General features: G+C 66.9%; 47 protein-coding genes (1 of these 47 running past the window's edge). 27 read left to right on the top strand and 20 right to left on the bottom strand.

What is annotated here, in order from left to right; translation table 11 throughout:
• Window positions 1-98 carry the beginning of a GAF domain-containing protein gene (locus tag G3N61_RS00235; protein WP_043182019.1) on the bottom strand. It extends 406 nt beyond the left edge of the window, so 98 of the gene's 504 nt are visible here — the first part of the coding sequence; its start codon is at window positions 96-98; its stop codon lies beyond the left edge, outside the window.
• Between the two features lie 102 nt (window positions 99-200).
• Window positions 201-1,118 (bottom strand): LysR family transcriptional regulator, encoded by a 918-nt coding sequence (locus G3N61_RS00230; RefSeq protein ID WP_205821080.1) that lies wholly within the window; start codon window positions 1,116-1,118, stop codon window positions 201-203.
• A gap of 109 nt (window positions 1,119-1,227) precedes the next feature.
• Between G3N61_RS00230 and G3N61_RS00225 the strand changes: the two genes are divergently transcribed.
• The gene (locus G3N61_RS00225) at window positions 1,228-2,100 is read left to right on the top strand and encodes a pirin family protein (protein WP_043183104.1); all 873 of its coding nucleotides are present in this window, start codon (window positions 1,228-1,230) and stop codon (window positions 2,098-2,100) included.
• Between the two features lie 131 nt (window positions 2,101-2,231).
• Window positions 2,232-2,723, top strand: coding sequence for a GNAT family N-acetyltransferase (locus G3N61_RS00220; RefSeq protein WP_089450166.1), 492 nt, complete (start codon window positions 2,232-2,234; stop codon window positions 2,721-2,723).
• Window positions 2,724-2,745: 22 nt separating this feature from the next.
• On the opposite strand, the gene G3N61_RS00215 is transcribed toward G3N61_RS00220, so the two are convergent.
• The 3 genes from G3N61_RS00215 to G3N61_RS00205 are packed head-to-tail and all read right to left on the bottom strand — an operon-like array spanning window position 2,746 to window position 4,717.
• Window positions 2,746-3,615: a cytochrome c oxidase assembly protein gene (locus G3N61_RS00215; RefSeq protein WP_043182025.1), complete on the bottom strand. Its 870-nt coding sequence runs from the start codon at window positions 3,613-3,615 to the stop codon at window positions 2,746-2,748.
• Between the two features lie 10 nt (window positions 3,616-3,625).
• On the bottom strand, window positions 3,626-4,072 hold the full coding sequence (locus G3N61_RS00210) for a copper chaperone PCu(A)C (protein WP_011351435.1): 447 nt from the start codon (window positions 4,070-4,072) through the stop codon (window positions 3,626-3,628).
• 12 nt (window positions 4,073-4,084) lie between these two features.
• Window positions 4,085-4,717, bottom strand: a complete 633-nt coding sequence (locus tag G3N61_RS00205) for an SCO family protein (RefSeq protein ID WP_043182027.1) — start codon at window positions 4,715-4,717, stop codon at window positions 4,085-4,087.
• Window positions 4,718-4,998: 281 nt separating this feature from the next.
• On the opposite strand from G3N61_RS00205, the gene otsB reads away from it, so the two are divergent.
• Window positions 4,999-5,751 carry a trehalose-phosphatase gene (otsB, locus tag G3N61_RS00200; RefSeq protein WP_043182030.1) on the top strand — a complete coding sequence of 251 codons (753 nt, stop codon included), beginning with the start codon at window positions 4,999-5,001 and terminating at the stop codon, window positions 5,749-5,751.
• Entirely contained in the window at window positions 5,748-7,127 is a 1,380-nt protein-coding gene (otsA, locus tag G3N61_RS00195) for an alpha,alpha-trehalose-phosphate synthase (UDP-forming) (RefSeq protein WP_043182032.1), read from the top strand. Before otsB ends, otsA begins: the two co-directional genes overlap by 4 nt.
• Window positions 7,128-7,205: 78 nt before the next feature.
• Here otsA and G3N61_RS00190 read toward each other — a convergent pair whose 3' ends face one another.
• Entirely contained in the window at window positions 7,206-9,035 is a 1,830-nt protein-coding gene (locus G3N61_RS00190; protein ID WP_043182035.1) for an ABC transporter ATP-binding protein, read from the bottom strand.
• 563 nt (window positions 9,036-9,598) lie between these two features.
• On the opposite strand from G3N61_RS00190, the gene G3N61_RS00185 reads away from it, so the two are divergent.
• The 3 genes from G3N61_RS00185 to G3N61_RS00175 all read left to right on the top strand — a co-directional run bounded on the left by G3N61_RS00185 (window position 9,599) and on the right by G3N61_RS00175 (window position 12,211).
• Window positions 9,599-10,663 carry a glycosyltransferase family 4 protein gene (locus G3N61_RS00185; RefSeq protein WP_043182037.1) on the top strand — a complete coding sequence of 355 codons (1,065 nt, stop codon included), beginning with the start codon at window positions 9,599-9,601 and terminating at the stop codon, window positions 10,661-10,663.
• A 237-nt stretch (window positions 10,664-10,900) separates the two neighbouring features.
• Complete coding sequence (locus G3N61_RS00180; RefSeq protein ID WP_205821079.1) at window positions 10,901-11,707, top strand: hypothetical protein; 807 nt, start codon at window positions 10,901-10,903, stop codon at window positions 11,705-11,707.
• 39 nt (window positions 11,708-11,746) lie between these two features.
• Complete coding sequence (locus G3N61_RS00175) at window positions 11,747-12,211, top strand: DUF2214 family protein (protein WP_205821078.1); 465 nt, start codon at window positions 11,747-11,749, stop codon at window positions 12,209-12,211.
• A 272-nt stretch (window positions 12,212-12,483) separates the two neighbouring features.
• Here the strand turns inward: G3N61_RS00175 and gudD are convergent, their stop codons facing one another.
• Window positions 12,484-13,836, bottom strand: coding sequence for a glucarate dehydratase (gudD, locus tag G3N61_RS00170; protein WP_043182042.1), 1,353 nt, complete (start codon window positions 13,834-13,836; stop codon window positions 12,484-12,486).
• Window positions 13,837-14,194: 358 nt separating this feature from the next.
• On the opposite strand from gudD, the gene G3N61_RS00165 reads away from it, so the two are divergent.
• The gene (locus tag G3N61_RS00165; RefSeq protein WP_089450172.1) at window positions 14,195-14,956 is read left to right on the top strand and encodes a FadR/GntR family transcriptional regulator; all 762 of its coding nucleotides are present in this window, start codon (window positions 14,195-14,197) and stop codon (window positions 14,954-14,956) included.
• A gap of 138 nt (window positions 14,957-15,094) precedes the next feature.
• Here G3N61_RS00165 and G3N61_RS00160 read toward each other — a convergent pair whose 3' ends face one another.
• The 3 genes from G3N61_RS00160 to pdxY form a co-directional block, all read right to left on the bottom strand.
• A complete protein-coding gene (locus G3N61_RS00160) occupies window positions 15,095-16,243 on the bottom strand; it encodes a branched-chain amino acid ABC transporter substrate-binding protein (protein WP_205821077.1) in 1,149 nt (382 codons plus the stop codon).
• Window positions 16,244-16,621: 378 nt separating this feature from the next.
• Window positions 16,622-18,766, bottom strand: a complete 2,145-nt coding sequence (locus G3N61_RS00155) for a phospholipase C, phosphocholine-specific (protein ID WP_205821076.1) — start codon at window positions 18,764-18,766, stop codon at window positions 16,622-16,624.
• A gap of 280 nt (window positions 18,767-19,046) precedes the next feature.
• Complete coding sequence (gene pdxY, locus G3N61_RS00150) at window positions 19,047-19,907, bottom strand: pyridoxal kinase PdxY (RefSeq protein ID WP_042977705.1); 861 nt, start codon at window positions 19,905-19,907, stop codon at window positions 19,047-19,049.
• 173 nt (window positions 19,908-20,080) lie between these two features.
• Between pdxY and G3N61_RS00145 the strand changes: the two genes are divergently transcribed.
• A complete protein-coding gene (locus tag G3N61_RS00145) occupies window positions 20,081-21,142 on the top strand; it encodes an alpha/beta hydrolase (RefSeq protein ID WP_043182048.1) in 1,062 nt (353 codons plus the stop codon).
• Between the two features lie 21 nt (window positions 21,143-21,163).
• On the opposite strand, the gene G3N61_RS00140 is transcribed toward G3N61_RS00145, so the two are convergent.
• Complete coding sequence (locus G3N61_RS00140; RefSeq protein ID WP_205821075.1) at window positions 21,164-22,162, bottom strand: LLM class flavin-dependent oxidoreductase; 999 nt, start codon at window positions 22,160-22,162, stop codon at window positions 21,164-21,166.
• Between the two features lie 639 nt (window positions 22,163-22,801).
• Here G3N61_RS00140 and hpnI point away from each other — a divergent pair.
• From hpnI to G3N61_RS00095, 9 genes are all read left to right on the top strand, one after another.
• Window positions 22,802-23,977, top strand: coding sequence for a bacteriohopanetetrol glucosamine biosynthesis glycosyltransferase HpnI (gene hpnI / locus G3N61_RS00135; RefSeq protein ID WP_043182050.1), 1,176 nt, complete (start codon window positions 22,802-22,804; stop codon window positions 23,975-23,977).
• A gap of 158 nt (window positions 23,978-24,135) precedes the next feature.
• On the top strand, window positions 24,136-25,557 hold the full coding sequence (gene hpnJ / locus G3N61_RS00130; RefSeq protein ID WP_043182051.1) for a hopanoid biosynthesis associated radical SAM protein HpnJ: 1,422 nt from the start codon (window positions 24,136-24,138) through the stop codon (window positions 25,555-25,557).
• Between the two features lie 3 nt (window positions 25,558-25,560).
• The gene (hpnK, locus tag G3N61_RS00125) at window positions 25,561-26,445 is read left to right on the top strand and encodes a hopanoid biosynthesis-associated protein HpnK (RefSeq protein ID WP_205821074.1); all 885 of its coding nucleotides are present in this window, start codon (window positions 25,561-25,563) and stop codon (window positions 26,443-26,445) included.
• Entirely contained in the window at window positions 26,442-27,485 is a 1,044-nt protein-coding gene (locus tag G3N61_RS00120; RefSeq protein WP_089450178.1) for a lysylphosphatidylglycerol synthase domain-containing protein, read from the top strand. The genes hpnK and G3N61_RS00120 overlap by 4 nt, the downstream gene beginning before the upstream one ends.
• An 87-nt stretch (window positions 27,486-27,572) precedes the next feature.
• Window positions 27,573-28,130 carry a lipoprotein gene (locus G3N61_RS00115; RefSeq protein ID WP_043182057.1) on the top strand — a complete coding sequence of 186 codons (558 nt, stop codon included), beginning with the start codon at window positions 27,573-27,575 and terminating at the stop codon, window positions 28,128-28,130.
• Between the two features lie 270 nt (window positions 28,131-28,400).
• Window positions 28,401-29,090, top strand: a complete 690-nt coding sequence (gene hisQ, locus G3N61_RS00110) for a histidine ABC transporter permease HisQ (RefSeq protein WP_043182060.1) — start codon at window positions 28,401-28,403, stop codon at window positions 29,088-29,090.
• Complete coding sequence (locus G3N61_RS00105) at window positions 29,087-29,800, top strand: ABC transporter permease (RefSeq protein ID WP_043182061.1); 714 nt, start codon at window positions 29,087-29,089, stop codon at window positions 29,798-29,800. The genes hisQ and G3N61_RS00105 overlap by 4 nt, the downstream gene beginning before the upstream one ends.
• A 20-nt stretch (window positions 29,801-29,820) precedes the next feature.
• Window positions 29,821-30,621: an ABC transporter ATP-binding protein gene (locus G3N61_RS00100; protein ID WP_043182063.1), complete on the top strand. Its 801-nt coding sequence runs from the start codon at window positions 29,821-29,823 to the stop codon at window positions 30,619-30,621.
• A gap of 22 nt (window positions 30,622-30,643) precedes the next feature.
• Window positions 30,644-31,687 carry a GlxA family transcriptional regulator gene (locus G3N61_RS00095; protein ID WP_205821073.1) on the top strand — a complete coding sequence of 348 codons (1,044 nt, stop codon included), beginning with the start codon at window positions 30,644-30,646 and terminating at the stop codon, window positions 31,685-31,687.
• A 653-nt stretch (window positions 31,688-32,340) separates the two neighbouring features.
• On the opposite strand, the gene G3N61_RS00090 is transcribed toward G3N61_RS00095, so the two are convergent.
• A complete protein-coding gene (locus G3N61_RS00090) occupies window positions 32,341-32,973 on the bottom strand; it encodes a type VI secretion system amidase effector protein Tae4 (protein ID WP_205821072.1) in 633 nt (210 codons plus the stop codon).
• Window positions 32,966-33,550 (bottom strand): PAAR domain-containing protein, encoded by a 585-nt coding sequence (locus G3N61_RS00085; protein WP_205821071.1) that lies wholly within the window; start codon window positions 33,548-33,550, stop codon window positions 32,966-32,968. The genes G3N61_RS00090 and G3N61_RS00085 overlap by 8 nt, the downstream gene beginning before the upstream one ends.
• Before the next feature lie 649 nt (window positions 33,551-34,199).
• On the opposite strand from G3N61_RS00085, the gene G3N61_RS00080 reads away from it, so the two are divergent.
• The 7 genes from G3N61_RS00080 (at window position 34,200) to G3N61_RS00050 (ending at window position 42,552) form a co-directional block, all read left to right on the top strand.
• Window positions 34,200-35,432 (top strand): aspartate aminotransferase family protein, encoded by a 1,233-nt coding sequence (locus G3N61_RS00080; RefSeq protein ID WP_043182068.1) that lies wholly within the window; start codon window positions 34,200-34,202, stop codon window positions 35,430-35,432.
• A gap of 30 nt (window positions 35,433-35,462) precedes the next feature.
• Window positions 35,463-36,515: an arginine/ornithine succinyltransferase subunit alpha gene (gene aruF / locus G3N61_RS00075; RefSeq protein WP_205821070.1), complete on the top strand. Its 1,053-nt coding sequence runs from the start codon at window positions 35,463-35,465 to the stop codon at window positions 36,513-36,515.
• Complete coding sequence (gene astA / locus G3N61_RS00070; protein ID WP_043182073.1) at window positions 36,512-37,543, top strand: arginine N-succinyltransferase; 1,032 nt, start codon at window positions 36,512-36,514, stop codon at window positions 37,541-37,543. Before aruF ends, astA begins: the two co-directional genes overlap by 4 nt.
• 7 nt (window positions 37,544-37,550) lie before the next feature.
• Window positions 37,551-39,014, top strand: coding sequence for a succinylglutamate-semialdehyde dehydrogenase (gene astD, locus G3N61_RS00065; RefSeq protein ID WP_089450179.1), 1,464 nt, complete (start codon window positions 37,551-37,553; stop codon window positions 39,012-39,014).
• A 14-nt stretch (window positions 39,015-39,028) separates the two neighbouring features.
• On the top strand, window positions 39,029-40,369 hold the full coding sequence (astB, locus tag G3N61_RS00060; protein WP_089450180.1) for an N-succinylarginine dihydrolase: 1,341 nt from the start codon (window positions 39,029-39,031) through the stop codon (window positions 40,367-40,369).
• Entirely contained in the window at window positions 40,353-41,402 is a 1,050-nt protein-coding gene (astE, locus tag G3N61_RS00055; protein WP_205821069.1) for a succinylglutamate desuccinylase, read from the top strand. Before astB ends, astE begins: the two co-directional genes overlap by 17 nt.
• Before the next feature lie 355 nt (window positions 41,403-41,757).
• Entirely contained in the window at window positions 41,758-42,552 is a 795-nt protein-coding gene (locus G3N61_RS00050) for an ABC transporter substrate-binding protein (RefSeq protein ID WP_089450182.1), read from the top strand.
• Between the two features lie 95 nt (window positions 42,553-42,647).
• Here G3N61_RS00050 and G3N61_RS00045 read toward each other — a convergent pair whose 3' ends face one another.
• Window positions 42,648-44,141, bottom strand: a complete 1,494-nt coding sequence (locus tag G3N61_RS00045; protein ID WP_205821068.1) for an HDOD domain-containing protein — start codon at window positions 44,139-44,141, stop codon at window positions 42,648-42,650.
• A 27-nt stretch (window positions 44,142-44,168) separates the two neighbouring features.
• Window positions 44,169-45,911, bottom strand: a complete 1,743-nt coding sequence (gene cdpA / locus G3N61_RS00040) for a sensor domain-containing phosphodiesterase (protein WP_205821115.1) — start codon at window positions 45,909-45,911, stop codon at window positions 44,169-44,171.
• A gap of 279 nt (window positions 45,912-46,190) precedes the next feature.
• Between cdpA and G3N61_RS00035 the strand changes: the two genes are divergently transcribed.
• Window positions 46,191-46,742 (top strand): peroxiredoxin, encoded by a 552-nt coding sequence (locus tag G3N61_RS00035; RefSeq protein WP_011351468.1) that lies wholly within the window; start codon window positions 46,191-46,193, stop codon window positions 46,740-46,742.
• An 88-nt stretch (window positions 46,743-46,830) separates the two neighbouring features.
• On the opposite strand, the gene G3N61_RS00030 is transcribed toward G3N61_RS00035, so the two are convergent.
• Entirely contained in the window at window positions 46,831-47,460 is a 630-nt protein-coding gene (locus G3N61_RS00030) for an NAD(P)H-binding protein (protein ID WP_043182089.1), read from the bottom strand.
• Between the two features lie 316 nt (window positions 47,461-47,776).
• On the opposite strand from G3N61_RS00030, the gene G3N61_RS00025 reads away from it, so the two are divergent.
• Window positions 47,777-49,270, top strand: coding sequence for an NYN domain-containing protein (locus tag G3N61_RS00025; protein ID WP_205821067.1), 1,494 nt, complete (start codon window positions 47,777-47,779; stop codon window positions 49,268-49,270).
• 79 nt (window positions 49,271-49,349) lie between these two features.
• Here G3N61_RS00025 and G3N61_RS00020 read toward each other — a convergent pair whose 3' ends face one another.
• From G3N61_RS00020 to G3N61_RS00005, 4 genes are all read right to left on the bottom strand, one after another.
• Window positions 49,350-49,733 carry a VOC family protein gene (locus tag G3N61_RS00020; protein ID WP_043182094.1) on the bottom strand — a complete coding sequence of 128 codons (384 nt, stop codon included), beginning with the start codon at window positions 49,731-49,733 and terminating at the stop codon, window positions 49,350-49,352.
• A gap of 109 nt (window positions 49,734-49,842) precedes the next feature.
• On the bottom strand, window positions 49,843-53,151 hold the full coding sequence (locus G3N61_RS00015; RefSeq protein WP_205821066.1) for an efflux RND transporter permease subunit: 3,309 nt from the start codon (window positions 53,149-53,151) through the stop codon (window positions 49,843-49,845).
• 3 nt (window positions 53,152-53,154) lie between these two features.
• Window positions 53,155-56,268, bottom strand: a complete 3,114-nt coding sequence (locus G3N61_RS00010) for an MdtB/MuxB family multidrug efflux RND transporter permease subunit (RefSeq protein WP_043182098.1) — start codon at window positions 56,266-56,268, stop codon at window positions 53,155-53,157.
• A gap of 15 nt (window positions 56,269-56,283) precedes the next feature.
• Window positions 56,284-57,494, bottom strand: a 1,211-nt coding sequence (locus G3N61_RS00005) for an MdtA/MuxA family multidrug efflux RND transporter periplasmic adaptor subunit (RefSeq protein WP_205821065.1), incomplete at its 5' end; no start/stop codon positions are given.

Genomic DNA, 57,494 nt, shown 5'->3' with positions numbered 1-57,494 from the left:
AGGTCGCGTTCGGACTCGACGAGCGCGCGCGCCTGCTCGACGAGCGTCGCGTAGTGATCGGCCTTGGAGGCGTGGGTGTCGTTGGACAGCGTGAACATGGCGGGAAAGCGGTCAGGGTTGTGGAATGCGCGATGCGCGTACCGCAGTCTACGGCACGCGCGCCCGGTTTGCAGCGCCTGGTCACGTGTGACGCGGCGCGCTCAATCGGGTTCGAGTTCGGCAAACCGTTCCGCCAGAAAGTCGAGCAGCGCGCGCACCGCGGGCAGCAACCCCCGGCGCGACGCGAACACCGCATGGACGATCTCGCGGCGCGGCGCCCAGTCAGGCAGCATGGTCGTCAGCTCGCCGCGCGCGACCTCATCGCGCACCATCATCGTCGGCAACTGCACGACGCCGACACCTGCGACGGCCGCCGCGCGGAGCGCGAGCATGCCGCCCGTCACGAAGCGCGGCTGGTGATGGATTTCCGCGTGAGCGCCGTCCGGCCCGCGCAGCCGCCACACGTGCGCGGACTGCGGGACGCCGTGATCGAGGCTGGGCAGGCGCGCGAGATCGGCGGGAACGGCCGGTGCACCATGCTCGCGCAGCAGCGCGGGGCTCGCGACGAGGCACTGGCCGCGCTCGGCCAGCACGCGCAGCGCGAGATCGCTGTCTTCGAGCGGCGGCGGGCGTACGCGGATCGCGACGTCGATCCCTTCGCCGACCACGTCGACGCGCCGGTTGGTCGCTTCCAGATGAATTTCGACGCGCGGGCACGCGATCATGAACGCGGCGATCATCGTGCCGACCAGCGAATCGAGCAGCACGATCGGGCAACTGACGCGCACGATGCCGCGCGGCTCCTCGTGCAGCAGCGCGATCGCCTCGTCGGCCGCATCGGCCTCGACGAGCATCGCGCGGCAATGTGCGTAATAGGTCTGACCGACGTCGGTGACCGTGAAGCGGCGCGTCGAGCGCTGGATCAGCCGCATCCCGAGCCGCGCCTCGAGCAGCGCGATGCGGCGGCTCAGCTTCGACTTCGGCATGTCCAGCGCCCGCCCGGCCGGTGCGAAGCCGCCGTGTTCGACGACCTGCACGAAGTAATAGAGATCGTTCAGATCCCGCGCTTTATCGTTCATGAAATGGAACGCTGAGTGCGATTTTGGCAGTCTACCGGATCGATCGTTCCACCACTATATTTCTACCCAGGATGCGAAACACGTGTTTCGCCGCAATTCGGAGAAAGCAATGAAGAAGATCCAGGGTGTGTACAGTGCGCCGCGCGGCCATTGGGTCGGCGACGGTTTCCCGGTGCGTTCGATGTTCAGCTACCAGTCTCACGGCGCGCACCTGAGCCCGTTCCTGCTGCTCGATTACGCCGGCCCGGCCACGTTCGAGCCGGGTTCGCCCTCGACGCCGCGCGGTGTCGGCCAGCACCCGCACCGCGGGTTCGAGACCGTGACGATCGTCTATGACGGCGAGGTCGCGCACCGCGACTCGACCGGCGCCGGCGGCGTGATCGGCCCGGGCGACGTGCAGTGGATGACGGCCGCAAGCGGGATCCTGCACGAGGAATTCCACTCGGAAGGGTTCACGAAGAGCGGCGGCCCGCTCGAAATGGTGCAGCTGTGGGTGAACCTGCCCGCCGCGGACAAGATGGGGGCGCCCGGCTACCAGACGCTGCTGAACGCCGACATCCCCGTGGTCGAACTGCCGGACGGCGCGGGGCATGCGCGGATTATCGCGGGTGAACTCGACGGTCGGCGCGGCCCGGCCCGCACGCATACGCCGATCGACGTGTGGGACGTGCGGCTCGTCGGTGGCGGCCATGCGCGCTTCCCGGTCGCCGAAGGGCGCACGCTCGCGGTGGTCGTGCTGAGCGGTACCTTGCAGGTGAACGGCGAGACGGTTGCCCGCGAAGCGCAGTTCGTGCAGCTCGGCCGCGACGGCAGCGACGTCGAGATCGAAGCGAACGGCGACGCGAAGCTGCTGATCCTGAGCGGCGAACCGATCGACGAACCCGTCGTCGGTTACGGGCCGTTCGTGATGAACTCGCAAGCGGAGATCCGCACCGCGATCGAGGATTTCAACAGCGGCCGTTTCGGCCAGATGCCGGCATGACGGACAGGCCCCGCGCAATGCGGGGCTTTTTTTTCGCGCGCGGGCAGTCGGTCGCGCGGTGAGTGCGCTTCGAGGCATAATCGACGATTGCCGCGCGCCGGCCGGCGCGCCCGAATCAGAAAGAACCGACCATGAACGCATCTGCATCCGCCGCATCCCCAAGCGCCGCCGATCTCGACTGGCGCTGGAAATCCTTCGACGCACTGACGGCGCGCGAAGTCTATTCGATCCTCGAAGCGCGCAGCGCGGTGTTCGTCGTCGAGCAGAACTGCGTGTATCGCGACATCGACGACGCGGACCAGGCCGCATGGCACCTGGCCGCCTTCGATCCGGCCGGTCGCCTGGCCGGCTATCTGCGTGTGCTGCTGCCCGATGCGCAGAACACCGACGTACGCATCGGTCGCGTGCTGACGACCGCCGCGTTTCGCGGCGCGGGCCTCGGCAACGGGCTGCTGTCGCGCGCGCTCGAACATATCCGCGCGCAGTGGCCGGATACGCCGGTGAGCCTGCATGCGCAGGCCCACTTGCAGCGTTTCTATGGGGCATTCGGCTTCACGCCGAGTTCGGACGTGCACGACGAGGACGGCATCCCGCACGTGTGGATGAGCAGCGCGCGCGCGTAATGCGCTACGCGCCGCGCAGCTGTCAGGGCGCGGCGTGTGCGACCGATGGCCGGTCCGTGCGCTGCGCGGCCCGTTCGCCGATCAGGCGGCCGCGGGCGGACAGCCGCAGCCAGTGCCGCAGCGCGATCAGCGCGCCGATCACGCTCATCATCGAGCCGGGAATCCACAGCAGCAGGCCGCCGATCTGCTGATCGCGCAGCGGGCTCAACCACGTGAACGCGCGGCCGCAGATCGAATAGATCGGATACAGCTCGTGCGGCGTGAAGAAGATCAGCGCACCGAGCGCGATCTGCGGCGGGATCGCCGCGACGACGATCAGGATCCGGCGGCCCGGCGACAGCCGTGCGGGCGGCGCGGGACGCGGATCGACGACGAGCCACCAGAACAGCAGCCCGTCGATCACCATGCTCCAGTTCATCACGCGATAGAGACGCCAGTCGAGCATCGCGATGAAGTGGATCGGCGACAGCAGCCAGAAATAGATCAGTCCGACGAACAGCACGACTGCGACGACGGGATGGAACACCACGTCGAGCGTCGCGCGCACGGGTGCCCACGCGAGCGCGGGGCGCACGAAACGCTGCCGCCAGCGAAACGGGATGCCCGCGCGAATCGCCGCGCCCGGATAGGACAGCGCGATGAAGAACGGCCCGAGGTGGTGCAGCACGAGGTGCTGCGCGCGGTGCAGGAAGAACTCGTGCTCGAAGAAATAGTCGAGCCGCGTATGCAGCGCGATGTAGAGCGCCGTCAGCCCGAACCAGAACGAGAACTGCCGCAGCGGCGACACCTTCGCCTTCTTCACGCCGCGCGCGAACAGCACGGCAGCGGTCAGCACCGCGATCACCACGGTGGGCGACGGTTCCCACGGATCGAGCCAGTACAGGACGTTCATCGCGCGCGCATCACTTTGCCTGGGCCGGCGACTTCACGGCGAACGGCGCATCGACCGTTTCGCCGTCGGAGAATTTCAGGCGCAGGTGCACGGTGTCGCCCGGCTTGATCGCGTGCTTCGGCTCCTCCAGCATGAAGTGGTAGCCGCCTGGTGCGATGTCGACCTTGCCGCGCGCGGGGATCGTCAGCTTGTCGACCATTTCCATCTTCTGCGTCGAGCCGTTCGAGACGGTCTGGTGCAGCATCGCCATGCCGTAGTCGGGGCTGTCGACGTCGACGAGATCGACCGGCTTGTCGCTCGTGTTCACGAGCGTCACGTAGCCGCCGGCGGGCAGCTTGTTCGGCAGCCAGCGCACCCATGCGTTCTGCGCGGTGATCGCGCCGGCGGCATACGCGTGGGCGCCGGCGCACAGCGCGGCGAGGAGGGCGAGCGTCTTGAGTGTCGTTTTCGTTTTCATGTCGGGATGAATTCAGGTCGTGGAGGCGGTGTCGATGATCCGGCGCACATCGGCGGCGATGGCGTCGGGCGAGTCGCGGTCGGTCGCAAGCAGGCGCGCGCGGCCGCTTGCGTCGAAGATGTAGACGGCCGAGCTGTGCGTGACTTCGTAGCCGCCGGACGGATCGCGCTTTTCCATCTGATACGCGACGCGATAGCGTTTCGCGAGCGATTCGATCTGGCGGTCGGTGCCGGTCAGGCCGCGCGCATGCGCGGCGTCGAACGCGGCGACGTACGATTGCATCGCCTGCGGCGTGTCGCGCGCAGGGTCGACCGACACGAACAGGATGCGCACGTCGTTTGCCTGCGGGCCGAGCTTCGCCAGCACTTCCATCAGCCGCGCCATCGTTTCGGGGCAGACATCGGGGCAGTGCGTATAGCCGAAGTAGACGAGCGCGACCTGGCCGTGGAACGCATCGGCGTCGACGGGATGGCCGTCGCCGCCCGTCAGCGTGAACGACAGGTCGGGCAGGTGGCCGGTGACGTTGGTCAGGTTCCAGCGCGGCTCGTCGTGCGTGCACGCGGCGAGCGCCACGGCGGCGGCAAGGGCCGCGGCCGTGCGGATGAAGCGGGAGAAGCGCCGGGGCGCAGTGCGGGCAGACGACATCCTGGGGCTCGATCGGACGAAATGGTGGCCGGCCGGCGCGGCGCCATGCGTCGCGCGGCAGGCGGTTGCGACTGTAGCGCAATTCGCGCGCCCGCGTCCTTTCGAAACCCGTAAGCTGCGGGCGAGCGGGGCAATATGTCGCAGTTGACGCAGGCGGCGGCGCGAGACCGGCGATGCACCGGTTTCGCCCATCTCGATGCGCAGGCGCGGTAAGATGCGCACAATTCCATTCGCGCAGCGGCGGCCCGCGTTTGCCGGCCGGCCCTCAGACTATCGAATCGATGCAATCCGTTCCGGCTTCCCTGTCCCTGACCGATACCGCGTTCTTCTTCGACTTCGACGGCACGCTCGTCGAACTGGCGCCGACGCCCGACAGCATTCATGTTCCGCCGTCGCTGCTGACGATGCTCGACGAGCTGCGGCGTCGCTCGCACGGTGCGGTCGCGATCGTGTCCGGGCGCGGCATCGACAACCTCGACACGTTCCTGAAGATGCCCGGCCTGCCGATCGCCGGCCTGCACGGCGCGGAGCGCCGCGATGCGAACGGCGACACGCAGCGCATCGGCTTCAACGACGAACGCCTGCTGCGCATCGAGCGCGAGCTGGCGGCCGTCGTCGACCGTCATCCGGGCATGCTGCTCGAAATCAAGGGCGCGGCCGTCGCGCTGCACTACCGCAACGCGCCCGAGCGCGAGGCGGCGGCGCGCGCGGCCACCGAGCGCCTCGTCGCCGACTATGCCGATGCGTATGTCCTGCAACCCGGCAAGATGGTGTTCGAGATCAAGCCGAAGGGCGTCGACAAGGGGCGCGCGCTCGCCGCGTTCCTCGACGAGCCGCCGTTCGCGGGCCGCTTGCCGCTGTTCGCGGGCGACGACCTGACCGACGAGAAGGGCTTCGCGGTGGTCAACGCGCGCGGCGGGGTGTCGATCAAGGTCGGCGCGGGCGAGACGTCCGCCCGCACGCGGCTCGATTCGGTCGACGCGCTGCATGAGCAGATCGCGCGCTGGCTCGGTGCGGGGCAGCCGGACGCATGAGTCGCCTCATCATCGTTTCAAACCGCGTCGCGCCGATTTCGGAAGGCGAACCGGCGGCGGGCGGTCTCGCGATCGGTGTCTACGATGCGCTGAAGGAGACGGGCGGCATGTGGTTCGGCTGGAGCGGCGAAGTCGTCGCTGCCGGCGCGCCGCAGATTCGTGTCGAGGAACACGGGCCGGTCACGTTTGCGACCATCGGCCTGTCGCGGCGCGATTACGACCAGTATTACCGCGGCTTCTCGAACGCGACGCTGTGGCCCGCGTTTCACTACCGCACCGACCTGATCCAGTACGACCGTCACGAGTTCGAGGGCTATAGCCGCGTGAACGTGTGGCTCGCCCAGCAGCTCGTGCCGCTGCTGCAGGATGACGACGTGATCTGGGTGCACGACTATCACCTGATCCCGTTCGCGCGCGCCCTGCGCGCGGCCGGCGTGAAGAACCGCATCGGCTTCTTCCTGCACATCCCGTTTCCCGCCGCGCAGGTGCTCGTCAACGTGCCGCCGCACCGGGCGCTCGTCGAGTCGCTGTGCGCGTTCGACCTGCTCGGCTTCCAGACCGCCCCCGACCTGCGCGCGTTCTGCGACTACGTCGAATCCGAAGCCGACGGCGTGATCGAGCGCGACGGCCGCCTGGCGACGGTGCGCGCATTCGGCCGGACGCTGCGCGCGGCCGCCTATCCGATCGGCGTGCATCCGGACGAGATCGCGTCCCTCGCGAAGGCCGGCGAGCACGGCAAGGCGGTGCGCACGCTCGCAGCATCGCTGCGCGGCCGCAAGCTGATCATGAGCGTCGACCGGCTCGATTACTCGAAGGGGCTCGTCGAGCGCTTCCGCGCGTTCGAGAAGCTGCTCGAGCACGAGCCGTCGCATCGCAATCGCGTGTCATTCCTGCAGATCGCGCCGTCGACCCGCGCGGAACTGCGCGCGTACCAGGACATCCGCCTGCAGCTCGAAGGGGAGTCGGGGCGCATCAACGGGCGCTTCGCCGAGCTCGACTGGGCGCCGATCCTCTATATCCATCGCCAGTACGACCGCCAGTTGCTCGCGGCGCTGTACCGGCTCGCGCGGGTCGGCTACGTGACGCCGCTGCGTGACGGGATGAACCTCGTCGCGAAGGAGTACGTATCCGCGCAGGATCCGGACGATCCGGGCGTACTCGTGCTGTCGCGCTTCGCGGGCGCCGCGCGCGAGCTGACGGGGGCGCTGATCGTCAATCCGATCGATATCGACGGGATGGCCGATGCGTTGTCACAGGCGCTGACGATGCCGCTCGCCGAGCGGCGCGCGCGTTATACGGACATGATCGCGCAGCTTCGCGAGAACAACGTGTCGGTGTGGCGCGACAACTTCCTGCGCGACCTGCAGCACGTGTAACCGGCGGGTCCCCGTGCAATGAAAAAAGCCGCAGTGCGCGAAGCACTGCGGCTTTTTTTGTCGGCCATGACCGGTGCGTCAGGCCACGCGTTCGCCGGGCGGCGTGCTGCCGTCGGGGGCGTGATGGCGGCCGTGCTGTTTCGCGAGCAGGTCGCGGTACAGGCCCGGGCGGTTGCGCAGCACGTCGGGCGGGCCGTCGTCGATGACCTTGCCGTTGTTCATCACGATGATCCGGTCGAAGTTGCGCAGCGTCGACAGGCGGTGCGCGATCGCGATCACCGTGCGGCCGACCATCAGGCGGTCGAGCGCGCTCTGGATCGCTTCCTCGGAAGCGCTGTCGAGCGCGGATGTCGCTTCGTCGAGCAGCAGGATCGGGGCGTTCTTCAGGATCGCGCGCGCGATCGCGATGCGCTGGCGCTGGCCGCCCGACAGCTTGACGCCGCGGTCGCCGACGATCGTGTCATAGCCTTCCGGCATCGCTTCGATGAATTCCGCACAGCGCGCGTCGCGCGCGGCCGCGAGCACTTCGTCGCGGGTCGCCTCGGGGCGGCCGTACGCGATGTTGTCGTAGATCGTCCGGTGCAGCAGCGAAATGTCCTGCGGCACGAGCGCGATCGCGTGGCGCAGGCTGTCCTGCGTGATCGTCTTCACGTCCTGGCCGTCGACCTGCACGACGCCGTCCTGCGTGTCGTAGAAGCGTTGCAGCAGCGCGAGCACGGTCGACTTGCCGGCGCCCGACTTGCCGATCAGGCCGACGCGCTGGCCCGGCTCGATATGGAGGTCGAAGTGGTCGAGGATCGCGCGGCGGTGCGGATACGCGAACGTCACGCGTTCGAAGTCGACGCGGCCGCCCTTGGCCGACAGCGGCTGCGCATCGGAGCGGTCCGGCATCCCGTGCGGCTCGAGCAGCGTCTTGACGGCTTCCGACAGGCGCGCGACGTGCTGCGTGACGTCGACCAGCGCGACCGCGAGATCGCGCGTGCCATGCAGGATCGTGAAGCCGAGCGAGCTGACGAGCACGATGTCGCCCGACGTCGCGCGGCCCTGGTCCCACAGCCACAGCGCCCAGCCGAGCAGGCCTGCGGACAGCATCGCGGTGATCACCGCGTGCAGCAGGCGCAGCTTTTCGAGATAGAGCAGGCTCTGCTGGCGTGCATCCATCTCGGCCTTGACCGTTGCGCCGAAGCGTTTCTGTTCGCGCAGCGTCATCCCGAACGCACGCACGAGGCCCATGTTTCCGATCACGTCGACGAGCTCGCCGTCGACCGCCGCGGCCTTCGCCGCGAACGCATGGTGGCGGGCCGAGCCGCGCCCGGCGAGCTTGAACAGGATGACGGAAAGCACGGCCGAACAGCCGAGCAGGCCGGCGGCCATCAGCGGATTGACGACGATGATCATCAGGATCGCGCCCATCACCGCGATACACGGCGGCAGCACGTTCCACGCCATCGTGTTCTCCGACGTGTAGACCGCGTTCGACGTGGCCGTGATGCGGCTTGCGAGCGTGCCCGGCTGCTTTTCGGAGTAGTAGGTCGGCGAATGGCCGATCAGGTACTGGAACAGGTCGCGCCGCAGGTCGCCGGTGACCGCGACGAATGTATGCGCGGCGACCCAGCCGCCGACGCGCCACAGCAGGTTGTCGGCCGCGATCAGCCCGACGAGCAGCGCGAATGCACTCCACAGCGGGCCGGGGTGATGACGCCCGGTTGCCAGCACGTCGATCAGGTGCTTGATCGCGTACTGCGAGCCGAGCGCGCAGCCGACGGCGGCCAGCACGCTGCAGAGCACGATGAGGTGGGCGACGGGATGAAGGCGAATGTAGCGGAACAGGAACGCGATCGGCCGGTGCGCGTAGCTCGACAGCTTCGCGTTGTGGGCGTTGCGCTGGGCAGGGGTGAGAGATTCCAAAATATGCGTGCGGTGATTCGGTGAGTGAGCGTGGCGGCTGGATCGCAGGCCGGCGTTCGCCCGGACTGAATAATCCGGCATTGTAAACAAGGCCGCGTGTCGCGCTGCGCGAATCTTGCCTTGGCCAGGGGCTCGCGATCGATTTTGAGATAAAATCCGGCATCCCGTCCTGCCTCATGTGCCGGAATCACGCTGCCGGCAGTCACGGGTGCAAGGAACGCCAAAAGGGCCTTCCACTCTAGAACGGACACCCAAGTCCGCGGGTTGCAAAGTGTTGCACCTTTGTAACAAAGTAAAGTGTTTGAAATGTTGTGCGCCGTATCAGGATTAACCCTAGATAATCGGCTCCGGGTTCGATTCCAGGTTTTTTACGAACCCCTGTCAACGGGTCTTCGTTTCAAACGTTCTATGCCTGTCGCGTCGCCGACGCTCCTTGAGCAGCGCGGGTTCGACGCCCCCGGCAGGCTGATTCGTCCGATCTTCGGACGAAATGCATCCAGCCCGGACCGCCGGCAGGTTGCCGACCCATACCTGGTTTTTAGCCGATTTTTTAGGAGTTACGCATGCGAATCGCCCAAATCGCTCCGTTGCACGAAGCGGTGCCCCCGAAACTGTACGGTGGTACCGAGCGAGTGGTGTCCTACCTCACCGAAGCACTCGTCGAGATGGGGCATGACGTCACGCTGTTCGCGAGCGGCGATTCGCAAACTTCCGCGAAGCTCGAAGCGTGCTGGCCGCAGGCGCTGCGCCTCGACCCGACGATCCGCGACGTGATGGCCCCGCACATGCTGCTCCTCGAGCAGGTGCGCCGCCGCGCGGAAGAGTTCGATGTCCTGCACTGCCACATCGACTATTACCCGTTCTCGCTGTTCTCGCGCCAGCCGGTCCCGCATCTGACGACGATGCACGGCCGTCTCGACCTGCCGGAACTGCAGCCGATCTTCAACGCGTTCAGCGACGTGCCGGTCGTGTCGATCTCCGACAACCAGCGCATCCCGCTGCAGCAGGCGAACTGGCTGTCGACCGTCTATCACGGCCTGCCGGAAAACCTGCTGACGCCGATCCCGAACGTGAAGCCGAGCTATCTCGCGTTCCTGGGCCGCATCTCGCCGGAGAAGCGCGTCGACACGGCGATCCGCATCGCCGAGCAGGCTGGCCTGCCGATCAAGATCGCCGCGAAGCTCGACAAGGCTGACCGCGCGTACTACGAAGAGAAGATCAAGCCGCTGTTCGCGCTGCCGCACGTCGAGTACATCGGCGAAATCAGCGAGTCCGAAAAGACCGAATTCCTGGGCAACGCGCACGCGCTGCTGTTCCCGATCGACTGGCCGGAGCCCTTCGGCCTGGTGATGATCGAGGCGATGGCCTGCGGTACGCCGGTGATCGCGTTCAAGCGCGGCTCGGTGCCGGAAGTGATCGACAACGGCGTGTCGGGCTTCGTCGTCGAAGACGAACTGTCGGCCGTCGCGGCGCTCAAGCGCCTCGATACGCTGCCGCGCGAGAAGGTTCGCGCTGCGTTCGAAGCCCGCTTCTCGTCGAAGGTGATGGCGCAGAACTACGTGAAGGGCTACGAGGAACTGCTGCGCCAGAAGCGCCGCACGGTGCTCCGCGAAGTCAACGCAGGCTGATTGCGGGCCGCCGCCGCGCTGCGGCGCGCGGCTTGCCATCGACGCCCCGTCCGGGTTCCCGGCGGGGCGTTGTCACATCCGCGGCGCGGATCTGTTGTATTCTCGCCGCGCCCGACGCCGCGAACGGCCCCCGAAGTAGCCCGGCATGCCATCCGTCCGTCTGTCCAGACGGTAATGTCCCTATAATGGCCGTGCCGTGAAATCCGGCCCCGCACGAATATCCAGAGGAGAGCAGTCTTGGCGAGAACGAAATCCACGCGCGCAGCGCCGGCCCCCGGCGCCGGTGTGATCTTCGCGTTGCGTGCGATCGGTCTCGTGCTGCTCGCGCGCTGGCTGTTCTCGATGTCCCAGATGGGCTATCGCTCGTCGCTGTCGGCGATGGTGTCGTCGCCCTGGGCGTTCGTCTACCTCCTGCTGATCTTCCTGCTGCTCGCGCTGCCGGGCGCCGTCGCGCGCGCCGAACGGCCGTTTCATCCGCTGCCGCAGTGGCTGCGCCAGGCGCTGCGCGTATTCGCGCTGATCGGTTTCCTGTTTGCCGTCTGGTCGATCGGCATGTTCGTCTGGGTGGACGGCTGGCGCCTCGCGCTGCATGCAGTGACGGCGACCAATGGCTGGCTCGTCGCCGCACCGGCGCTGTATGCGGCGATCGTCTGGATCTGCCGGCCGCGGCCGCTGTGGCGGACCAACGTGGCCGCCCGCCGCTTCGCGGTCGGCCGTTATGCGATTTCGCTCGACGTGCTGACGCGTACCACGATCGTCTGGATGGAAAGCCGCAAGGTCGGCCAGTACGATGCGCGCGAACTGACGGTGCGCTGGCCCGGCCGGGCGGCGCCTGCCGCAGGCGAGGGTGCAACGGACGGGCAACCGGCCGTCGTGCCGCCGCGCCGCGGCAGCCTGTTCAATCGACCGAAAGTCGAGCTGCTGTGGGATTCGCCGGCGGCCGTCGGCCATAACCGGCAGATCGTCATGCGCGCGCCGCTCGCGACCGAAGGCGACCGCGTCGCGGTGCTCGCGCTCGACGCCGCGCTCAAGCAGATCGTCTGACAAGTCCCGCGCACGGCGTGCGGGCGACAAGGAGGCGTGATGATCGTCCGTTGGTTGCTGGCTGCCGTTCACCTGAGTGCGTTCGGCGTCGCGTTTGCCGCGATCGCGGGGCGCAACCGTGCGTTGCGCCGGCTCATCGCGTCGGCGCAGGCGGCCGACTTGCCCGGTGTATTCAAGGCCGATGCTGCGTGGGGACTGTCGGCGCTGGTGCTGATCGTGACGGGCCTGATGCGCGCGTTCGGCGGTTTCGAGAAAGGCACAGCGTACTACCTGCACGAACCACTCTTTCATCTGAAGATGACCGCGCTCGTGCTGATCCTGCTGCTCGAGGTCGTGCCGATGCTCGGGTTGATCCGATGGCGCGTCGCCGCGCGGCAGCAGCAGATGCCCGATCTCGGCCGTGCGCGCACCTATGTGCGGATCGGCCATTGGCAGGCGGTGCTCGTGATCGTCATCGTGTTCGCCGCGTCGGGGATGGCGCGGGGGATTGGGCTGGCCGGGTAGGTGCGGCCGGCTAGGTCTGGCCGGGTAGGTGCGGCCGGCCAGGTCTGGCCGGGTAGGTGCGGTCGGCTAGGTCCGGCCGGGTAAGTACGACCAGGCAGGTATGGCCTGGGCGAAGCCGGCCAGACCCGCCATCGCTACTGCCACCCTCATCCGGATCCCGTTCGACGCGCGCAGCGTCTTTCCCCAGGCACTTACCAGCCCGGCCGCAGGCCGCATCGCTTCTCTCGATTCCGACTCGACCGGGCGATCCTGCCGCCCGGTCCGTCCCGCGCTCAGCGCGCGAGGCAGGGGCGCTTGTTGTTGAAGGTCCACCCCGGAATCAGGTATTGCATCGCTGCCGCGTCGTCGCGGGCACCGAGCCCGTGCTGCTGGTACAACTCGTGCGCGACCGCGACGGCATCCATGTCGATATCGATGCCGAGCCCCGGCCGCTTCGGCACGTCCACCATCCCGTTCTCGATCTTCAGCGGCTCGCGCGTCAGCCGCTCGCCGTCCTGCCAGATCCAGTGCGTATCGATCGCGGTGACCTGGCCCGGCGCGGCGGCTGCGACATGCGTGAACATCGCGAGCGACACGTCGAAGTGGTTGTTCGAATGCGAGCCCCAGGTGAGGCCCCAGTCGCGGCACATCTGCGCGACACGCACCGAACCCTGCATCGTCCAGAAGTGCGGATCGGCGAGCGGGATGTCGACCGCCTGCAACTGCACCGCGTGACCCATTTGCCGCCAGTCGGTCGCAATCATGTTGGTGGCCGTCGGCAGCCCCGTCGCGCGGCGGAATTCGGCCATCACCTCGCGGCCCGAATAGCCGTTCTCCGCGCCGCATGGATCTTCCGCGTACGCGAGCACGTGATGCTGATCGCGGCACAGCCGCACGGCCTCGTCGAGCGACCAAGCGCCGTTCGGGTCGAGCGTCACGCGCGCGTCGGGGAAGCGCTCGGCGAGCGCCGTCACCGCCTCGATCTCGCTCGCGCCTTCGAATACGCCGCCCTTCAGCTTGAAGTCATTGAAGCCGTAGCGCGCGTGCGCGGCCTCGGCGAGCCGCACGACCGCCTCGGGCGTCAGCGCGGCTTCGTCGCGCACGCGCGTCCAGTCGTCGGTCGCGCCGCGGCCGTCGCGATAGGGGAGCGCGGTCTTCGTGCGGTCGCCGATGTAGAACAGATAGCCGAGCATTTCGACGCGCTCGCGCTGCTGGCCTTCGCCGAGCAGCGCGGCGACCGGCACGCCGAGATGCTGGCCGAGCAGGTCGAGCAGCGCCGCTTCGAGCGCGGTGACCGCGTGGATCGTCGTGCGCAGGTCGAAGGTCTGCAGCCCGCGGCCGCTTGCGTCGCGGTCGGCGAAAGTGCGCCGCACGTCGTTGAGCACCGCGTGGTAATTGCCGACCGGCTGGCCGACGACGAGCGCACGCGCATCGTCGAGCGTGCGGCGGATGCTTTCGCCGCCGGGCACTTCGCCGACGCCGGTCCGGCCCGCGCTGTCCTTCAGGATCACGAGGTTACGGGTGAAGAACGGGCCATGTGCACCGCTCAGGTTGAGCAGCATGCTGTCGTGGCCGGCGACCGGAATCGCTTGCAGGTCGACGATGCGCGGCGTGTCGTGGGAAGGCGAGGCAGTGACGGCGTTCATGGGCGGCGATGGCAAAAGGGTGGGCAATGCCGTGCGGCAAAAGCTTTGCCGCGCGCGGCGGGAGGTGCGATCATTCGACAACCGACGTGCGCGGCGCGCAAGGCCCGCAAGTCGACGCAACCCGGAACGGGGTGGGAGCGACAACCGAGCCAGTGCAGCGCAGAACGCGAACGCTGGCCGATCGTAAAGCATGGGACCGGGCGGCGCTGGAATGCGCGCTTGAGTCGACAGGAGATCCGTGCTTCGATCATCAGTCGTCGGATGACTTGTGACGCAGTATAATGAATCATCGGCTTTCGCTCAAACCCCGCGTAAACCCTCGGCTCACATTACGATCATTCAAAAAGGAACCGGCCTCATGTCCGTGCCTACGCTTCCCGCAGCGCCGCGCCGTCGCGCACGCAGCCTCGCACAAGATGTCGTCGACGCGCTGACCGCGCAGATCGAAAACGGCACGCTGCGTCCTGGCGACAAGCTGCCGACCGAAACCGAAGTCATGGCGGCGCAGGGCGTGAGCCGCACGGTCGTGCGCGAGGCGATCTCGCGGATGCAGGCAAGCGGCCTCGTCGAGACGCGCCACGGCATCGGCAGTTTCGTGCTGGAGCCGTCGCGCCGCCAGACGCTTGGCATCGACCCGGCGACGATCACGACGCTGCGCGACGTGCTTGCGGTGCTGGAGCTGCGCATCAGCCTCGAGAGCGAATGCGCGAGCCTCGCCGCGCAGCGCGCGAACGATACCGACCTTGCCGCGCTGCGGCGCGCGCTCGACGCGATCGCGACGGGGGCGGGCGGCGGCCGCGACACGGCGCAGCTCGATTTCCAGTTCCACCTGCAGATTGCGCAATCCACCGGCAACCGCTATTTCGTCGACATCATGACGCAGCTTGGCACGTCGATCATCCCGCGCACGCGCGTGAATTCGGCCCGCTTTGCCGGCGACGATCTCGAACGGTATGTCGGCCGGCTGAACCACGAACACGAGGATATCTACGAGGCGATCGCGCGCCACGACCCGGAGGCGGCCCGCGCCGCGATGCGCACGCACCTCACCAACAGCCGCGAGCGGCTGCGCCGCGCGCACGAGGCGGCCGAAGCCGAGCGCGACACGCAGGCCAGCTGACGCGCCGGGCAGTGCGGCTCGCGTTGCCGCCGGCCCGGTCGAATCGCATCAACATCAGTTGTCATACGAGATCGGATCTCGCTTCATCGATCGCCGGAGCCGGGCGGCGTTTCCGCCGCCGGCCGCCGGCACCGCCGATCAGCCTCCCTTCGTCGTGATCGTCTTCCACGCACCGCTCTTCACCTGGTACAGCGTCGACATCCCGCTCTTCAGCGAGCCGTCGTTCGCGAACGAGATGCGGCCGGTGACGCCTTCGAAGTCGACCTTCTTCAGGGCCGGGCGATAGACCTTCGGGTCGGTCGAGCCGGCCGCCTGCATCGCCTTGATCGCCGCCCAGGCCGCGTCGTAGCCGAACTGCGCGTACGACAGCACGTCGACGCCGAAGCGCTTCTTGAAGCGCTGTTCGAAATCCTTCCCTTGCGGCAGCTCGTCGAGCGGCCGGCCGTATTCCCACGCCATCGCGCCTTCGGCGGCCGGGCCCGCGATCTTGATGAACTCGTTGTCCTTCACGCCGCCGCCGCCGACGAACTGCGCATTCAGCCCGAGCTGGCGCATCTGCTTGATGAAGTTCGCGGCGAGCGAATCGAGGCCGCCGAAGAAGATCAGATCGGGGTTCTTGCCCTTCAGGCTCGTGATCTGCGCACGGAAGTCGACCGCCTGGTTGCTGGTGAACTCGCGGCCGATGATGTTCCCGCCGGCGGCCTTCACCGCCTTCTCGAACTCGTCGGCCTCGCCCTGGCCGAACGCGGTGCGGTCGTCGATGATCGCGATGCGCTTCGCCTTCGTCACGTCGACCGCGTACTTGCCCGCGTTGCCGGCGTTCTGGCCGTCGGTCGCGATCACCATGAACATGTTCGCGAGTCCGCGCGCGGTGAGCGTCGGGTTGGTCGCGGCCGGATCGATCACCGGGATGCCGGCCTTGTCGTAGACGACCGAGGCCGGAATCGTCGTCCCCGAGTTGAAGTGGCCGACCACGACCGACACGTTCTGGTCGACGAGCGCCTGCGCGGCCTGCACGCCGATGCGCGGGTCGGCCTGGTCGTCCTGCACGACGAGGTTGAAGTGCGCGGGCTTGCCGGCGATCTGCACCTTCTGCGCGGCGGCATCGTCGAGCGCAAGCTGCACGCCGTTCTGCAGATCCTTGCCGTAGCCGGCGTTCACGCCCGTGAGCGGCGCGGCGAAACCGACCTTCACGTCGGTCGTATCGGCGGCCTGGGCGGCCTGTTGCGAGAGGAGGGCAAGCGCGGATGCAATCAACACCGACAGCAGGGAATGACGGAATTTCATGTTGTTCCTCTTGTTCGACACCTGCGAGTGAGTACCGCACGCGCCCGGGCGGGCCGAACGTGTGCGACGGGCGGGCGGTTCGACCGCTTCTCGGAATCGGGCGGGGAGGTCGGCATCGTGATCCTCGGAAGCATCTCCCGTCAGGCTCCGCGAAGAGCCCCGATCGCCTCGATATATAGGTCGCCGATATGCCCGGGTCTTGGCAATTTGCCGCGCATTCGGTGCGGATTTGCGCATAGCTTCCGCGCGTGCCGGGGCAGCCGGTATCGGGAGTTTCCCGTCGCGAACGGAGCTGGCGGAGAGGAGGGGGAGCGGAGGACCGGCGAGGGGCACGGAGGCGGCGCGGCCCGCCGGGGCCGCGCCGCGCACGGGACGTCGTCAGTCGGACAGTGCGTCCGATGCGGCTTCGGCATCGTCGTGCGATGCGTGCGTGCGGATCAGCGGATCGCTGGCGCTCGGGCGGCCCGTCTCGACGTGCCCTGCGAAGCGGCGCAGGAAGCCGAGCAGCCGGCCGTCGCTGACGGTCAGGTCGTACCAGCCGTGGCTGCCGCGCAGGTCCCAGTAGTCGTCGATCTGCTGGCCCGGCGCGAGGTCGAACGTGCGCGCGTGGCCGTGGCCATACGCGTTCGTGACCTTGAGCCGCACGGCCTTGTGGCCGCGGTTCATCAGGCGCAGCGTGATGTTGCCGTTCGCGACGTCGTAGCCGTAGATCACCTCGGGGTTCACGCTCGCGTTGCCGATGCCGGTCGCGAACGGGCCGCGGAAGTGGCAGTAGAAGCCGTTCGGGCCGTACACGTCGAGGTCGTACAGGCCGAGCGATGCGGCGGCGCTCCAGGTGTCGGCGACGCGCTTGCCGGCTTCGACCGTGTACGCCCACGGGCCGTCGAGTCGGTTGCGCGACTGGACCTGGAACGCAGCGCCCGCCTGGCCGGTGTTCGCGAAGGTCAGCCGGAACGGGCCGTTGGGCGCGTCGATGCGGCCATGCACGAACAGCTCGTACGGCAGCGCGCGCGCCGGCCGCAGCCCGGCCTCCTGCTTCGGCAGCTTCTGCAGTACCGGCGGCACGGGGATGTAGTCGGGATGGCGCAGGCGATCGGGCGGCGCGTAGCCGCTCGTGTCAGGCAGCGTCGGCCAGCCGGCGTCGGCCGTCGCGAAATCGAACGCGGCGGTCAGGTCGCCGCACACCGTGCGGCGCCACGGCGACACGTTGCCGGCCTTGACCGGATATTGCGCGCCGAAACGTGCCTCGATGAATTGCAGCAGCGACGTGTGATCGAAGGTCTGCGAGCAGACCCAGCCGCCTTTCGTCCACGGCGACACGACCAGCATCGGCACGCGCGGCCCGAGTCCGTACGGGCCGGCCATGTGCGATGCGTCGCCGGGGAACACCTCGTTGGTCGTCGCGACCGTCGACAGCCCGTTGTCGCGCGACTGCGGCGCGAACGGCGGCGGCACGTGGTCGAAGAAGCCGTCGTTCTCGTCGTAGGTGATGAACAGCGCGGTCTTGCTCCACACGTCCGGATTCGACACGAGCGCCTTCAGCACCTGCTCGATGTACCACGCGCCGTAGTTCGCGGGCCAGTTCGGATGCTCGGAATACGCTTCCGGCGCGCAGATCCACGACACCTGCGGCAGCGTGCCGTTCTTCACGTCCTGCTGCAGGATGTCGAACAGCGTGCCGCCGGCGCTGATGTTGGTGCCGGTGCGCGCCTTGTCGTACAGCGGCGTGCCGGGCAGCGCGGTGCGGTACTGGTTGAAGTAGAGCAGCGAGTTGTCGCCGTAGTTGCCGATGTACGGGTTCTGCGTCCAGCCCCACGAGCCGTTCGCGTCGAGCCCGGTGCCGACGTCCTGGTAGATTTTCCACGACACGCCGGCCTGCTCGAGCACTTCCGGATAGGTCGTCCAGGCGTAGCCTTTTTCCTCGTTGCCGAGCACCGGGCCGCCGCCCGTGCCGTCGTTGCCGACGTAGCCCGTCCACATGTAGTAGCGGTTCGGATCGGTCGAGCTCGGGATCGCGCAGTGGTACGCGTCGCAGATCGTGAACGCATCGGCGAGCTGGTAGTGGAACGGGATGTCGTCGCGCTTCAGGTACGCCATCGTCGTGGTGCCCTTGTTCGGCACCCACTGGTCGTAGCGGCCTTTGTTCCACGCGGCGTGCATGTCCTGCCAGCCGTGCGGGAGGTCTTGCAGGAACTGCAGGCCGAGCTTGTCCGCGCCCGGATGGAATGGCAGCAGTTCGGCCGGGCCGACCGGCTGGTGGAACACCGACTTGCCGTTCGCGAGGCGCAGCGGGCGCGGGTCACCGAAGCCGCGGACACCGCGCATCGTGCCGAAGTAGTGGTCGAACGAGCGGTTCTCCTGCATCAGGATCACGATGTGTTCGATATCGCGGAGGGTGCCGGTGCGGCGGTTCGCGGGAATCGCAAGCGCATCGCGAATCACGGGCGGAAACAGGTTCAGCGCGGCGGCGCCGGCGGTGCCGGCAGCGACGCGCAGGAAGTCACGACGGTTCGATCGAGTCATGGTCGTTATCGTGCGGTAAAGGAGGGAGCCGATTGGCGGGACCTGCTGGAAGGGCGCGCCCGGGTCGCAGGATGCGGCTGCGCCGGGTTGTGCCGCCGCGAGCATAGCGAGGAATCGGTGTCATTCATGTGAAGTCCGAAAACGTTTGCATCTGCACGGAAACGATGTCGAAGCAGCGTCGGCGCGCCAGTCGACAGCGGCCGTGGCGAGGCAGGGGCAGGGCGGGAAAGCGGTGCGACGCGGGACGCGCGCCGGTGAAGCGGAGGGCGATGCCGGCGCGTCAGGCGTCCGTCACCCACGCGCCGAACCATTCGCTCGGGCGCGCGATTTCGTCCTGCGCGGCGACGAGTTCGAGCTCGTAGCGGCGCGCATCGTAGGTGGCCTTCACGACCGCGTGCACGGCGGCGAGCGTGTGCTCGAACGCGGCGCGCACGGAGTCGCCGCGCAGCCGGCAGGCAACGAAGATCGCGCTGGTCAGGTCGCCGACACCGACCGGATGGCGCGGAAACGCGTACAGCGGGCGCTGGCCGATCCACGCTTCGGTTTCGGTGACGGCGAGCATGTTGAAACGGTCGGCCGGGCTGTTGCGGTCGTGCAGGTGCTTGACGAGGATGATCTGCGGGCCGCGGCGGATCAGCGCGCGGCAGGCTTCGACGGCTTCGGCGACGGTTTCGATGCGCCGCCCGGCGAGCTTCTGCAGTTCGGTGTGGTTCGGCGACATGCCGTCCGCGAGGGCCGGCATCTCCTGGACCATGAATTCCTCGACGCCGGGCTCGGGCCGGATGCCGCCCGTCTGGCCCATCGCCGGATCGCAGAAGTACCACGCGTTCGGGTTCATCGCCTTCACCGAGCGGACGATCTCGACAGCCGCCCGCGCCTGCGGCGGCGAGCCGAGGAAGCCGGACAGCACGGCGTCGCAGCGCTTGAGCGCGCCGATCGCGGCGATGCCGTCGACGAGCTGCTCCATCTTCGCGGCATCGATCGCGCTGCCGGCCCAGTGGCCGTACTGCATGTGATTCGACAACTGGACGGTATTGAGCGGCCAGACGTTGACGCCCAGGCGCTGCATCGGGAACACGGCCGCACTGTTGCCGGCATGGCCGTAGATGACGTGCGACTGAATGCTGAGGACGTTTTTCATGGGAATCGCCTGCACGCGTTTCAGGGTCACGTCACACGATACCCGAGTTCGTCGCGCGCGCGGAAGTCGCACAGCCCCGGAGTGTTGCGCGCCGTCGTCAGCACGACCGCGTAGAATCGCGGGGCGCGAGGCGGCCCGGCTGCCCGCGTGCGTCTCCAATCACCGTGATCGCCATGCTTTCGATTCGCAAGATGTTGTTTGCCGCGCGCGCCGCCGCGCTCGGCGCTGGCGTCGCCGCCGCGTGTGCCATGCCTGCCGCGGCGGTGGCCGTATCGCCCGCCGGCAACGACGGGCCCGTGTACGGCCCGCGCCTGGAAGGGTTCACTTATCCGGCGCCCGTGCATCTGTACACGTTCGTGTCGCAGCGCGACACCCTCGAGATGGCCTACCTCGACGTGCAGCCGGCGCACCCGAACGGCCGCACCGTCGTGCTGCTGCACGGGAAGAACTTCTGCGCGGCGACCTGGGAGGACACGATCGGCGTGCTGAGCCACGCGGGCTATCGCGTGATCGCGCCGGACCAGATCGGCTTCTGCAAGTCGTCGAAGCCCGATCGCTACCAGTACAGCTTCCAGCAGCTGGCGCACAACACGCACGCGCTGCTCGAATCGTTGGGCGTGAAGTCGGCGACGATCGTCGGCCACTCGACGGGCGGGATGCTCGCGATGCGCTACGCGCTGATGTATCCGAAGGCGACCGACCAGCTCGTGCTCGTGAACCCGATCGGCCTCGAGGACTGGAAGGCGCTCGGCGTGCCGCCGCTGTCGGTCGACTACTGGTATGCGCGCGAGCAGAAGACCACGGCCGACGGTATCCGCCGCTACGAGCAGGGCACGTACTACGCGGGCAAGTGGTCGCCGTCGTACGAGCGCTGGGTGCAGATGCTGGCCGGGATGTACCGCGGCGCCGGTCGCGACGCGGTCGCATGGAACTCCGCGCTGATCTACGACATGATCTTCACGCAGCCGGTGGTCTACGAACTCGGCGCGATCCGCGTGCCGACGCTGCTGATGATCGGCGACAAGGACACGACCGCGATCGGCAAGGACGTCGCGCCGCCCGACGTGCATGCGAAGCTCGGCCACTATCCGGAACTCGCGAAACGCACGCAGGCCGCGATCCCCGGCGCGCAGCTCGTCGAATTCCCGGCGCTCGGGCACGCGCCGCAGATCCAGGACCCGGACGCGTTCCACAAGGCGCTGCTCGACGGGCTGGAGGCCGTGCACCCGCAGTGATGCGGGGCCGGCCGCGAGCCGTCAGCGCGTGTCGCTCGCGAGTTCGTCGCGGATCTGCGCGGTCAGTTCGAACGAGCGCAGCCGTGCGGCGTGATCGTAGATCTGGGCGGTGACGATCAGCTCGTCGGCGCCGGTCTGCGCGATGCGGTCGCGCAGCTTGTCGCGCACCGTGTCGCGCGAGCCCACCGCCGCGAACGACAGCGAATGCGCGACGGTCGCGAGCTCGAGCTCATTCGCCTCGAGCACGTCGACCGGCGGCGGCAGCTTGCCCGGCGTGCCGCGCCGCAGGTTGATGAACTGCTGCTGCAGCGACGTGAACAGGCGCCGCGCCTCGTCGTCGGTATCGGCGACAAACACGTTGACGCCGACCATCGCATGCGGCTTCGGCCACGCGGCCGACGGGCGGTACTGCGCGCGATAGATCTCGAGTGCGCGCATCAGGTAATCCGGCGCGAAGTGCGACGCGAACGCGAACGGCAGCCCGAGCATCGCGGCGAGCTGGGCGCTGAACAGGCTCGAGCCGAGCAGCCACACGGGCACGTCGAGCCCTGCACCGGGCACCGCGCGCACGCGCTGGCCGGGCACCGGCTCCGCGAAGTAGCGCTGCAGCTCGGCGACATCATCCGGAAACGAGTCGGCGCTGCCGATCAGGTCGCGGCGCAGTGCGCGCGACGTGGTCTGGTCGGTGCCGGGCGCGCGGCCGAGGCCGAGATCGATGCGCCCCGGATACAGCGACGCGAGCGTACCGAACTGCTCGGCGATCACGAGCGGCGCGTGGTTCGGCAGCATGATGCCGCCCGACCCGACCCGGATCGTCTGCGTGGCGCCCGCGACATGGCCGATGACGACGGCGGTCGCCGCGCTCGCGATGCCGGGCATGTTGTGATGCTCGGCGAGCCAGTAGCGCCGGTAACCCCAGCGTTCCGCATGCTGCGCGAGATCGACGGTGTTGCGGAAAGCCTGGGAGGCGTCGGCGCCGGCCGGAATGGGGGCGAGATCGAGTACGGAAAACGGAGTCATCGGTTGGCCTTCGAACGGGGGAGCAGGGTGATGCGCTTACGCAACAAATGCCAAGGATTTTGCCAAAGGGTTCCGGAACGTGCTGGGGGCGGCCCGATACCCATGCGCCTTTCAGGGATGCAGGGTCGAATTCGGCCATCGTTGCAAAAATCAATCTAATTGCGGATTAATTACCAATCTTTACGGCGATTGGATGTGAATCCGCATCGACGTACAAATTTGCACGAAATGTTTGATTTTCAAGACTGCAATACGCTTGCAAACCGCTTACGCTAACGTGAACGCGGGTGCGCCGAAATGGTTCGTCGCCTGCACAGCTTTGCCAGAATTGCACCAGTGCGTTTCTCGTAGTGCCAAGCGCGGGGTGCCGCAGGCTGCTAAAATCCGGCGCCTGCCCATGTTGTGCCGAAGGTAGCCATACGAGTCTTCCCGCATCCCGTCCGGGCGTCGTGCGGAGATGCACCACGCGAAGCCGGGCATGGCCAGACCTGAAGGATGGGTCGAGCCTCCCTCATATACAGACGCTGCTGGAACAAGGAGTCGGGTCGTGCCCGCGTTCGTCGTTGTCGGAATACCGAATCACGTTCAATCACGCTCACGCGTTCTCCATGGCGTTCAGGTCGCCGGGAGGCGTCGCGCATGACGGCAACCGTAACGATGCTCGACTGGCTCCTGATCGTGTTTACGCTGGCCGCGGCCGGGTATGCGCTCGTCGCCGCGTTCGCGCCGCGGCCGCGCACGCCGCACACGGCCGTGCGCGACGGCTTCGAGCCGATCAGCGTGCTCAAGCCGCTGTGTGGCGCGGAGCCGCACCTGTACGAAAACCTCGCGACGTTCTGCGAGCAGCGCCATCCGCGTTATGAAGTGCTGTTCGGCGTCGCGTCGGCGGTCGATCCGGCCATCGCCGTGGTCGAACGGCTGCGCGCCGATTATCCCGAGTGCGACATCACGCTCGTGGTCGACGCGCGCGTGCACGGCAAGAACCTGAAGGTCAGCAACCTGATCAACCTCGCCGAACGTGCGAAGTACGGCCGCATCGTGATCGCGGACAGCGACATCGCGGTGAAGCCTGACTATCTGGAGCGCGTGACGGCGCCGCTCGCCGATGTGTCGGTCGGTGTCGTCACGTGCCTGTATCATGCGCGCAGCGTCGGCGGGTTCTGGACGCGGATCGGTGCGCAGTTCGTCGATGCATGGTTCGCGCCGTCGGTCCGGATCACGCATCTCGGCCGCTCGAGCCGCTTCGGCTTCGGCGCGACGCTCGCGCTGACGCGCGACACGCTCGACCGGATCGGCGGCTTTCCCGCGCTGAAGGACGAGCTGGCCGACGATTTCTGGCTGGCCGAGCTTCCGCGCCGTCTCGGGCGGCGCACCGTGCTGTCGGAAGTCGAGGTCGCGACCGACGTGATCGAGCCGTCGTTCGGGCCGCTGTGGCACCGCGAGACACGCTGGCTGCGCACGATCCGGTCGCTGAACCCGGCCGGTTTCGCGTTCCTGTTCATTACGTTCACCGTGCCGTGGCTCGCGATCGGCGCGGCGCTCGCGCTGCGCCTTGACGGAACCTTCGCCGGTTCGCTGGCAGGCGCGGCGGTCGTGGTGGGCGCGTTCGGGCGGCTCGTGCTGCACGCACGCGGCGAGGATGGCTGGCGCGCATTCTGGCGCGACCTGCCGCTCGTCGCGGTGCGCGACACGCTGCTCGCGCTCGAGTGGCTCGCGGCCGTGTTCGGCACGCACGTCGTGTGGCGCGGCGCGAGGATGACGGTCGTCGGCGGCGAACGCGCGACGGCGGCCGTGGAAGGCGTGGACGGCCGCTAGGGCCGTTCCGATCGAATCCGGCCCAAGGGCCGAGACGCGTTGCGCGGCGGGGCCGCGCGGCGCGACATGACAAAGAGGCGGGCGCCGGCAGGGCGGCCCGCGGTTTTTTTGACTGAATCGTTGTGACGAATCGAACTATGCAGGCTACCGGAGCACTCATGAAAACGCTGTTCTTGCAGGCCCCTTCGTATGACGGCTTCGACGGCGGAGCCGGCTCGCGCTATCAGGCGAAGCGCGAAATCCGTTCCTTCTGGTATCCGACGTGGCTCGCGCAGCCGGCCGCGCTCGTGCCGGGCAGCCGCGTCGTCGACGCGCCGGCCGACGGCCTGTCGGTCGAGGAAACGCTGAAGATCGCCAACGACTACGACCTCGTGATCATCCACACGAGCACGCCGTCGTTCCCGACCGACGCGATGTTCGCGCAGGATCTGAAGAAGATGAAGCCGTCGCTGCTGGTCGGCATGGTCGGCGCGAAGGTGATGGTCGATCCGCACAACTCGCTCACGGCGAGCGAGGCAATCGACTTCGTGTGCCGCGAGGAATTCGACTACACCTGCAAGGAAATCGCCGAAGGCAAGCCGTTCCCGCAGATCAAGGGTTTGAGCTGGCGCGCGAAGGACGGCTCGATCGAGCACAACGAAGCGCGTCCGATCCTCGAGAACATGGACGAACTGCCGTTCGTCGCGCCCGTCTACAAGCGCGACCTGAAGATCGACAACTACTTCATCGGCTACCTCAACTATCCGTACGTATCGATCTACACGGGCCGCGGCTGCAAGTCGCGCTGCACGTTCTGCCTGTGGCCGCAGACGGTCAGCGGCCATCGCTACCGCACGCGCTCGGTCGAGAACGTGCTCGCGGAAGCGAAGTGGATCCGCGACAACATGCCGGAAGTGAAGGAACTGATGTTCGACGACGACACCTTCACCGACGACCTGCCGCGCGCGGAAGCCATCGCCATCGGCCTGGGCAAGCTCGGCATGACGTGGTCGTGCAACGCGAAGGCGAACGTGCCGTACAAGTCGCTGAAGGTCATGAAGGAAAACGGCCTGCGCCTGCTGCTGGTCGGCTTCGAATCCGGCGACGACCAGATCCTCGTGAACATCAAGAAGGGCGTGCGCACCGATTTCGCGCGCCGCTTCAGCGCGGACTGCAAGAAGCTCGGCATCAAGATCCACGGTACCTTCATCCTCGGCCTGCCGGGCGAGACGCAGGAAACCATCAAGAAGACGATCGAGTACGCGAAGGAAATCAATCCGCACACGATCCAGGTGTCGCTCGCCGCGCCGTATCCGGGCACGACGCTCTACAAGCAGGCCGTCGAGAACGGCTGGATGGAAGAGAACAAGACCATCAACCTGGTCAGCAAGGAAGGCGTGCAGCTCGCTGCGATCGGCTATGCGCACCTGTCGCGCGACGAGATCTATCACCATCTCGAGCAGTTCTATCGCCAGTTCTACTTCCGTCCGTCGAAGATCTGGGAAATCGTCCGCGAGATGCTGACGAGCTGGGACATGATGAAGCGCCGTCTGCGCGAAGGTGTCGAGTTCTTCCGCTTCCTGCGCGCACACGAGGCCTGATTCGTGACGACGCAGCGGGCGGCGCGGGCGCTGATCTTCACCGCGGACGACTTCGGGCTGCACCCGCGCGTCAACGCGGCGGTCGAGCGCGCGCACCGCGACGGCGTGCTGAACGCCGCCAGCCTGATGGTCGGTGCGCCCGCCGCGCAGGATGCGATCGAACGCGCGCGGCGGCTGCCGTCGCTCGCGGTCGGCCTGCATCTGGTGCTCGCGGACGGGCCGGCCACGCTGCCCGCGCATGAGATTCCCGCGCTCGTCGGCCCCGACGGGCGGTTCGGCGACGCGATGGCGAAGGACGGCTGTCGCTTCTTCTTCCTGCCGCACGTGCGTGCCCAACTGCGCCGCGAGATTCGCGCGCAGTTCGACGCGTTCGCGGCGAGCGGCCTGCCGCTCGACCACGTGAACGCGCACAAGCATTTCCACCTGCATCCGACCGTGCTGTCGATGATCATCGAGATCGGCCGCGACTACGGGCTGCGCGCGGTGCGGCTGCCTTACGAGACGAGCGCGCCCGCGCTGCTCAAGCCGTGGATTGCGCTCGTGCGCGCACGGCTCGACCGCGCGGGGCTCGCACACAACGACTACGTGGTCGGGATCGAGCATACGGGCGCGATGGACGAGGCCGTGCTGCTCGACGCGCTGGCCAAGCTGCCGCCGGGCGTTGGCGAGATCTATTGCCATCCGGCCGAGGCCGGCGACGGCCCGATCACGCCGACGATGTCCGGCTACCGTCCGGTGGACGAACTCGACGCGCTGCTGTCGCCGCGCGTCGCGGCCGCGCTGAAGGCGGCGGGCGTCGCGACCGGCGGCTTTGCCGACGTGTTCGGCCAGCCCGCGGCACGGCGCGGCGCGCCGGCATCGCGCGCACCGGGGGCGCAGCCGTCATGACCAAGTGGATCAAATGGCTCGGCTGGCCGCTCGGTATCGGCATCCTGCTGGCGCTGGGGCTGCATGAAGGCATCGGCGACGTGTCGCAGATGCTCGCGCGCGCCGGTTACGCGCTGCTGTGGCTCGTGCCGTTCCATGCGCTGCCGCTGCTGCTCGACGCCTACGCGTGGCACCTGCTGCTCGACAAGCGCTCGTCGCTGCCGTTCCTGTGGTGGATCGCAACCGTGCGCGAGGCGGTGAACCGGCTGTTGCCCGTGGTCGGGATCGGCGGCGAGCTGGTCGGGATCCGGCTCGCGCGCTGGCAGGTGCCGGACGCGAGCCGCGTGACGGCGTCGGTGATCGTCGAGGTGCTCGTGACTATCGTCGTCCAGTATGCGTTCGCCGCGCTCGGCCTCGTGCTGTTGCTCGCGACGACGGACAACATGGGCGGCGGCACGATCGGGCTCGCGCTGCTGCTCACGCTGCCGCTGCCGGTACTCGGCGTCGTGCTGATGCGCCGCGGCGGGATTTTCCATGCAATCGAGCGTTTCGCGGGCCGCCTGCTCGGCGATTCGCACCGGCTGCTGCAGGGCGTCGACGGCAAGCGGCTCGATGCCGACATCGATGGGCTGATGTCGCGTACGGGCCTGTTGTTCAGCGCATTCTTCTGGCAGCTGGCCGGCTACACGCTCGGCGCGCTCGAGATCTACTGGGCGCTCGCGCTGCTCGGCCATCCGGTGTCGATCGGCGGCGCGATCGCGATCGAGGCGATGACGCAGGCCGTGCGCCATGCGGCATTCATGGTGCCGGGCGGTCTCGGCGTGCAGGAGGCGACCGTCGTGCTGCTCGCGCAGATGTTCGGCGTCGATCGCGAGACGGCGCTGTCGCTCGCGCTGGTCAAGCGTGGCCGCGAGGTGCTGTTCGGCTGCCTGGCGCTCGGTTCGTGGCAGCTTGCCGAGCTCGTGCGCACGCGCCGCCGCATCGGTGTGCCGCCGGCCGTGCCGCGTGCGCCGCACGCGACGAGCCGCGTGGCCGAAACTGAAACCGAAACGATGCATTGAACACGAGACGGGCTGCGGGCCCGTCTCGCGCTTTTGGCGTCGCGCGGGTATCCTTGCCGCGTGTTTTCTCGACGCGTATTTCTTCCGATGAATTTCCGTTTCCGGCTGCTTCCCGTGACGATGCTGGCCGCCGCGCTGGCGCTGACCGGCTGCGACGACAAGCAAGGCAACCTCGACGTGCAACGTATCAGGGACTTCTTCAACGCGATCAAGCCCGCGCCGCTGCTGCTGAAGGGGCTGAAGGTCGGCGAATCGACCGAAGCCGACGTGCGCGGCACGATGGGCAAGCCCGAGACCGAGCGTGACTTCACCGACGGCTCGAAGCGCCTCGAATACCCGCGCGGCCCGATGGGCAACCAGACGTGGTTCGTCGACCTCGATGCGAACGGCCGCTACACGGGCGCGACGCAGGTGCTGACCGCCGAGAATTTCGCGAAGGTGCGCCCGGGGATGAACGAGGACGAGGTGCGGCGCCTGCTCGGCAAGCCCGGCGACATCGCGCAGTATCCGCTCAAGCCCGAGACGGTCTGGAGCTGGCGCTGGCTCGAGGACGGCGTCAACACCGACGCATTCTTCAACGTGCATTTCGGCCCGGACGGGCTTGTCTATACGACTTCGCGCTCCGATATCCTGAAGGGACGGTAAGCGCAGCCGCCTTCGGCGCTATATCGAAAAAGCGACCGGAAAATTGCAAAAAGTCCGCTTCCCTGCCCGTTATCCGGTTGTCAGGGAGCGGCTTTTTTCCTTTTGAAACAGGGGCGTAGGCCCTGGTTGCAAATGGTGGGACGGATTGCTGCGACGCAGCAATCCCGTGCAAGGTGATTTGAGGCAATCAATTTCGCTTGCGACTATCCGCGTCAGCCCGGCGCGGGACAGGCATACGCGTCGGCATCCATTCCAACTCTGGAGACGCGCGTGTTCCTTTACGGCTTTGGTCCTGTCCTCTGGGCCGGCACCGTGCAGACCATCGAGCTGTCGGTGCTGTCGCTCGCCACTGCGGTGGCGCTGGGGCTGATCGGCGCGGTGGCGAAGCTGTCGCACAACCGGGTGCTGCGAGCGATCGCGACCGGTTATACGACGCTGATCCGCTCGGTGCCCGATCTTGTCCTGATGCTGCTGTTGTTCTACAGCATCCAGATCTGGCTGAACCAGTTCACCGACTTCGTCGGCTGGGACCAGATCGACATCGACCCGTTCGTGGCCGGCGTGCTGACGCTCGGCTTCATCTATGGCGCGTACTTCACCGAGACGTTCCGCGGGGCGTTCCTGTCGGTGCCGCGCGGCCAGCTCGAAGCCGGCGCGGCTTACGGGATGAGCGGCGCGCGCGTGTTCGCCCGGATCATGTTTCCGCAGATGATGCGCTTCGCGCTGCCGGGCATCGGCAACAACTGGCAGGTGCTCGTGAAGGCCACCGCGCTGGTGTCGATCATCGGGCTTGCGGACGTCGTGAAGGCCGCGCAGGACGCCGGCAAGAGCACGTTCAACATGTTCTTCTTCATCCTCGTCGCGGCGCTGATCTATCTCGCGATCACGACCGTTTCCAACCTCGTGCTGATCCAGCTCGAGAAGCGTTATTCCATGGGCGTGCGGCACGCAGAACTATGATCGAGATCCTCCAGGAATTCGGCCAGGCGTTCCTTTACTGGGACGGCCAGCGCCTCTCCGGCCTCGCGGTAACGCTGTGGCTGCTCGTCGCGTCGATCTCGCTCGGCTTCGTGTGCGCGGTGCCGCTCGCGGTCGCGCGCGTGTCGAGGAACAAGTGGGTGTCGACGCCGGTGCGGTTCTACACGTACGTGTTCCGCGGCACGCCGCTCTACGTGCAGTTGCTGCTGCTGTACACGGGCATGTACAGCCTCGAGTTCGTGCGTTCGCACTCGCTGCTCGACGCGTTCTTCCGCAGCGGCTTCAACTGCGCGATCCTCGCGTTCGCGCTGAACACCTGCGCGTACACGACCGAGATCTTCGCGGGGGCGATCCGCGCGATTCCGCACGGCGAGGTCGAGGCTGCGCGCGCCTACGGGATGTCGCCGTTCACGATGTACCGCCGCGTGATCCTGCCGTCGGCGCTGCGCCGCGCGCTGCCGCTGTACAGCAACGAGGTGATCCTGATGCTGCACGCGACCACCGTCGCGTTCACGGCGACCGTGCCGGACATCCTGAAGGTTGCACGCGACGCGAATTCCGCGACCTACATGGCGTTCCAGTCGTTCGGAATCGCCGCGCTGATCTATCTTGCGGTATCGTTCGCACTCGTCGCGGCGTTTCGCCGCGCGGAGCGCCACTGGCTTGCGTATCTCGCGGCCGCCCGTCATTGAATCACTTCGAGGAGAGCCAGTTGGCCGAGATCACTCAAACGAGCGCTGCCGCTTCCACCAAGCTTGCCGCGGTCGACATTCACAAGCGCTACGGCGACAACGAAGTGCTCAAGGGCGTATCGCTGAACGCGAAGGCCGGTGACGTCATCAGCATCATCGGCGCGAGCGGCTCGGGCAAGAGCACGTTCCTGCGCTGCATCAATTTTCTCGAGCGGCCCAATGCGGGGCAGATCGTCGTCGACGGCGAGGCCGTGCGCACGAAGGCCGACCGCGCCGGTGCGCTCGAAGTCGCCGATCACAAGCAGCTGCAGCGCATCCGCACGAAGCTCGCGATGGTGTTCCAGCACTTCAACCTCTGGGCGCACATGAACGTGCTCGAGAACGTGATGGAAGCCCCCGTGCACGTGCTCGGCATTTCTAAGAAGGAAGCCGAGGAGCGGGCGCGCGAGTACCTGGAGAAGGTCGGCTTGCCGCCGCGCGTCGAGAAGCAGTATCCGTCGCACCTGTCGGGCGGCCAGCAGCAGCGCGTGGCGATTGCGCGTGCGCTGGCGATGCATCCGGACGTGATGCTGTTCGACGAGCCGACGTCGGCGCTCGACCCGGAGCTGGTGGGCGAAGTGCTGAAGGTGATGCAGAAGCTGGCCGAGGAAGGCCGCACGATGATCGTCGTCACGCACGAGATGGGCTTTGCGCGCAACGTATCGAACCACGTGATGTTCCTGCATCAGGGGCGGACCGAGGAAGAGGGCGACCCGAAGGAAGTGCTGGTGCGCCCGCAGAGCGAGCGGCTCAAGCAGTTCCTGTCGGGCAGTCTCAAGTAACGCGACAGGGCAGGTTTCAACCGTGGTACCGGTGTCTCGTCCCGCAGGCGCCACCCGCACGACGCAGGTGGCGATCGTTGCATTGCCGCCCGTGTCGATGTCGGGCGTGGGTCCGATCGTCGATGCGCTGAACCTCGCGAACGAGATCGACGGGCGGCTGCTGTATCGGTGGCAGGTGTGTTCGTGGGACGGGCGGCCGGTGCCGCTCGCCGGCGGCGCGCAGTGGCATGCCGATGCGGCGTTCAACGATGCGATCGCGTGCGACTGGGTCATCGTCGTGTCGGAGCGGTTTCAGCAGTTTGCCGACTATCGGTTGTTTCTCGCGAGTCTCGCGAGGGTGGGGCAGCGGACGCCTATCGTCACTGGCATTCATCATGGCGTGTGGTGGCTTGCCATGGCCGGGCAGCTTTCCGGGTATCGCGTGAGCGTGAACTGGGAGACGTATCAGCAGTTCGCCGAACAGTTCGAGCGGTCGATCGTCACGCAGCAGATCTTCGAGATCGATCGGGATCGGGCCACCTGTGCGGGTGGGCAGGCTACGGTTGATTTCATGCTGGCCATGATTGGCCGGGAACATGGGCCCGATCTCGCTGAGAGGATCGCCGATGCGCTTGGGGCCGGGACTTTGCGCAGTGGCGAGGAACGGCAGCGGATTCCTTTTGTTACCGCGCCCGGTGAGCGACACCCTCAGTTGAACGATGCTTTGCTTTTGATGGAAGCCAATGTCGAAGATCCTTTGACGACCGATGAGATCGCCGAGCTGGTTGGCGTTTCACGCCGGCAGTTGGAGCGGCTCTTTCGGCAGTATCTCGGGGCGATGCCCTCCAAGTATTACCTCAATCTTCGGTTGCTCAAGGCCCGGACTCAACTGCAGCGGACTAGCAAGTCGGTTGTGCAGGTTAGTCTCGCCTGTGGGTTTTCTTCTGCTGCGCATTTTTCTAATGCGTACCGCGAACGGTTTGGCGTGACGCCGCGGGAAGATCGGAGAGCCTGGCTCGAGAAGCAGACCGGCGGTGGCGGGGAGCCGCGTGGAGGCGCGCTGGTTGAGCGCGGTGCGAAGGATTGATTTCGTTTTTGGTGGTTCGCGTTTGTGTTTCGTGAAGCACCGGTGATCTTGTCGGTCTATTAGTGTCGCCCCTGCGCGGGGCGGCGGTTACTTTTCTTTGTCTTGCCAAAGAAAAGTAACCAAAAGAAAGGCGCTCGGATAACGCATGACCTCCCGGTGCCATGGTCGGCAGAGTGGTTCGCGCCTAAGTGTCCGCGCCAGTCGCGAACGCGGAGTGGTTCGAGCAATGGTTCTGACACCCTCCACTACCCAACAGAGCGGTATACCACCCGCTAGCTCCATCCTCGCTACGCTTCTAAGTGGCTATCTGACAAGCCATCGGTCGACGAGCCATAGGTAGGGGGCGACATGAAGCAATAGATAGATCAGCATAACGAACAATGTGGCAACTACGAACTTGATGCCCCATCTGCGCGGCGACCAACGTTTATAAGCAAAGGCGTTGAGCGTGGCAAAAACGACCGACGGCCATAAGGTCGTAATGAGCAAGGTTACGATGTAAACTGCATGAGGCGCGCAGTGTTCCATGTCGCTACAGCCGGCCGACCGCGATTGCAGGGCGTCAGGCCAAGGAATATGGCTGAATACATAGAGGCAAGCAGCTGCAACAAGCAAGCCCCACACGAGGCCTAGAATAACGAAAACTATACGTGTCAATTCACCTCCCAGAATAGGATTTCTTTAGATTTCGCTAGGTCCGAAATCACATTCTCGTTCCCCCCGCGAAGCCGCGACAATAAGTCTGGGAACGTTCGCTGACCAAGGCGAAATCGCCAGAACGACGCAAAGGATGGTGTCAATGTGTCTTTGTTCCACAGGTCGATGTGACCGCCACTCAGTGCATCGGCTGAGTCGCCGTCCTGGCGCCAGTAACCGAAAAAGTAGATGATGCCGGTTCGATTTTGTATCTTGTCTTGCCAATTCGGGCCGGTGATGTTTTCAGGTTTACCAAGCCCAAGGAACGGGCGAAGCTTTAACCATTCAGCTAGCTCGTAAGCGCGTGTCGCTGTCGCTTTGCCGCCGAGTTTCAGGCGGCCTAGTGTCTTCTTGCCAGGCATCGGCTTCAGCACGTTTTGAGAAAACGACTTCATGTCGCTGCCGATGCTGTGAAATGTAACGCTCATGCGTATGGCACATTGATTCTCATAGTCGCCAGTGCGGTCATCGTAGGGGTCTTTGTTCGGATACGCGTTCCAAAGTTCTTGGAAGGACAACGCCTGAAGTTGTACGGATTTCTTGGATTTTGGCGTGTCATTCGTGCGGACCTTCGTGGAGGGGTTAGGCATGGCTTACCCCGCTGTGTTTTTTTGCAATCGCTTCGTCGCCCCAATAAACGGTGTAGTTTCCTGATCCGTCGCCGGTGTGGACGCGGGGTAGCTCGCCGGTTGCATCGAGGACTCCAGAATGGATGCGTCCGTCTGTCGTCTCGATGTAGTAGGGATAGCCGCCGGGACTATCGGAAGTACTGCCGCCACTAGTCTTTACCTCGACCTGTTCATCGAATGCGCCTTTCTTGATCGACGCGACACCGCCCGTTGCCGTGCGGCTCGAAATGACTTCCCCGAGACCCTTTAGCCGATCCTCACACCAAGCTTCGCCTGACAGTAACGCGATGATGCTCGGTGGAGTCGGGCAGCCGCACAGAACAATATCGCGGTCGAGTGCGACCTCTCCCTGGAACTTGAGTCGATATGGCCCGCCAGCCTTTGCGATGATGCCCACGCTTTGACATGCAGTACAGAATGCACTACCGCCGATCAAGGCTGCCTGATGCCCGTGGATCAGGAACGGCGGTCCACTGTATGAGTTGATTCTCCCGCCGCTTGAGAGACTATCGCCGACGACCGCGATTCTTCTGTTCATTGTTTTGACCCTCTCGGAAAGTCGCAATCGTAGTCGCACCGGGAAAAGAGCCATCTTGATATTGTTTGCGGTGCTCGAGAGGGCGCGCGCGGGGTACGTTGCTAGCACGTGGGGTTTCGCGCCATTGCGTGCGGTGATTTCCAGAACTGATCGATTGATCCCGTCGTGCCAAGGGGCTTCCCTGTCGGCCGAGCGAAGCGAGGGCGGAGCTAGCGGGCGGTATACCGCTCTGTTGGGTAGTGGAGGGTGTCAGAACTATTGCTCGAACCACTCCGGGTTCGTGACTGGCGCGGACACTTAGGCGCGAACCACTCTGCCGACCATGGCACCGGGAGGTCATGCGTTATCCGAGCGCCTTTCTTTTGGTTACTTTTCTTTGGCAAGACAAAGAAAAGTAACCGCCGCCCCGCGCAGGGGCGACACTAATAGACCGACACGATCACAGGTGCTTCACACCAAACGCAGAAAGACCCGCCAAAAAAGCCCCAAAATACCAACACCCAAACCCAACACCACCCCGCCGGGAAGGCAAAATAAAAGCGATCTATCCGCTTCCGATAGAACCCGTCGCAATTCCGCAAGACGCTTGCGTCACCCTTACCTAAACTTGATCCTGTTGAACCCTCTTACGAAACCGAAAGGAACGACCATGACGACCTCGACCGTGAACCGCCAGACATTCGATGAAGTGATGGTGCCGGTATTTTCCCCCGCGCCGTTCGTGCCGGATCGCGCAGAGGGCTCCCGCGTATGGGACACGGCCGGCCGCGAGTACATCGATTTCGCGTGCGGTATCGCCGTGACGTCGCTCGGCCACGGCCACCCGGAACTGCTGAAGGTCCTGGACGAACAAAGCCGCAAGCTCTGGCACATCGGCAACGGCTACACGAACGAGCCGGTGCTGCGCCTCGCGAAGCGCCTCGAATCGCTGACCTTCGCCGACCGTGCATTTTTCGCGAACTCGGGCGCGGAAGCGAACGAAGCCGCACTGAAGCTCGCCCGCCGTGTCGCGTTCGATCGCCACGGCGCCGATAAGGCCGAAATCATCTCGTTCGTGCAGTCGTTCCACGGCCGCACGTTCTTCACGGTCAGCGTCGGCGGCCAGCCGAAATACTCGGAAGGCTTCGGCCCCGTGCCGGCCGGCATCAAGCACCTGCCGTACAACGACATCGAAGCCGCCAAGGCCGCGATCGGCCCGCAAACCTGCGCGGTGATCGTCGAGCCCGTGCAAGGCGAAGGCGGCGTGATCCCGGCGGATCCGGCCTTCCTGAAGGCTCTGCGCGAAGCGTGCGACGCACACGGCGCACTGCTGATTTTCGACGAAGTGCAAACGGGCGTCGGCCGCACGGGCCAGTTCTACGCGTACATGGACACGGGCGTCACGCCGGACATCCTGACGACCGCGAAGGCGCTTGGCAACGGCTTCCCGATCGGCGCGATGCTGACGACGAACGAACTGGCCGCGCACTTCAAGGTCGGCGTGCATGGCACGACCTACGGCGGCAACCCGCTCGCGTCGGCGATCGCCGACAAGGTCGTCGAACTGATCGGCGACCCGGCACTGCTCGAAGGCGTGCGCGAACGCAGCGTGCGCCTGAAGGGCGCGCTCGAACGCATCAACGCGCGCTTCGGCATCTTCAAGGACGTGCGTGGCAAGGGCCTGCTGGTCGGCGCCGAACTCACCGCCGCATTCGACGGCCGTGCGAAGGACTTCGTCACCGCAGCAGCAGAGAACGGCCTGATCATGCTGATCGCCGGCCCGAACGTGCTGCGCTTCGTCCCGTCGCTGGTGATCCCGTTCGACCTGCTCGACGAAGGCATGAAGCGCTTCGAGAAGGCAGTCGAACAAGTGCTCGCCGCACAGGAAGCCACCGCGCGCTGATCGGCGCGCCCATCGCAGACAGGAACGACGATGCTATTTGTTCGCCCCGGCAAACTCACGGATCTCGATGCGCTCGCGCACATGGCGCGCACCGCGCAGCCGGTCCTGCACTCGCTGCCGCACGACCGCGCGGCGCTCGAAGCGCGCGTGGCGCTCTCCGAGGATTCGTTTCGCGCGGACGTCGACTTCGCCGGCGAGGAGTTCTACCTCTTCGTGCTCGAGGATTCGACGACCGGCAAGCTGCTCGGCACGGCGAGCATCGTGGCCGCGGCCGGCTACTCGGAACCGTTCTACGCGTTCCGCAACGACGCACTGATCCACGCGTCGCGCGAGTTGCACGTGAACCGCAAGATCCACGCGCTCACGATGTCGCACGAGCTGACCGGCAAGAGCCGGCTGGCGGGCTTCTACGTCGATCCGTCGCTGCGCGGCGACGCGGCCGCGCACCTGATCTCGCGCGCGCGGATGATGTACATCGCCGCGAACCGCCGCCGCTTCACGCCGGAAGTGTTCACGCTGCTGCTCGGCGTGAGCGACGGCAACGGCGCATCGCCGTTCTGGGAAGCGGTGGGCCGCAAGTTCTTCGGCCGCGACTTCACCGACGTCGACATCGCGTCGGGCGGCCGCAGCCGCACCTTCATCGCGGAAGTGATGCCGGCCTATCCGCTCTACGTGCCTCTGCTGCCGGAAGCCGCGCAGCGCGTGCTCGGCGAGCCGAACGAATCGGCGCTGCTCGCGTACGACATCCATCTCGAGGAAGGCTTCGAGCCCGACCGCTTCGTCGACATCTTCGACGCGGGCCCGGTGCTGACCGCGCAGGTCGACCGCACCGCGTGCGTGAAGCACGGCGCCGAGCGCGTCGTGCGCGAAGCGGCGCACCAGCAGGGCGACGTCGCGTACATGGTGTCGACGGGCAGCGGCGAATCGTTCCGCTGCGTGCTGGCCGACCTGCCGGGCGGTGCGGCCGATGCACCGCTCGCGAGCGACGTGCGCGCGGCGCTCGATGTGAAGGATGGCGATGTCGTGCGCTGCGTGCCGCTGCACCGCCGCGACGATGAAGATTTGAAGGGAGACGCAGCATGATCGTCGTTCGGGTCGTACAAACGGGCGACGTCGATTCGCTCGTGTCGCTCGCGAAGGAAACCGGGCCGGGCCTGACCACGTTCAAGCCCGACCGCGACGCGCTCGCCGCGCGCATCGAGCGCACGCGCCGCACGCTCGCGGGCGAGGCGGCAGCAGGCGAGGCCGGCTACTTCTTCGTGATGGAAGAATCGAAGACGGGCGACATCGCGGGCGTGTGCGGGATCGAGACGCAGGTCGGCCTCGAACAGCCGTTCTACAACTATCGCGTGAGCACGGTCGTGCATGCGAGCCAGGAGCTCGGCGTGTGGACGCGGATGTCCGCGCTGAACATCTCGCACGACCTGACCGGCTATGCGGAAGTGTGCTCGCTGTTCCTGAGCCCGCGCTATCGCACGGGCGGCGTGGGCGGCCTGCTGTCGCGCTCGCGCTTCATGTTCATCGCGCAGTTCCGCGAGCGCTTTCCGGAACGCATCTGCGCGGAACTGCGCGGCCACTTCGACGACGACGGCACGTCGCCGTTCTGGCGCGCCGTCGGTTCGCACTTCTACCAGATCGATTTCAACGCGGCCGACTATCTCAGCTCGCACGGCCGCAAGTCGTTCCTTGCGGAACTGATGCCGCGCTACCCGGTGTACGTCGACCTGCTGCCGCAGGACGCACAGGATGCAGTCGGCCTCACGCACCGCGACACGCTGCCGGCCCGCAAGATGCTCGAGGCGGAAGGGCTGCGTTACCAGAATCACGTCGACATCTTCGACGCGGGCCCCGTGCTCGAATGCCACGTCAACGACCTGCGCACGGTGCGCGAGAGCGTCGTCGTGCCGGTCGCGATCGGCGTGCCGGATGCACGGGATGACGCGCCGAAGTCGCTCGTGTCGAACACGTCGCTCACCGATTTCCGCGTCGGCGTCGCGCCGGGCGTGGTCGCGAACGGTTCGTTCGTGCTGTCGGCCGCCGATGCCGTCGCGCTCGACGTGAAGGCCGGCGATCCGGTCCGCGTGCTGCCGCTCAAAGTCAAACAGGGATAAACGAATCATGACGGAACTCTTCATCGACGGCGCCTGGGTCGCAGGCTCGGGCCCCGTGTTCGCTTCGCGCAACCCGGGCACCGACGAGATCGCATGGCAGGGCGAGAGCGCATCGGCGGCCGACGTCGATCGCGCGGTCGCGAGCGCGCGCCGCGCATTCGCCGGCTGGTCGGCGCTCGACTTCGAATCGCGCTGCGCGATCGCCAAGCGTTTCGCCGCGTTGCTCAACGAGCGCAAGGAAGCAATCGCGACCGCGATCGGCCGCGAGACGGGCAAGCCGCTGTGGGAAGCGCGCACGGAAGTCGCGTCGATGGCCGCGAAGGTCGGCATCTCGATCCAGGCGTACCAGGAACGCACCGGCGAGAAGCGCCAGGACATGGCCGACGGCGTCGCGGTGCTGCGCCACCGCCCGCACGGCGTGGTCGCGGTATTCGGCCCGTACAACTTCCCCGGCCACTTGCCGAACGGCCATATCGTGCCCGCGCTGATCGCCGGCAATGCGGTCGTGTTCAAACCGTCGGAGCTCGCACCGGGCGTCGCGCGCGCGACGGTCGAAGTGTGGAAGGATGCCGGGCTGCCGGCCGGCGTGCTGAACCTCGTGCAGGGCGAGAAGGACACGGGCATTGCGCTCGCGAACCATCGGCAGATCGACGGGCTGTTCTTCACGGGCAGCTCTGATACGGGCACGCTGCTGCACAAGCAGTTCGGCGGCCGTCCGGAAATCGTGCTCGCGCTCGAGATGGGCGGCAACAACCCGCTCGTGATCGGCGAAGTCGAAGATATCGACGCGGCCGTCCATCACACGATCCAGTCGGCGTTCCTGTCGGCCGGCCAGCGCTGCACGTGCGCGCGCCGCATCTTCGTGCCGCAGGGCGCGTTCGGCGACCGCTTCCTCGCGCGCTTCGCCGACGTGACGTCGAAGATCACGGCCGACGTGTTCGACGCCGATCCGCAGCCGTTCATGGGCGCGGTGATCTCGGCACGCGCGGCGGCGAAGCTCGTCGACGCGCAGTCGCGCCTGGTCGAGCAGGGCGCGAAGCCGATCATCGCGATGACGCAGCGCGATCCGCGCCTCGGCTTCGTGAACGCGGCGATCGTCGACGTGACGGGCGTCGCGAACCTGCCCGACGAAGAACATTTCGGCCCGCTCGCGCAGATCGTGCGCTACGCGACGTTCGACGAAGCGATCGAACGCGCGAACGACACGGCGTTCGGCCTTTCCGCCGGCCTGCTCGCCGACGACGCGAAGGTGTGGGAACACTTCCGCCGCACGATCCGCGCCGGGATCGTCAACTGGAACCGGCCGACCAACGGCGCATCGTCCGCCGCACCGTTCGGCGGCACCGGCCGCTCGGGCAACCATCGTCCGAGCGCGTACTACGCGGCCGACTATTGTGCGTTTCCGATGGCGTCGGTGGAGAGCACGCAACTGACCTTGCCCGCGAGCCTGTCGCCGGGCCTGCATTTCTGATCGAGGGAACGACGATGAACGCACAAGAAGCCAATTTCGACGGGCTCGTCGGCCCGACCCACAACTACGCCGGGCTGTCGTTCGGCAACGTGGCGTCGCTCAACAACGAAAAGTCGGCCGCGAATCCGAAGGCCGCCGCGAAGCAGGGGCTGCGCAAGATGAAGCAGCTCGCGGATCTCGGCTTCGCACAGGGCGTGCTGCCGCCGCAGGAGCGGCCGTCGCTGCGCCTGTTGCGCGAGCTCGGCTTCTCCGGCAAGGACGCGGACGTGATCGCGAAGGCCGCGAAGCAGGCGCCCGAACTGCTCGCCGCGGCGAGCTCGGCGTCGGCGATGTGGACCGCGAACGCGGCCACCGTCAGCCCGTCGGCCGACACGAGCGATGGCCGCGTGCATTTCACGCCGGCGAACCTGTGCAGCAAGCTGCATCGCGCGATCGAACACGACGCGACGCGCCGCACGCTGTCGACGCTGTTCGCCGATCCCGCGCATTTCGCGGTGCATGAAGCGCTGACCGGCACGCCGGCACTCGGCGACGAAGGCGCGGCGAACCACACGCGCTTCTGCGCCGAATACGGCAAGCCGGGCATCGAGTTCTTCGTGTACGGCCGCGCGGAATATCGCCGCGGCCCCGAGCCGAAGCGCTTCCCGGCACGCCAGACCTTCGAGGCGAGCCGCGCGGTCGCGCATCGCCACGGTCTTGCCGAAGAAGCGACGGTCTATGCGCAGCAGGATCCGGACGTGATCGACGCGGGCGTGTTCCACAACGACGTGATCTCGGTCGGCAACCGTGACACGCTGTTCACGCACGAGCGCGCGTTCGTCAACAAGCAGGCGATCTACGACACGCTGACCGCTGCGCTCGACGCACGCGGCGCGCGCCTGAACGTGATCGAGGTGCCCGAGGCGGCCGTGAGCGTGAACGACGCGGTGACGTCGTACCTGTTCAACAGCCAGCTGCTGTCGCGCGCGGACGGTTCGCAGGTGCTCGTCGTGCCGCAGGAATGTCGCGAGAACGGGAACGTCGCGGCCTATCTCGACGAACTCGCGGCCGGCAACGGTCCGATTCACGACGTGCTCGTGTTCGACCTGCGCGAAAGCATGAAGAACGGCGGCGGCCCTGCCTGCCTGCGCCTGCGCGTCGTGCTGAACGAAGCGGAACGCGCGGCCGTCACGTCGAACGTGTGGATCAACGACACGCTGTTCGCGTCGCTCGACACGTGGATCGACCGGCACTATCGCGATCGCCTCGCACCGGACGATCTCGCCGATCCGGCGTTGCTCGACGAATCGCGCACGGCGCTCGACGAACTCACGCAGATCCTGCGCGTCGGTTCGCTGTATGACTTCCAGCGTTGATTCCCGCATGGCCGCCGCGCTGCTCGACGACTTCCTCGCGTTCACGCTGACCGGTCGCGCGCCGTCCGTAACGGACGGCACCTGCGCCGCCGGCGCCGTGCGCTGGCAATGGCTCGGCGACGGGCTGCTCGCCCTCGAACCGGCCGCGGCTGCGGGCGCGGCGCGCCCGAGTGTGCTCGTGTCGGCCGGCGTGCACGGCGACGAGACGGCGCCGATCGAGCTGCTGTCGATGCTCGTGCGCGATCTCGCATCGGGCGCGCTGCCGCTCGCGTGCCGGCTGCTCGTCGTGCTCGGCAACGTGCCGGCGATGCGTGCCGGCGAACGCTATCTCGACGATGACCTGAACCGCCTGTTCAGCGGCCGTCACGCGCAGGTGCCCGCCAGCCGCGAAGCGCCGCGCGCTGCGCAGCTCGAAGCGGCGGCTTCGTCGTTCTTCGCGGCCGCGCCGGCCGGCGCCGCGCGCTGGCACATCGACATGCACACGGCGATCCGCGCATCGGTGTTCGAGCAGTTCGCGTTGCTGCCGCACACGGGCACGCCGCCGACGCGCACGATGTTCGAATGGCTCGGCGACGCGCGCATCGCGGCCGTGCTGCTGCATACCGCGAAGGGCAACACGTATTCGCATTTCACCGCCGAGCACTGCGGCGCGCTCGCGTGCACGCTGGAACTCGGCAAGGTGCGTCCGTTCGGCCAGAACGACCTGACGCGCTTCGCGCCGGCCGACCGCGCGGTACGCAAGCTCGTGTCGGGGGCGAGGGGCGATGCCGACGCGACGCTGCCGCGCGTCTTCACGGTGATCGACCAGATCACGAAGCAGAGCGACGCGCTGGAACTGTTCGTCGCGGCCGACGTCGCGAACTTCACCGCGTTTGCACGCGGCACGGTGCTCGCGCAGGACGGCGAGTACCGCTACACGGTGAAGCACGACGAGGAGCGCATCGTGTTCCCGAATCCGACGGTGAAGCCGGGTTTGCGCGCGGGCCTGCTCGTCGTCGACACGACGCACGACACGCTCGCCGCGCTCGTCTGACGGTGACCGATTGCGCGCGGCCGCGGCGACCTGCGGCCTGCGCTTCGCCCGGCAACGATTTCATTTTTGAGATGACGCCAGCACGCCGCGCAGACGGCCCGTGCGGCGCGCTTGCGTATTTGCGACATCGTCTTGCAAGTTCGATGGGCAGCTCGGTTGACGTCGGCGCACGCAGTGCAGCATCGCGTGCCGGCGGCTGCTTTGCCATATCGGGCCGCGCGGATTGGTACAATCGCGGCCTTGCGGCTGTTGCGCCGCATCACGGCGCGGTGACAGTATTGCCGCGGTCATCCGACCCTGCAATGATGCATGCGCCCGTAGTTCCGGAACATTCGAGTATCGAGGAGAACACCTGATGAAGTTGGATTGGCGTAAAGTGGCCGCGCATGCGGTGGTGGTGGCATCGGCCGTGGCGGCAGGCAGCGCGATGGCAGCGGATCTGAAAGAGATCCGTTTCGGCGTCGAAGCCTCGTACGCGCCGTTCGAATACAAGACGCCCGACGGCAAGCTGACCGGCTTCGACATCGACATCGGCAACGCGGTGTGCGCGAAGCTGAAGACGAAGTGCGTGTGGGTCGAGAACGACTTCGACGGCCTGATCCCGGCACTGCAGGCGCGCAAGTTCGACGCGATCAACTCGGACATGACGATCACCGACCAGCGCAAGCACGCGATCGCGTTCACCGATGCGATCTACACGATCCCGAACCAGCTGATCGCGAAGCAGGGCAGCGGCCTGCTGCCGACCCCGCAATCGCTGAAGGGCAAGCGTGTCGGCGTGCTGCAGGGCACGATCCAGGAAGCGTACGCGAAGAAGAAGTGGGCGCCGGCAGGTGTTGAAGTCGTGCCGTACCAGACGCAGGATCTGGCCTACGCCGACCTGAAGTCGGGCCGTCTCGACGCGACGTTCCAGGACGCGGAAGCCGGTTCGAAGGGCTTCCTGACGAAGCCGCAAGGCCAGGGCTTCGCGTTCGCGGGCGGTACCGTGAGCGACGCCGAGATCCTCGGCTCGGGCGTCGGCTTCGGCCTGCGCAAGAACGACGCGGCACTGAAGACCGCACTGGATCAGGCGCTGAAGGAACTGAAGGCCGACGGCACGATCGACAACCTCGCGAAGAAGTACTTCAGCGTGCCCGTGACGCTCAAGTAAGCGTAACGTTCGATCGCACGATGCAAGCAAACCGGCCGCTGATGCGGCCGGTTTGTTTTTGGGGGCGGGAAACGACGAGAGAAGCGGCGGCCGCGTCAGGCCGGAAAGAACCGCCCCAGTTCGCGCGCGAGCTCGTTGAGCACGGCCATCTCCTGCTGCGTGATCTTGCGCGCGGGCTGCGCGCCGGCCCAGTCGCCGTATAGCAGCGCGACGGTCGTCGTGCCGACGCGCACGGGCAGCAGCACGAACGCGCGCGTGTCGTCGAATGCGTCGAGATACCACGCGGGCAGGCGCTTGAGCATCTTCGGCTCCTGCGCCTGCTCGATGAAGATGCCGACCGAGTTCGAGATCGCGAGATGAAACACGTCCGGCTCGAAGCGCTCGTCGAAACGCAGCCGGTCGAGCGTCGTATCGACGCCGGGGCCGAAGCCGAGGCGCGCGGCGAACATGCCGTCGTCGTGGCGCACGAACATCACGGTGCGCGTGAACGCGAGGCCGGCCAGCAGGCTCTCCGATGCGAGCGCGAGCACGGGGGTGAGCACGTGCTCGGACGGCAGCGCGCGCAGGTCCGCGAGGCCGGCTTCGAGGCACGCCTCGGGCTCGGCCTGAGCACGTGCGATCGCATCGGCGTTCGCACGCAGCTCGACGATCTCGCGCATCACGGTGTCGCTCGCTTCCTCGCGCGAGAGCCGCTCGGCGATCTCGACGAGTGCGTCGGATTCCATGTCGAGTTCCGCGCCGTAGTGCTGCGCGAGCGCCGCGATGCGCGCGTCGCGCTGCGGGCTCGCGGGTATCACGAGCGCGCTCGCGACGTCGGTCGAGCAGCGGCTGATCGCGCGCAGCCAGCGGACGCGGTCGGCCGGGCCGTCATCGGTCGCATGGTCCGCATCGTCGTCGTCGTTGCCGAACGCATCGACGTGAACCAGGTGCTCGTGGTCGGCCATCCCCGCGCGGATCACGTCGGGCAATCGCCACCGCGCGGCCGCCTCGAGCCCGATCTCGTCGAAGCCGACGCCGAGCACATCGATGCAGGCGGCCGTTTCGTCGCCGTTCAGCTCGGCCGCGCGGCGGCGGATCCGGTCCCACTCGCTGTCGAGATAGCAGACCACGAGCAGCTTGCCGACCTGGCGCATCAGCGTGCAGACGACGGCTTCTTCGCCCCCGCGCAGCTCGGCGCGTTCGGTTAGCTTGCGTGCAACGCAGCCGGACAGCAGCGCGCGGTTCAGTTCGAGCTTCGCGTCGATGCGCCGCGGCGTGCTGTGGTGGAAATGGTCGACGAGCTTGAGCCCGACGACCAGATGGCCGACGGCGTCCATGCCGAGCACCATCAGTGCGCGGGTCACGGTCGTGATGTTGCCGCCGAACGCCATGTACATCGCGGAGTTCGCGAGCCGCAGCACTTTCTGCGTGAGCGCGAAGTCCGACAGCACGACGCGCACGAGCGCGGTGAAGTCGAGGTCGTCGTTCTTCATCGCGGCCATCGTCGCGCGCAGCGATTCCGACAGCAGCGGGAAATCGCCCCGTTCGTTCATCCGGGCCCACAGCTTGTCGAGCAAGGCGGTGCGGGGCAGGTGTTCGGTGATTGACATACGGATCTGTCCGGTTCGCCGCGCGCGTCAGGCGGCGGCGTGCAGGTGCAGCTGCTGCGCCTCGAAGCGCCGCGCGAGCTCCTCGGAAGGCAGCGCCTGGCAGACGAGCCAGCCCTGGATATGGTTGCAGCCCATCTCCGTCAGCAATTCGCGCTGCGCCTCGGTCTCGACGCCTTCCGCGACGAGCTCGAGATCGAGCGTCTGCGCGAGGCCGACCACCGCCGACACGATCGCGCGGTCGTTGCGCGAGGTCAGCAGGTTCTCGACGAAACTGCGGTCGATCTTCAGCTTCGCGAGCGGGAAGCGCTGCAGATACGCGAGACTCGAATAGCCGGTGCCGAAATCGTCGATCGCGAAGCGGATGCCGAGATCGGTTAGCTCCTCGAGCAGCCCCTTCGCATGCGCGGGATCGTGCATCAGCAGGCTTTCGGTGATTTCGAGCACGATGCGGCGCGGGTCGATGCCCGTCAGCGCGATCGCCTCGCGCACGCTCTGCGTGAAGCGCGGGTCGCGGAACTGCTGCGGCGACACGTTGACCGCCACGTACTGCAGCGCGAGCCCCTGGCGATCCCAGGCGACGAGCTGCATGCACGCGGCCTTGAGCACCCAGTTGCCGAGATAGTTGATCAGGCCGATCGATTCGGCGAGCGGAATGAAGGTCGCCGGCGGCACGAGCCCGTGCACCGGATGACGCCAGCGGATCAGCGCCTCGACGCCGACCACCGCGCCCGACTGGCTGCGCGTGATCGGCTGGAAATGGAGCGAAAACTCGCCGTTGCGCACGCCGTCGTACAGGTCGGCTTCGAGCTTCAGCCGTTCGGCATCCGCCGGATCGTCGACGGGCGCGTGGAACGCGAGTGCGTTGCCTCCCGACGCCTTTGCCTGCGCGAGTGCGTGGTCGGCGCGGCGCAGCAGCGGGCTGTGGTGCTGCGCGCGATGGGGCACGGCGCGTTCGTCGGGGTAGAGCGCGATGCCGATGCTCGCGGACAGGTGCACGGTCTGCCCCTGGTACACGTAGGGCTCGCGCACCGCGGCCTGCAGCCGGCGCGCGAGCGCATCGGCCGCATTGCTTGCCTGCGTGCGGTCCGGCGCGCCGAGCACGACCGCGAACTTGTCGCTCGCGACGCGCGCGAGCCGTTCGTTCGGCGTGACGATTGCCTTCAGCCGCTGCGCGGTCTCGCGCAGCAGCATGTCGCCCGCGTCGTAGCCAAGGGCACGGTTGATCCGCTGGTAGTCGTCGAGGTCGAGCAGCAGCAGCGCCGCGCAGGTGCCGTCCGCGTCGGCGGCCTGCTGCGCGCGCATCAGCGCGGGCACGAGCGCGGACAGGTTGTCGAGCCCCGTCATCGGGTCGTGATGCATTTCGTAGGTCAGGCGCGCCTCGAGCGCGCGCCACGACGACACGTCGAACGCCGCGATCGCGAACCCGTCGACTCCGTGGTGGCGGCTCTTGAACGCGCGAATCTCGACGTCCAGCGGGTAGGTGAGCGACTTGACGATGCACATCGTCGCCTTCTCGACCTGGCCGGAACGCGCGGCGCGTGCAAGCAGGCCTTCGAGCGCCGCGGTATCCTGTTCAGCGATCAGGTCGCGCAGCGTCAGCGTGTGCAGGTAGTCGCGGTGGTAGCCGATGAAGCGCAGGCTCGCGTCGGATACATACAGAAAGCGCAGCTCGCGGTCGACATGGGCGAGGAAATCCACCGTGCCGACCGTCTGTTCCAGCCAGTTGCGCACGGAGTCGTCGCGGCGCGGCGCGCCGGCGCGCGCGGGCATCAGCGCGCCGCCCGACCAGGCGAAGCGGCGCAGCGTATGCAAGGCGCTGCGCCAGGAGCCCTTGCGTGACGTCTGTTTCCTGTTGGCTTCCATGTTTCTCGCTGACGTGAAGGGCTGGAACCGGTTGTCCGGAAGGAATAACGGCAGGCGATACGGAATCTTTAACGGACCGGCCGCGGATGGCGCTGCCGCTGGACCGGATCGGCCACGCGGGTGTTCGACAGACGAACGCCAGCGTGGCCTACATCGAGGCTGACTTTATAAGAAATGAGGACGCAGATGAAGCGAAAACTGTTGCTGGGCGCCGCCGTGGCGGCGCTGGTGGCCGGCCATGCACTGATGGCGCAGGCGGAACTGAAGCCGGGCGCCGCGGCGCCCGATTTCACGACGCAGGCGTCGCTGGGCGGCAAGACTTACACGTACTCGCTCGCGGACGCGCTGAAGCAGGGGCCGGTCGTGCTGTATTTCTACCCGGCCGCGTTCACGAAGGGCTGCACGATCGAGGCGCACGCGTTCGCGGACGCGGTCGACCGTTACAAGGCTTACGGTGCGACGGTGATCGGCGTATCGGCTGACAAGATCGACACGCTGACGAAGTTCTCGGTGAGCGAGTGCCGGAGCAAGTTCCCGGTCGCGGCCGATCCGGACGCGAAGATCATCCGCGAATACGACGCGAAGCTGCCGGCGATCGACAAGGCGAACCGCGTGTCCTACGTGATTTCGCCGGAAGGGAAGATTCTCTACGAATACACGAGCATGTCGCCCGACAAGCACGTCGAGAACACGCTCGCCGCCGTGAAGGCGTGGGCTGACGCGCACCCGAAGCAGTAAACGGGCGCCCCGCGCGTCAACGCGGCCCGTCGTGCGGGCCGCTGGTACGGATCGACGCAGGCGCCGCGTGGCGGCACGTGCGAGGCGGTTATGCGCGCAATGCCTGCTCGATCGGCACGCTGCCGCCGACGAAGCCGACGATCTTGCGCGAAATCCCGAGCTTGATCGCCTCGATCGCGGCCCAGGCCACATCCTGGCGCGAGACGGGCGGGGCGGCATCGAACCACGCGTCGGTCAGCGCGATCTTGCCGACGCCCGGATCGTCCGTGAGCGGGCCGGGGCGCAGGATCGCGTAGTCGACACCCGATGCGATCACGCGATCGTCGCCTTCGCGCTTCATCTGCGAATAGTGGTGCAGCGCGTCCGGGCCGAGTTCGGGCCGGTACGCGGACAGTGAACTGATCACCACGAGCTTCTGCGCGTTGTAGGCGAGCGCATATTCGGCCGCGCGGGCGACCGCGTCGCGGTCGACCTGCTCCTCTTCGGCCGCGCCTTCCGATTCGGCCGAGCCGGCCGCGTAGATCACGTGCGTGATGCCCTGGAAGGCATGCGAGAAATCGTTCGTCAGATCGGCCTCGACCACCCGCGCGCCCTCCAGCGCATAGCCGTGCCGGCGCACGAGCGCCGTGACCTCGAACTCCGGCTGCTTGAGCAGCAGATCCGCGCAGGCCTGGCCCGTTCGGCCGGTCGCGCCAATCAGCAGTACCTTCGTCGTCATGAAACCGCTCCTTGGTCGATGCGTCATCCTTCCAGATAGGGACGGACGACCGATATCTCAAGTGTAATGTCGATTTGCCGCCGTGGCGGGTGTGTATTAAGGGGCATACCGGCTGCGGGCATACCGGCAGCGGGCATACCGGCAGCGGGCATACCGGCTGTGGCGCCAGTCCAGGCCGCCGGGGCGGCAGGACGGACCTTACGGCCGTCATTCATTCACACGGATGCGGGAATGACGCGCCGACCGGCTATCATGTGCGCGATGCATTTTTCGCCGCTACGTCATACAACGCATCGGCCCACCGGTTGGAGTACACATGGCATTACCCCTGGACAACGTCAGCATGGCCGTGTTCTGCGACTTCGAGAACGTCGCGCTCGGCGTGCGCGACGCGAAGTACGAGAAGTTCGACATCAAGCCCGTGCTGGAGCGCCTGCTGCTGAAGGGCAGTATCGTCGTGAAGAAGGCCTATTGCGACTGGGATCGCTACAAGGGCTTCAAGGCGTCGATGCACGAAGCGAGCTTCGAGCTGATCGAGATTCCGCACGTGCGCCAGTCGGGCAAGAATTCGGCCGACATCCGGCTCGTCGTGGACGCGCTCGACCTCTGCTACACGAAGTCGCACGTCGATACGTTCGTGATCATCAGCGGCGACTCGGATTTTTCGCCGCTGGTGTCGAAGCTGCGCGAGAACGCGAAGAAAGTGATCGGCGTCGGCGTGAAGAAATCGACGTCGGACCTGCTGGTCGCTAACTGCGACGAATTCATCTTCTACGACGACCTGGTGCGCGAGCAGCAGCGCGCGCTCGCGAAGCGCGAACAGCAGCAGCGGGCGGGCAACGGCGGCGCGAAGCGGCCGGACGAGCCGTCGCGCAAGCACGACATGGACGCGCGCAAGGCCGAGGCGATCGCGCTGGCGGTCGAGACGTTCGACGCGCTGGCGTCGGAGCGGGACGACGTCGGCAAGATCTGGGCGTCCGTGCTCAAAAGCGCGATCAAGCGTCGCAAGCCGGATTTCAACGAGTCGTACTACGGGTTCCGCGCGTTCGGCAACCTGCTCGACGAGGCGCAGGCGCGCGGCCTGCTCGAAGTGGGGCGTGACGACAAGTCGGGCGCGTTCGTGTCGCGGGCACGCCAGTCGTCGGCCGCGGAGCATGTCACGGCGGGCGGTGAAGGCGGCGGGCACGGCGGCGCGCACCACGGTCACGGTACGCGTGCGGCCGAGCCGGCGCGGGCGGGGCGCAATGCGCAACGTCGCGGGCAGCGGGCGGAAGCGGTCGTGCACGAAAGCGTGCAGGTCGAAGCAGACGAGGCGGAAATGGCCGAGGTGGCCGAGGTGGCACCGATGATGCCGCCGGCGGAAACGGCCGAAGCGGCCGACACGCATGGCGAGGCAAAGGATGGCCGCAAGCGCGCGCGCAAGACACCGGCGAAGAAGGCCGGCGCGAAGAAGGGTGCCGCCGCGAAGAGCGCTGGCCGTCACGCGGCCGGGAAGACCGAAGACACCGTCCACGACGTGGCGAAGCACGGCGGCGACAAGCACGCGCACGGCAAGCATGCCGACGACGCGCATCGCGACGCGGAGCAGGGCGACGAGCGGCATGTCACGGTGACGCATGCCGGGCCGGCGGCAGGCGATGCCGGTGGCGGGATGGCCGCCGCCCAGCCGTCGCACGACGCGGCGCCGGTCGACGCGAATGCCGATGCGGCCGCGGAAGCGCCGGCCGCTGCCAAGCCGAAGAAGCCGGCCCGCAAGGCGGCACCGCGCGCGCGTCGTCCGCGCAAGACGGCGGCGGACGCTGCCGAGTAACGTCGGTCGGCCGGATGCCGTCCCGAGCGGGGCGGCATCCGCGCCACGATACCGGCTGGTGCAACGCCGGCCAGTCGAACTAGCCGTTCAGCGCATAAGGCTGCGTCATCACTTCGAGGAAGTGGCCGTCCGGATCGTCGAAATACACGCCGCGGCCGCCGTTGTGGCGGTAGATGTCATCGGGTTGCCGCTTCGCCGGATCGGCCCAGTGCGGCAGCCCGCGCTCGCGAATGCGCGCGAGCACGCGATCGAAGCCGGCTTCGTCGAGCAGGAACGCGTAATGCTGCGACCTGATTTCCCCCTTCTGTTCGTAAAAATCGAGCGATACGCCGTTGCCGAGCGGGACGACCAGCATCGCGCCGAACGGCGTCGGCGGCGGCAGTTCCAGAAGCTCGGTGAGGAAGCGGCTCGACGCACGCTTGTCGCGGCACCAGACGATCGTATGGTTGAGCTGGACGTTCATGGCGGATTCCCGGCGAAGGGCATCGCGGTGGGCATGGACTCACGATAGCCGATCGCCGCTGCGGTTCAAGCGCAAAAAAAACGGCCGCCTGTCGGGCGGCCGTGTTCCGTTACTCGCCGGCGACCGCCGGCCCGCCGGAATTCCCGCGGCGGTTGCTCCGCTTCTCGGCCCACACGCGGAACCGGTCCATGTACAGGTAGACGACCGGCGTCGTATAGAGCGTCAGCACCTGCGACACGATCAGGCCGCCGGCGATCGCGATCCCGAGCGGCGCACGCAGCTCGGCGCCGTCGCCGCTGCCGAAGGCGAGCGGCAGTGCGCCGAGCAGCGCGGCCATCGTCGTCATCATGATCGGGCGGAAGCGCAGCAGGCACGCCTCGTGGATCGCGTCGAACGACGACTTGTGGTTGTTGCGCGTCTGGTCGATCGCGAAGTCGACCATCATGATCGCGTTCTTCTTCACGATACCGATCAGCAGGATCACGCCGATCAGCGCGATGATGCTGAACTCGGTCTTGAACAGCAGCAGCGCAAGCAGCGCGCCGACCCCGGCCGACGGCAGCGTCGACAGGATCGTGATCGGGTGGATGTAGCTCTCGTACAGGATCCCGAGCACGATGTAGACGGCCAGCAGCGCCGCGAGGATCAGGATCGGCTGGTCGTTCATCGACTGCTGGAACGCCTGCGCGGTGCCCTGGAAGCTGCCGACGATGGTCGGCGGGACGCCGACCTGCGCCATCGTCTGATAGATCACCTGTGTCGCCTGCGACAGCGACACGCCGGGCGGCAGGTTGAACGAGATCGTCGTCGCGACGAACAGCCCCTGGTGGTTGACCGACAACGGCGTCGTGCTCGGCCCGAACGTCGCGATTGCCGACAGCGGGATCATCGTCGACTTCGACGTCGACACCGACGCACCCGACGACGCGCTCGACTTGCCGCTCGCGGCGATCGAGTTGAGCGCCTGGTTGCGCGCGGAATCGGACGCGATCGCCGCGGCGCTCTGCGTGGCCGTACCGGCGCTCGACGTGCCGGCGGACGTCGCGACGTAGGTGCCGGCGGCCGCGTTGGTGGTCTGCGAGCCGTTCGCGCTGCCGCCCGACGTGCTGACCCACACCTGGTTCAGCATCTCGGGGCTCTGCCAGTACTTCGGCGCGACTTCCATCACCACGTGATACTGGTTCAGCGGGTTGTAGATCGTCGAGACCTGGCGCTGGCCGAATGCGTCGTACAGCGTGTTGTCGATCTGCGCGGGCTTGATGCCGAACCGCGCGGCGGTTGCGCGGTCGATCGTCACCATGGCTTCCATGCCGCCTTGCTGCTGGTCCGAGTTCACGTCGGTCAGCTCGGAGCGCTTCTGCAGCGCTTCGGTCAGGATCGGCCCCCACTTGTACAGGTCGGCGCTCGAATCGCCGAGCAGCGTGAACTGGTACTGCGCGTTGCTCTGCCGGCCGCCCACGCGAATGTCCTGCGCGGCCTGCAGGAACGTGCTCGCGCCGGCGACGTCCGACAGCGGGCTGCGCAGTTGCTGGATCACCTGGTCGGCCGACAGCTTGCGCTCGGTGCGATCCTTCAGCGTGACGAACATGAAGCCCGAGTTGGTCTGCGTGCCGCCGGTGAAGCCCGCGACGCTTTTCACGTTCGGGTTGCTCTGCACGATGCGCATCATCTCGGAGAATTTCAGCTTCATCGCCTGGAACGACGTCGACTGGTCGGCGCGAATGCCGCCGATCATCAGCCCGGTGTCCTGCTGCGGGAAGAAGCCCTTCGGCACGACGATGTACAGGTAGACGTTCAGCCCGATCGTCGCGAACAGGGTCAGCAGGATCAACAGCGGCCGGCGCAGCGCCCACGACAGCGAGCGCTCGTAGCCGCGCTGCATGCGGCTGAAACAGCGTTCCAGGAATCGCGCGAAGCGGCCTTCGCTCTGCGGGTCGTGCGACTCGGGCAGCAGGCGCGCGCACATCATCGGCGTGACCGTGAGCGACACCGCGAGCGACACGGCGATCGCGAGCGACAGCGTCAGTGCGAATTCGCGGAACAGGCGCCCGACGATGCCGCCCATCAGCAGGATCGGCAGGAACACCGCGACGAGCGAAATGCTCATCGACAGCACCGTGAAGCCGACCTCGCGCGCGCCGTCGAACGCGGCCTGCATCCGCGACTTGCCGTTCTCGATGTGCCGCGAGATGTTTTCGAGCACGACGATCGCATCGTCGACGACGAAGCCGGTCGCGACGATCAGCGCCATCAGCGACAGGTTGTCGATCGAGAAGCCGAGCAGGTACATCGCGCCGAACGTGCCGATGATCGAGATCGGCACTGCGACGCTCGGGATCAGCGTCGCGCGCCAGTTGCGCAGGAACAGGAACACGACCATCACGACGAGGCTGACCGCGATCAGCAGCGTGTGCTCGGTGTCCCTCAGCGACGCGCGGATGGTGGTCGAGCGGTCGAGCACCGGCGTGACCGTGATGTCGGCCGGCAGCGACGCGGTGAGCTGCGGCAGCGCCGCGCGCACGCGGTCGATCGTATCGATGATGTTCGCGCCGGGCGAGCGGTAGAGGATCACGAGCACCGCGCGCTTGCCGTTCGACAGGCCGAGGTTGCGGAGATCCTCGACCGAATCGACGACGTCGGACAGATCGGACAACCGCACGGCCGAGCCGTTGCGATAGGCGACGACGAGGTCGCGGTATTGCGACGCCTGGGAGGCCTGGTCGTTCGTATAGAGCTGGTAGTGCTGCGGGCCGAACTCGATCGCGCCCTTCGGCGCGTTGGCGTTCGCGGACGCGAGCGCCGCGCGTACGTCCTCGAGGCCGATCCCGTAATGGAACAGCGCTTGCGGCTCGAGCTCGACGCGCACGGCCGGGTTCGCGGAGCCGCTCACCGTGACCTGGCCGATCCCGTCGATCTGCGACAGCGACTGCTGCAGCACCGTCGACGCGGAGTCGTACAGCTTCGCGGGCGACGAGGTCTCCGACGTCAGCGACACGATCATGATCGGCGAGTCGGCCGGGTTGACCTTGCGGTAGGTCGGGTTGCTCTTCAGCGCGGCGGGCAGGTCGGCGCGCGCCGCGTTGATCGCGGCCTGCACGTCGCGCGCGGCGCCGTCGATGTCGCGGTTCAGGCCGAACTGCAGGATGATCCGCGCATTGCCGACCGTGCTCGTCGACGTCATTTCGGAAACGTCGGCGATCGAGCCGAGATGCCGTTCGAGCGGGCTCGTCACGCTGGTCGCGACGGTCTCGGGGCTCGCGCCGGGCAGCGACGCCTGCACCGAGATCGTCGGGAAGTCGACCTGCGGCAGCGGCGACACCGGCAGCTTGATGAACGCGAACAGGCCTGCGAGCGCGACGCCGATCGCGAGCAGCGTCGTCGCGACGGGGCGGGTGATGAAAGGGCGCGACAGGTTCATCGCTTACGCATCCGTGCGCGGGCCGGCTTGCGGGCCGTGGCGTTCGAACCAGCCGCGTACGCGGCGCGCGAGCGAGTCGAAGCCGAGATAGATCACGGGCGTCGTGAACAGCGTCAGCACCTGCGACACGATCAGGCCGCCGGCGATCGCGATCCCGAGCGGCTGGCGCAGCTCGGAGCCGGCACCGGAGCCGACGATCAGCGGCACCGCGCCGAGCAGGGCGGCGAGCGTCGTCATCAGGATCGGCCGGAAGCGCAGCAGGCACGCCTGGTAGATCGCCTCGCGCGGCGGCTTGCCTTCGACGCGCTCGGCTTCGAGCGCGAAGTCGATCATCATGATCGCGTTCTTCTTCACGATACCGATCAAGAGCACGATGCCGATGATCCCGATGATGTCGAGGTCGTGCCCGGTGATCATCAGCGCGAGCAGCGCGCCGACGCCGGCCGACGGCAGCGTCGACAGGATCGTGATCGGGTGGATGTAGCTCTCGTACAGCACGCCGAGCACGATGTACATCGTGACGACCGCGGCCAGGATCAGGAACAGCTGGTTCGACAGCGATGCCTGGAATGCGAGCGCCGCACCCTGGAAGCGCGTCTGGAACGACGCGGGCAGGTTGATGTCCTTCTCGGCCGCGTCGATCGCCTTGACCGCCTCGCCGAGCGACGCGCCGGCCGCGAGGTTGAACGAGATGGTGGTCGACGGGAACTGCGACAGGTGCGCGACCAGCAGCGGCGACGGCCGTTCGTGGAACGACGCGATCGACGACAGCGGCACCTGGCCGCCGCCCGCCGACGGCAGGTAGATGTCGTTCAGCGATTGCGCGTAGTGCTGCTCCTTCGGCTCGGATTCGAGAATCACGCGGTACTGGTTCGACTGCGTGAAGATCGTCGACACGATGCGCTGGCCGAATGCGTCGTACAGCGCGTTGTCGACGGTTGCCGGCGTGATGCCGAAGCGCGCGGCGCTCGGGCGATCGATCTCGATGTAGACGGACTGGCCGTTGCTCTGCAGGTCGGTCGCGACGTCGGCGAGCGACGGCTCCTGCTGCAGTCGAGCAACGAGCTTCGGCACCCAGGTCGCGAATTCTTCCGAGTTCGGGCTCGTCAGCATGAACTGGTACTGCGTCGGGCTGACGGTCGAGTCGATCGTCAGATCCTGCACCGACTGCATGAACAGCGAGATGCCGGTGATGTTCGCGACGCGGTGCTGCAGGTCGCGGATGATTTGCGCGGCCGTCTCGGAGCGTTCGTCGCGCGCCTTCAGGTTGATCAGCATCCGGCCGCTGTTCAGCGTGATGTTGCTGCCGTCGACGCCGATGAACGACGTGAGGCTCTCGACGTTCGGATCCTTCAGGATCTCGGCCGCGAGTGCCTGCTGGCGTTCGGCCATCGCGCCGTACGAGATCGACTGCGGCGCCTGCGTGATCGCCTGGATCACGCCGGTATCCTGCGCGGGGAAGAAGCCCTTCGGCACGTAGACGTACAGCAGGCCCGTCAGCGCGAGCGTCAGCAGCGCGACGACGAGCGTCGAGCGCTGGCGGTTCAGCACCCATTCGAGCGCGACCGCGTAGCGCGCGATCACCCAGTCGATCGCCTGGTGCACGCGCGCCTCGAAGCGATGGCTCTCGGGCGGCGGCGAATGACGCAGCAGCTTCGCGCACATCATCGGCACGAGCGTGAGCGACACGATCGCCGAGATCACGATCGTCACCGCGAGCGTGATCGCGAATTCATGGAACAGGCGGCCGACCACGTCGCCCATGAACAGCAGCGGGATCAGCACCGCGATCAGCGACACCGTCAGCGAGATGATCGTGAAGCCGATCTGCTTCGAGCCCTTCAGCGCGGCCTCGAGCCCCGTCTCGCCTTCCTCGACGTAGCGCGCGATGTTCTCGATCATCACGATCGCGTCGTCGACGACGAAGCCGGTCGCGATGGTGAGCGCCATCAATGACAGGTTGTTCAGCGAGAAGCCGGCCATGTACATCACCGCGAGCGTGCCGATCAGCGACAGCGGCACCGACAGGCTCGGGATGATGGTCGCGTAGACGTTCGCGAGGAACAGGTACATCACGAGCACGACCAGCCCGACCGCGAGCAGCAGCTCGAACTGCACGTCGCGCACGGCGGCGCGGATCATCGTCGTGCGGTCGGTGACGATCTGCACGTCGAGCGCGGCCGGCAGCGTTTCCTGCAGCTTCGGCAACTGCGCCTTGATCGCGTCGACCGTCTGGATCACGTTCGCGCCCGGCTGGCGCTGCACGTTCAGGATGATCGCGGGCTCCTTGTTCACCCACGCGCCGAGCTTGGTGTTCTCCGAGCCGGCGACGACCGTCGCGACGTCGGTGAGCATCACCGGGCGGCCGTTCTTGTACGCGACGACCGCGCTGTTGTACTGGTCGGCGCTCGTGAGCTGGTCGTTCGCGTTGATCGTGTACGCGCGCGACGGGCCGTCGAAGTTGCCCTTCGGCGTGTTGACGTTCAGGTTCGAGATCGTCGTGCGCAGGTCGTCGAGGTTCATCCCGTACTGCGCGAGCGCGGTCGGGTTCGCCTGGATCCGCACGGCCGGGCGGTTGCCGCCCGACAGGCTGACGAGGCCGACGCCCGCGATCTGCGAGATCTTCATCGCGAGACGCGTGTCGGCGAGATCCTGCACCTGCGTGAGCGGCAGCGTCTTCGACGTGACGGCAAGCGTGAGCACCGGCGCATCGGCCGGGTTGACCTTTGCGTAGATCGGCGGGGCAGGGAGGTCGGACGGCAGCAGGTTGCCGGCCGCGTTGATTGCGGCCTGCACTTCCTGCTCGGCGATGTCGAGCGGCAGGTCGAGCGAGAACTGCAGCGTGATCACGGACGAGCCGGCCGAGCTCTGCGACGACATCTGGTTCAGCGACGGCATCTGCCCAAACTGCCGTTCGAGCGGCGCGGTGACCGACGAGGTCATCACCTCCGGGCTCGCGCCCGGGTAGAAGGTCTGGACCTGGATCGTCGGATAGTCGACTTCCGGCAGCGCGGCGAGCGGCAGGAAACGCAGCGCGACGAGACCGGCCAGCATGATCGCCGCCATCAGGAGGGCGGTGCCGACCGGCCGGAGGATGAAGAGGCGGGATGGATTCATCGAGCGGCCCGCGCGTTACTGGGCCGCGGGGGCCGCAGCCTGCGACGCGCCGTGCTTGTTGCCGCCGTGATGGCCGCGGGTGCCCGATGCACCCGACGCCGCACCGGCGCCACGCGCGCCCGACGCGCCTTTCGGCTTGTCGGCCGGGATCGAGATCTTGGCGCCTTCGCGCAGGCGATCGGAGCCGTCGATCACCACGCGCTCGCCGATCGCGACGCCGCTGACGATGCTCGTGCGTTCGCCGTCGACCGGGCCGGTCGCGACCTTGCGCACCGTCACCGTGTTGTCGGGTTTCACGACGTAGACGAACTGGCCGATCGAGCCGGTCAGTACCGCCGAGGTCGGCACGATCGTCGCGTTGCGCATCACGTCGACGAGCAGGCGCGTGTTCACGAACTGATTCGGGAACAGCATGCCTTCCTTGTTATCGAAGTTCGCGCGCAGCTTGACGGTGCCGGTGCTCGTGTCGATCTGGTTGTCGAGCGTCGCGAGCGAGCCGGTTTCGAGCGGCACCGTGTTGTTGCGGTTGTACGCGGTGACCGACAGCTTCTGGCCCGCGTTCACCTGCTTGATGATCTGCGGCAGGTTGTCTTCCGACGTGGTGAAGATCACGCTCATCGGCTGCAGCTGCGTGATCACGACGAGGCCGTTGGCATCGCCCGGCGTCACGTAGTTGCCGGGGTCGACCTGGCGCAGGCCGACGCGGCCCGACACCGGCGCGGTGATGCGCGCATACGTGAGGTTCAGCTTCGCGGAATCGATCGCGGCCTGGTCGGTCTTCACCGCGCCTTCGTACTGCTTGACGAGTGACGCCTGCGTATCGACGGTCTGCGACGCGATCGAGTCCTGCGACAGCAGCGTCTGGTAGCGCTTCAGGTCGAGGCGGGCCGTCGCGAGCAGCGCCGAGTCGCGCGCGTGCGTGCCCTCGGCGTTCTCGAGCGACACTTGATACGGGCGCGGGTCGATCTGCGCGAGCACGTCGCCCTTCTTGACGATCTGGCCTTCCTGGAACGAGACCGACTGCAGGTAGCCCGACAGTTGCGTCTTGACCGTCACGTTCGCGAGCGGCGTGACGGTGCCGAGCGCGGACAGCACGATCGGCATTTCGCCTTGCGTGGCGCTCGCGACCTGCACGGGCTGCGGAATGTTCGCCATCGCGGCGGGGCCGCCACGGCCGCGGTGGCCGCCGGCCCCCCCGGCGGCGCTTGCGCCCGCGCCGCTCGCGC

The sequence above is a fragment of the Burkholderia sp. Ac-20349 genome (genome assembly GCF_017104865.1).
Lineage (GTDB): Bacteria > Pseudomonadota > Gammaproteobacteria > Burkholderiales > Burkholderiaceae > Burkholderia > Burkholderia aenigmatica.
The sequence above is the reverse complement of the archived record's forward strand: the minus strand, read 5'-3'. Positions and strand labels throughout refer to the sequence as shown.

Excerpts from the sequence above, each read along its gene's own strand:
- G3N61_RS00230 (WP_205821080.1), bottom strand. The coding sequence starts at position 1,118 with ATGAACGATAAAGCGCGGGATCTGAACGATCTCTATTACTTCGTGCAG.
- G3N61_RS00225 (WP_043183104.1), top strand. The coding sequence starts at position 1,228 with ATGAAGAAGATCCAGGGTGTGTACAGTGCGCCGCGCGGCCATTGGGTC.
- G3N61_RS00220 (WP_089450166.1), top strand. The coding sequence starts at position 2,232 with ATGAACGCATCTGCATCCGCCGCATCCCCAAGCGCCGCCGATCTCGAC.
- G3N61_RS00215 (WP_043182025.1), bottom strand. The coding sequence starts at position 3,615 with ATGAACGTCCTGTACTGGCTCGATCCGTGGGAACCGTCGCCCACCGTG.
- G3N61_RS00210 (WP_011351435.1), bottom strand. The coding sequence starts at position 4,072 with ATGAAAACGAAAACGACACTCAAGACGCTCGCCCTCCTCGCCGCGCTG.
- G3N61_RS00205 (WP_043182027.1), bottom strand. The coding sequence starts at position 4,717 with ATGTCGTCTGCCCGCACTGCGCCCCGGCGCTTCTCCCGCTTCATCCGC.
- otsB (WP_043182030.1), top strand. The coding sequence starts at position 4,999 with ATGCAATCCGTTCCGGCTTCCCTGTCCCTGACCGATACCGCGTTCTTC.
- otsA (WP_043182032.1), top strand. The coding sequence starts at position 5,748 with ATGAGTCGCCTCATCATCGTTTCAAACCGCGTCGCGCCGATTTCGGAA.
- G3N61_RS00185 (WP_043182037.1), top strand. The coding sequence starts at position 9,599 with ATGCGAATCGCCCAAATCGCTCCGTTGCACGAAGCGGTGCCCCCGAAA.
- G3N61_RS00175 (WP_205821078.1), top strand. The coding sequence starts at position 11,747 with ATGATCGTCCGTTGGTTGCTGGCTGCCGTTCACCTGAGTGCGTTCGGC.
- gudD (WP_043182042.1), bottom strand. The coding sequence starts at position 13,836 with ATGAACGCCGTCACTGCCTCGCCTTCCCACGACACGCCGCGCATCGTC.
- G3N61_RS00165 (WP_089450172.1), top strand. The coding sequence starts at position 14,195 with ATGTCCGTGCCTACGCTTCCCGCAGCGCCGCGCCGTCGCGCACGCAGC.
- G3N61_RS00160 (WP_205821077.1), bottom strand. The coding sequence starts at position 16,243 with ATGAAATTCCGTCATTCCCTGCTGTCGGTGTTGATTGCATCCGCGCTT.
- G3N61_RS00155 (WP_205821076.1), bottom strand. The coding sequence starts at position 18,766 with ATGACTCGATCGAACCGTCGTGACTTCCTGCGCGTCGCTGCCGGCACC.
- pdxY (WP_042977705.1), bottom strand. The coding sequence starts at position 19,907 with ATGAAAAACGTCCTCAGCATTCAGTCGCACGTCATCTACGGCCATGCC.
- G3N61_RS00145 (WP_043182048.1), top strand. The coding sequence starts at position 20,081 with ATGCTTTCGATTCGCAAGATGTTGTTTGCCGCGCGCGCCGCCGCGCTC.
- G3N61_RS00140 (WP_205821075.1), bottom strand. The coding sequence starts at position 22,162 with ATGACTCCGTTTTCCGTACTCGATCTCGCCCCCATTCCGGCCGGCGCC.
- hpnI (WP_043182050.1), top strand. The coding sequence starts at position 22,802 with ATGACGGCAACCGTAACGATGCTCGACTGGCTCCTGATCGTGTTTACG.
- hpnJ (WP_043182051.1), top strand. The coding sequence starts at position 24,136 with ATGAAAACGCTGTTCTTGCAGGCCCCTTCGTATGACGGCTTCGACGGC.
- G3N61_RS00120 (WP_089450178.1), top strand. The coding sequence starts at position 26,442 with ATGACCAAGTGGATCAAATGGCTCGGCTGGCCGCTCGGTATCGGCATC.
- G3N61_RS00115 (WP_043182057.1), top strand. The coding sequence starts at position 27,573 with ATGAATTTCCGTTTCCGGCTGCTTCCCGTGACGATGCTGGCCGCCGCG.
- G3N61_RS00105 (WP_043182061.1), top strand. The coding sequence starts at position 29,087 with ATGATCGAGATCCTCCAGGAATTCGGCCAGGCGTTCCTTTACTGGGAC.
- G3N61_RS00090 (WP_205821072.1), bottom strand. The coding sequence starts at position 32,973 with ATGCCTAACCCCTCCACGAAGGTCCGCACGAATGACACGCCAAAATCC.
- G3N61_RS00085 (WP_205821071.1), bottom strand. The coding sequence starts at position 33,550 with ATGAACAGAAGAATCGCGGTCGTCGGCGATAGTCTCTCAAGCGGCGGG.
- G3N61_RS00080 (WP_043182068.1), top strand. The coding sequence starts at position 34,200 with ATGACGACCTCGACCGTGAACCGCCAGACATTCGATGAAGTGATGGTG.
- aruF (WP_205821070.1), top strand. The coding sequence starts at position 35,463 with ATGCTATTTGTTCGCCCCGGCAAACTCACGGATCTCGATGCGCTCGCG.
- astA (WP_043182073.1), top strand. The coding sequence starts at position 36,512 with ATGATCGTCGTTCGGGTCGTACAAACGGGCGACGTCGATTCGCTCGTG.
- astD (WP_089450179.1), top strand. The coding sequence starts at position 37,551 with ATGACGGAACTCTTCATCGACGGCGCCTGGGTCGCAGGCTCGGGCCCC.
- astB (WP_089450180.1), top strand. The coding sequence starts at position 39,029 with ATGAACGCACAAGAAGCCAATTTCGACGGGCTCGTCGGCCCGACCCAC.
- astE (WP_205821069.1), top strand. The coding sequence starts at position 40,353 with ATGACTTCCAGCGTTGATTCCCGCATGGCCGCCGCGCTGCTCGACGAC.
- G3N61_RS00050 (WP_089450182.1), top strand. The coding sequence starts at position 41,758 with ATGAAGTTGGATTGGCGTAAAGTGGCCGCGCATGCGGTGGTGGTGGCA.
- G3N61_RS00045 (WP_205821068.1), bottom strand. The coding sequence starts at position 44,141 with ATGTCAATCACCGAACACCTGCCCCGCACCGCCTTGCTCGACAAGCTG.
- cdpA (WP_205821115.1), bottom strand. The coding sequence starts at position 45,911 with ATGCCCGCGCGCGCCGGCGCGCCGCGCCGCGACGACTCCGTGCGCAAC.
- G3N61_RS00035 (WP_011351468.1), top strand. The coding sequence starts at position 46,191 with ATGAAGCGAAAACTGTTGCTGGGCGCCGCCGTGGCGGCGCTGGTGGCC.
- G3N61_RS00030 (WP_043182089.1), bottom strand. The coding sequence starts at position 47,460 with ATGACGACGAAGGTACTGCTGATTGGCGCGACCGGCCGAACGGGCCAG.
- G3N61_RS00025 (WP_205821067.1), top strand. The coding sequence starts at position 47,777 with ATGGCATTACCCCTGGACAACGTCAGCATGGCCGTGTTCTGCGACTTC.
- G3N61_RS00020 (WP_043182094.1), bottom strand. The coding sequence starts at position 49,733 with ATGAACGTCCAGCTCAACCATACGATCGTCTGGTGCCGCGACAAGCGT.
- G3N61_RS00015 (WP_205821066.1), bottom strand. The coding sequence starts at position 53,151 with ATGAACCTGTCGCGCCCTTTCATCACCCGCCCCGTCGCGACGACGCTG.
- G3N61_RS00010 (WP_043182098.1), bottom strand. The coding sequence starts at position 56,268 with ATGAATCCATCCCGCCTCTTCATCCTCCGGCCGGTCGGCACCGCCCTC.